Origin of the sequence: Streptomyces sp. NPDC007872 (genome assembly GCF_042868165.1) — a bacterium.
In the GTDB taxonomy this organism is placed as follows: domain Bacteria; phylum Actinomycetota; class Actinomycetes; order Streptomycetales; family Streptomycetaceae; genus Streptomyces.
Genome location: NZ_JBIAEA010000004.1, coordinates 220,101 through 274,985, shown reverse-complemented (window position 1 = coordinate 274,985; position 54,885 = coordinate 220,101). Strand labels below are relative to the sequence as shown.

The 54,885-nt window shown below is 74.2% G+C and carries 52 protein-coding genes and 1 pseudogene (2 of these 53 running past the window's edge); 19 read left to right on the top strand and 34 right to left on the bottom strand.

Features of this window, described 5'->3' with window-relative positions; translation table 11 throughout:
• The 3 genes from ACFYNX_RS15805 to ACFYNX_RS15795 form a co-directional block, all read left to right on the top strand.
• On the top strand, nucleotides 1–856 hold the 3' portion of the coding sequence (locus tag ACFYNX_RS15805; protein ID WP_388661909.1) for a flavin-containing monooxygenase. It extends 332 nt beyond the left edge of the window; 856 of the gene's 1,188 nt are visible here — the last part of the coding sequence; its start codon lies beyond the left edge, outside the window; its stop codon occupies nucleotides 854–856.
• 99 nt (nucleotides 857–955) lie between these two features.
• Nucleotides 956–1,630: a type A chloramphenicol O-acetyltransferase gene (catA, locus tag ACFYNX_RS15800; RefSeq protein WP_388661907.1), complete on the top strand. Its 675-nt coding sequence runs from the start codon at nucleotides 956–958 to the stop codon at nucleotides 1,628–1,630.
• A 44-nt stretch (nucleotides 1,631–1,674) separates the two neighbouring features.
• Nucleotides 1,675–1,821 carry a hypothetical protein gene (locus ACFYNX_RS15795; protein ID WP_388661905.1) on the top strand — a complete coding sequence of 49 codons (147 nt, stop codon included), beginning with the start codon at nucleotides 1,675–1,677 and terminating at the stop codon, nucleotides 1,819–1,821.
• 60 nt (nucleotides 1,822–1,881) lie between these two features.
• On the opposite strand, the gene ACFYNX_RS15790 is transcribed toward ACFYNX_RS15795, so the two are convergent.
• Nucleotides 1,882–3,189, bottom strand: a complete 1,308-nt coding sequence (locus ACFYNX_RS15790) for an MFS transporter (RefSeq protein WP_388661903.1) — start codon at nucleotides 3,187–3,189, stop codon at nucleotides 1,882–1,884.
• Between the two features lie 329 nt (nucleotides 3,190–3,518).
• Here ACFYNX_RS15790 and ACFYNX_RS15785 point away from each other — a divergent pair, with 329 nt between their 5' ends.
• Nucleotides 3,519–4,523, top strand: a complete 1,005-nt coding sequence (locus ACFYNX_RS15785) for a GlxA family transcriptional regulator (RefSeq protein ID WP_388661901.1) — start codon at nucleotides 3,519–3,521, stop codon at nucleotides 4,521–4,523.
• Nucleotides 4,524–4,729: 206 nt separating this feature from the next.
• Here the strand turns inward: ACFYNX_RS15785 and ACFYNX_RS15780 are convergent, their stop codons facing one another.
• Together ACFYNX_RS15780 and ACFYNX_RS15775 are read right to left on the bottom strand one after the other, a co-directional pair.
• Entirely contained in the window at nucleotides 4,730–5,182 is a 453-nt protein-coding gene (locus ACFYNX_RS15780) for an ATP-binding protein (RefSeq protein ID WP_125666812.1), read from the bottom strand.
• A 419-nt stretch (nucleotides 5,183–5,601) separates the two neighbouring features.
• A complete protein-coding gene (locus tag ACFYNX_RS15775; RefSeq protein WP_388661899.1) occupies nucleotides 5,602–5,970 on the bottom strand; it encodes an STAS domain-containing protein in 369 nt (122 codons plus the stop codon).
• A 160-nt stretch (nucleotides 5,971–6,130) separates the two neighbouring features.
• On the opposite strand from ACFYNX_RS15775, the gene ACFYNX_RS15770 reads away from it, so the two are divergent.
• Together ACFYNX_RS15770 and ACFYNX_RS15765 are read left to right on the top strand one after the other, a co-directional pair.
• The gene (locus ACFYNX_RS15770) at nucleotides 6,131–6,712 is read left to right on the top strand and encodes a sigma-70 family RNA polymerase sigma factor (protein ID WP_365543049.1); all 582 of its coding nucleotides are present in this window, start codon (nucleotides 6,131–6,133) and stop codon (nucleotides 6,710–6,712) included.
• Complete coding sequence (locus ACFYNX_RS15765) at nucleotides 6,709–7,995, top strand: maleylpyruvate isomerase N-terminal domain-containing protein (protein WP_388661896.1); 1,287 nt, start codon at nucleotides 6,709–6,711, stop codon at nucleotides 7,993–7,995. Before ACFYNX_RS15770 ends, ACFYNX_RS15765 begins: the two co-directional genes overlap by 4 nt.
• A gap of 9 nt (nucleotides 7,996–8,004) precedes the next feature.
• Here ACFYNX_RS15765 and purU read toward each other — a convergent pair whose 3' ends face one another.
• Together purU and ACFYNX_RS15755 are read right to left on the bottom strand one after the other, a co-directional pair.
• Nucleotides 8,005–8,856, bottom strand: coding sequence for a formyltetrahydrofolate deformylase (gene purU, locus ACFYNX_RS15760; protein ID WP_388661894.1), 852 nt, complete (start codon nucleotides 8,854–8,856; stop codon nucleotides 8,005–8,007).
• Nucleotides 8,857–8,915: 59 nt separating this feature from the next.
• A complete protein-coding gene (locus ACFYNX_RS15755) occupies nucleotides 8,916–9,359 on the bottom strand; it encodes a hypothetical protein (RefSeq protein ID WP_365543185.1) in 444 nt (147 codons plus the stop codon).
• 227 nt (nucleotides 9,360–9,586) lie between these two features.
• Between ACFYNX_RS15755 and ACFYNX_RS15750 the strand changes: the two genes are divergently transcribed.
• Entirely contained in the window at nucleotides 9,587–10,861 is a 1,275-nt protein-coding gene (locus ACFYNX_RS15750) for an ABC transporter substrate-binding protein (RefSeq protein WP_365543041.1), read from the top strand.
• Between the two features lie 4 nt (nucleotides 10,862–10,865).
• On the opposite strand, the gene ACFYNX_RS15745 is transcribed toward ACFYNX_RS15750, so the two are convergent.
• Entirely contained in the window at nucleotides 10,866–12,341 is a 1,476-nt protein-coding gene (locus ACFYNX_RS15745; protein WP_388661892.1) for a hypothetical protein, read from the bottom strand.
• A 135-nt stretch (nucleotides 12,342–12,476) separates the two neighbouring features.
• Complete coding sequence (locus ACFYNX_RS15740) at nucleotides 12,477–13,859, bottom strand: transcriptional regulator (protein ID WP_365543035.1); 1,383 nt, start codon at nucleotides 13,857–13,859, stop codon at nucleotides 12,477–12,479.
• Nucleotides 13,860–14,118: 259 nt separating this feature from the next.
• Between ACFYNX_RS15740 and ACFYNX_RS15735 the strand changes: the two genes are divergently transcribed.
• From ACFYNX_RS15735 to ACFYNX_RS15725, 3 genes are all read left to right on the top strand, one after another.
• A complete protein-coding gene (locus ACFYNX_RS15735) occupies nucleotides 14,119–14,808 on the top strand; it encodes a bifunctional DNA primase/polymerase (protein ID WP_388661890.1) in 690 nt (229 codons plus the stop codon).
• A gap of 81 nt (nucleotides 14,809–14,889) precedes the next feature.
• Nucleotides 14,890–15,813: an ABC transporter ATP-binding protein gene (locus ACFYNX_RS15730; RefSeq protein WP_388661888.1), complete on the top strand. Its 924-nt coding sequence runs from the start codon at nucleotides 14,890–14,892 to the stop codon at nucleotides 15,811–15,813.
• Complete coding sequence (locus tag ACFYNX_RS15725; protein WP_388661886.1) at nucleotides 15,813–17,468, top strand: transporter; 1,656 nt, start codon at nucleotides 15,813–15,815, stop codon at nucleotides 17,466–17,468. Before ACFYNX_RS15730 ends, ACFYNX_RS15725 begins: the two co-directional genes overlap by 1 nt.
• Nucleotides 17,469–17,508: 40 nt before the next feature.
• On the opposite strand, the gene ACFYNX_RS15720 is transcribed toward ACFYNX_RS15725, so the two are convergent.
• Nucleotides 17,509–18,570, bottom strand: coding sequence for a hypothetical protein (locus ACFYNX_RS15720; RefSeq protein WP_388661884.1), 1,062 nt, complete (start codon nucleotides 18,568–18,570; stop codon nucleotides 17,509–17,511).
• A gap of 180 nt (nucleotides 18,571–18,750) precedes the next feature.
• Here ACFYNX_RS15720 and ACFYNX_RS15715 point away from each other — a divergent pair, with 180 nt between their 5' ends.
• Nucleotides 18,751–19,575, top strand: a complete 825-nt coding sequence (locus ACFYNX_RS15715; protein WP_388661882.1) for a TetR/AcrR family transcriptional regulator — start codon at nucleotides 18,751–18,753, stop codon at nucleotides 19,573–19,575.
• Here ACFYNX_RS15715 and ACFYNX_RS15710 read toward each other — a convergent pair.
• The 4 genes from ACFYNX_RS15710 to ACFYNX_RS15695 all read right to left on the bottom strand — a co-directional run bounded on the left by ACFYNX_RS15710 (nucleotide 19,572) and on the right by ACFYNX_RS15695 (nucleotide 22,770).
• Entirely contained in the window at nucleotides 19,572–20,009 is a 438-nt protein-coding gene (locus tag ACFYNX_RS15710) for a GNAT family N-acetyltransferase (protein WP_365543018.1), read from the bottom strand. The two genes, ACFYNX_RS15715 and ACFYNX_RS15710, sit on opposite strands and share 4 nt — an antisense overlap.
• On the bottom strand, nucleotides 20,006–21,259 hold the full coding sequence (locus ACFYNX_RS15705) for a DUF6596 domain-containing protein (protein WP_365543015.1): 1,254 nt from the start codon (nucleotides 21,257–21,259) through the stop codon (nucleotides 20,006–20,008). The genes ACFYNX_RS15710 and ACFYNX_RS15705 overlap by 4 nt, the downstream gene beginning before the upstream one ends.
• Entirely contained in the window at nucleotides 21,256–21,618 is a 363-nt protein-coding gene (locus ACFYNX_RS15700; protein WP_388661880.1) for a YciI family protein, read from the bottom strand. The genes ACFYNX_RS15705 and ACFYNX_RS15700 overlap by 4 nt, the downstream gene beginning before the upstream one ends.
• Nucleotides 21,619–21,777: 159 nt before the next feature.
• Nucleotides 21,778–22,770, bottom strand: a complete 993-nt coding sequence (locus tag ACFYNX_RS15695; protein ID WP_388661878.1) for a hypothetical protein — start codon at nucleotides 22,768–22,770, stop codon at nucleotides 21,778–21,780.
• Between the two features lie 573 nt (nucleotides 22,771–23,343).
• Here ACFYNX_RS15695 and ACFYNX_RS15690 point away from each other — a divergent pair.
• On the top strand, nucleotides 23,344–25,251 hold the full coding sequence (locus ACFYNX_RS15690; RefSeq protein WP_388661876.1) for an MFS transporter: 1,908 nt from the start codon (nucleotides 23,344–23,346) through the stop codon (nucleotides 25,249–25,251).
• Between the two features lie 23 nt (nucleotides 25,252–25,274).
• Here the strand turns inward: ACFYNX_RS15690 and ACFYNX_RS15685 are convergent, their stop codons facing one another.
• The gene (locus ACFYNX_RS15685; RefSeq protein WP_125666287.1) at nucleotides 25,275–25,649 is read right to left on the bottom strand and encodes a cupin domain-containing protein; all 375 of its coding nucleotides are present in this window, start codon (nucleotides 25,647–25,649) and stop codon (nucleotides 25,275–25,277) included.
• Between the two features lie 68 nt (nucleotides 25,650–25,717).
• Here ACFYNX_RS15685 and ACFYNX_RS15680 point away from each other — a divergent pair, with 68 nt between their 5' ends.
• On the top strand, nucleotides 25,718–26,158 hold the full coding sequence (locus tag ACFYNX_RS15680) for a MarR family winged helix-turn-helix transcriptional regulator (protein WP_388661875.1): 441 nt from the start codon (nucleotides 25,718–25,720) through the stop codon (nucleotides 26,156–26,158).
• A 28-nt stretch (nucleotides 26,159–26,186) separates the two neighbouring features.
• On the opposite strand, the gene ACFYNX_RS15675 is transcribed toward ACFYNX_RS15680, so the two are convergent.
• Together ACFYNX_RS15675 and ACFYNX_RS15670 are read right to left on the bottom strand one after the other, a co-directional pair.
• Entirely contained in the window at nucleotides 26,187–27,230 is a 1,044-nt protein-coding gene (locus tag ACFYNX_RS15675; protein WP_388661873.1) for an alpha/beta fold hydrolase, read from the bottom strand.
• 488 nt (nucleotides 27,231–27,718) lie between these two features.
• The gene (locus ACFYNX_RS15670) at nucleotides 27,719–28,408 is read right to left on the bottom strand and encodes a metal-dependent transcriptional regulator (RefSeq protein ID WP_030208665.1); all 690 of its coding nucleotides are present in this window, start codon (nucleotides 28,406–28,408) and stop codon (nucleotides 27,719–27,721) included.
• A gap of 150 nt (nucleotides 28,409–28,558) precedes the next feature.
• Here ACFYNX_RS15670 and ACFYNX_RS15665 point away from each other — a divergent pair, with 150 nt between their 5' ends.
• On the top strand, nucleotides 28,559–29,314 hold the full coding sequence (locus ACFYNX_RS15665; RefSeq protein ID WP_125666281.1) for an SIS domain-containing protein: 756 nt from the start codon (nucleotides 28,559–28,561) through the stop codon (nucleotides 29,312–29,314).
• A gap of 60 nt (nucleotides 29,315–29,374) precedes the next feature.
• On the opposite strand, the gene ACFYNX_RS15660 is transcribed toward ACFYNX_RS15665, so the two are convergent.
• Complete coding sequence (locus ACFYNX_RS15660) at nucleotides 29,375–30,274, bottom strand: NAD(P)-dependent oxidoreductase (RefSeq protein ID WP_388661871.1); 900 nt, start codon at nucleotides 30,272–30,274, stop codon at nucleotides 29,375–29,377.
• 90 nt (nucleotides 30,275–30,364) lie between these two features.
• Here ACFYNX_RS15660 and ACFYNX_RS15655 point away from each other — a divergent pair, with 90 nt between their 5' ends.
• Nucleotides 30,365–30,715 (top strand): winged helix-turn-helix transcriptional regulator, encoded by a 351-nt coding sequence (locus ACFYNX_RS15655; RefSeq protein WP_388661869.1) that lies wholly within the window; start codon nucleotides 30,365–30,367, stop codon nucleotides 30,713–30,715.
• Nucleotides 30,716–30,823: 108 nt separating this feature from the next.
• Here ACFYNX_RS15655 and ACFYNX_RS15650 read toward each other — a convergent pair whose 3' ends face one another.
• Nucleotides 30,824–31,564 (bottom strand): helix-turn-helix domain-containing protein, encoded by a 741-nt coding sequence (locus tag ACFYNX_RS15650; RefSeq protein WP_388661867.1) that lies wholly within the window; start codon nucleotides 31,562–31,564, stop codon nucleotides 30,824–30,826.
• A gap of 241 nt (nucleotides 31,565–31,805) precedes the next feature.
• On the opposite strand from ACFYNX_RS15650, the gene ACFYNX_RS15645 reads away from it, so the two are divergent.
• From ACFYNX_RS15645 to ACFYNX_RS15635, 3 genes are read left to right on the top strand one after another with little or no spacing between them, the layout of a single operon-like run.
• Nucleotides 31,806–32,468 (top strand): DUF4097 family beta strand repeat-containing protein, encoded by a 663-nt coding sequence (locus tag ACFYNX_RS15645; RefSeq protein ID WP_388661865.1) that lies wholly within the window; start codon nucleotides 31,806–31,808, stop codon nucleotides 32,466–32,468.
• A gap of 42 nt (nucleotides 32,469–32,510) precedes the next feature.
• Entirely contained in the window at nucleotides 32,511–33,494 is a 984-nt protein-coding gene (locus tag ACFYNX_RS15640; RefSeq protein WP_388661863.1) for an ATP-binding cassette domain-containing protein, read from the top strand.
• The gene (locus ACFYNX_RS15635) at nucleotides 33,491–34,279 is read left to right on the top strand and encodes an ABC transporter permease (RefSeq protein ID WP_365542982.1); all 789 of its coding nucleotides are present in this window, start codon (nucleotides 33,491–33,493) and stop codon (nucleotides 34,277–34,279) included. The genes ACFYNX_RS15640 and ACFYNX_RS15635 overlap by 4 nt, the downstream gene beginning before the upstream one ends.
• A 50-nt stretch (nucleotides 34,280–34,329) precedes the next feature.
• On the opposite strand, the gene ACFYNX_RS15630 is transcribed toward ACFYNX_RS15635, so the two are convergent.
• Nucleotides 34,330–35,697, bottom strand: a complete 1,368-nt coding sequence (locus ACFYNX_RS15630) for a PAS domain-containing protein (protein WP_388661861.1) — start codon at nucleotides 35,695–35,697, stop codon at nucleotides 34,330–34,332.
• 414 nt (nucleotides 35,698–36,111) lie between these two features.
• Nucleotides 36,112–36,741, bottom strand: coding sequence for a pyridoxamine 5'-phosphate oxidase (pdxH, locus tag ACFYNX_RS15625; RefSeq protein WP_365543181.1), 630 nt, complete (start codon nucleotides 36,739–36,741; stop codon nucleotides 36,112–36,114).
• Nucleotides 36,742–37,016: 275 nt separating this feature from the next.
• Here pdxH and ACFYNX_RS15620 point away from each other — a divergent pair, with 275 nt between their 5' ends.
• A complete protein-coding gene (locus tag ACFYNX_RS15620; RefSeq protein ID WP_030208616.1) occupies nucleotides 37,017–38,117 on the top strand; it encodes a citrate synthase 2 in 1,101 nt (366 codons plus the stop codon).
• Here ACFYNX_RS15620 and ACFYNX_RS15615 read toward each other — a convergent pair.
• From ACFYNX_RS15615 to ACFYNX_RS15545, 15 genes and pseudogenes are all read right to left on the bottom strand, one after another.
• Nucleotides 38,096–39,139, bottom strand: coding sequence for an isopenicillin N synthase family dioxygenase (locus ACFYNX_RS15615; protein WP_388661859.1), 1,044 nt, complete (start codon nucleotides 39,137–39,139; stop codon nucleotides 38,096–38,098). The genes ACFYNX_RS15620 and ACFYNX_RS15615 overlap by 22 nt on opposite strands.
• A 502-nt stretch (nucleotides 39,140–39,641) precedes the next feature.
• Entirely contained in the window at nucleotides 39,642–40,220 is a 579-nt protein-coding gene (locus ACFYNX_RS15610) for a TetR/AcrR family transcriptional regulator (RefSeq protein WP_365542973.1), read from the bottom strand.
• A complete protein-coding gene (locus ACFYNX_RS15605) occupies nucleotides 40,208–40,933 on the bottom strand; it encodes an enoyl-CoA hydratase family protein (protein ID WP_388661857.1) in 726 nt (241 codons plus the stop codon). The genes ACFYNX_RS15610 and ACFYNX_RS15605 overlap by 13 nt, the downstream gene beginning before the upstream one ends.
• Nucleotides 40,934–40,935: 2 nt before the next feature.
• Nucleotides 40,936–42,517, bottom strand: a pseudogene (locus ACFYNX_RS15600) (4-coumarate--CoA ligase family protein); the annotation flags it as partial.
• 366 nt (nucleotides 42,518–42,883) lie between these two features.
• On the bottom strand, nucleotides 42,884–43,597 hold the full coding sequence (locus tag ACFYNX_RS15595) for an alpha/beta fold hydrolase (protein ID WP_388661855.1): 714 nt from the start codon (nucleotides 43,595–43,597) through the stop codon (nucleotides 42,884–42,886).
• Nucleotides 43,598–43,803: 206 nt separating this feature from the next.
• A complete protein-coding gene (locus tag ACFYNX_RS15590) occupies nucleotides 43,804–44,625 on the bottom strand; it encodes an excalibur calcium-binding domain-containing protein (protein WP_388661853.1) in 822 nt (273 codons plus the stop codon).
• Nucleotides 44,626–44,760: 135 nt separating this feature from the next.
• Entirely contained in the window at nucleotides 44,761–45,894 is a 1,134-nt protein-coding gene (locus ACFYNX_RS15585) for an acyl-CoA dehydrogenase (RefSeq protein WP_365542959.1), read from the bottom strand.
• Complete coding sequence (locus ACFYNX_RS15580) at nucleotides 45,891–47,831, bottom strand: acetyl/propionyl/methylcrotonyl-CoA carboxylase subunit alpha (RefSeq protein ID WP_388662555.1); 1,941 nt, start codon at nucleotides 47,829–47,831, stop codon at nucleotides 45,891–45,893. Before ACFYNX_RS15580 ends, ACFYNX_RS15585 begins: the two co-directional genes overlap by 4 nt.
• Nucleotides 47,832–47,863: 32 nt before the next feature.
• The gene (locus ACFYNX_RS15575) at nucleotides 47,864–49,471 is read right to left on the bottom strand and encodes an acyl-CoA carboxylase subunit beta (RefSeq protein WP_388661850.1); all 1,608 of its coding nucleotides are present in this window, start codon (nucleotides 49,469–49,471) and stop codon (nucleotides 47,864–47,866) included.
• 46 nt (nucleotides 49,472–49,517) lie between these two features.
• Entirely contained in the window at nucleotides 49,518–51,215 is a 1,698-nt protein-coding gene (locus ACFYNX_RS15570) for an acyclic terpene utilization AtuA family protein (RefSeq protein ID WP_388661848.1), read from the bottom strand.
• Complete coding sequence (locus ACFYNX_RS15565) at nucleotides 51,215–52,051, bottom strand: TIGR03084 family metal-binding protein (RefSeq protein ID WP_388661846.1); 837 nt, start codon at nucleotides 52,049–52,051, stop codon at nucleotides 51,215–51,217. Before ACFYNX_RS15565 ends, ACFYNX_RS15570 begins: the two co-directional genes overlap by 1 nt.
• Nucleotides 52,052–52,178: 127 nt before the next feature.
• On the bottom strand, nucleotides 52,179–52,604 hold the full coding sequence (locus ACFYNX_RS15560; protein WP_388661844.1) for a hypothetical protein: 426 nt from the start codon (nucleotides 52,602–52,604) through the stop codon (nucleotides 52,179–52,181).
• 167 nt (nucleotides 52,605–52,771) lie between these two features.
• A complete protein-coding gene (locus ACFYNX_RS15555; protein WP_388661842.1) occupies nucleotides 52,772–53,638 on the bottom strand; it encodes a GNAT family N-acetyltransferase in 867 nt (288 codons plus the stop codon).
• Nucleotides 53,639–53,726: 88 nt separating this feature from the next.
• Nucleotides 53,727–53,891 carry a hypothetical protein gene (locus ACFYNX_RS15550; protein ID WP_164494953.1) on the bottom strand — a complete coding sequence of 55 codons (165 nt, stop codon included), beginning with the start codon at nucleotides 53,889–53,891 and terminating at the stop codon, nucleotides 53,727–53,729.
• A protein-coding gene (locus ACFYNX_RS15545) for a radical SAM protein (protein ID WP_388661840.1) crosses the window boundary here: on the bottom strand, nucleotides 53,888–54,885 show its 3' portion. It continues 127 nt past the right edge of the window; 998 of the gene's 1,125 nt are visible here — the last part of the coding sequence; its start codon lies beyond the right edge, outside the window; its stop codon occupies nucleotides 53,888–53,890. The genes ACFYNX_RS15550 and ACFYNX_RS15545 overlap by 4 nt, the downstream gene beginning before the upstream one ends.

The following is a 54,885-nucleotide window of genomic DNA, read 5'->3' as shown; positions in this document are numbered from 1 at the left end:
CGTCGAGCGCTCCGGCGCGGAGTGGGTCCTGCACGCGACCGGCGGGCGCCGGCTCGTCGGCGGCGCGGTGGTCGTGGCCACCGGCTTCAACCACACCCCGAGCCTGCCCGAGTGGCCCGGCCTGGACGCGTACGAGGGGGAGGTGAGCCACGCGCGCGCGTACCGCGATCCGGAGCCGTACGCCGGGAAGGACGTCCTGGTCGTGGGCGCCGGGAACACCGGCGCCGAGATCGCGGCCGACCTCGCCGGGGGCGGCGCGAAGCGGGTGCGGCTCGCGGTGCGGACGGTCCCGCACATCGTGCGGCGCACGACGTGCGGGTGGCCGGCGCAGCGCACCGGGATCCTGGTGCGGCGGCTGCCGGTGCCGGTGGTCGACAGGCTGGGGGCCGTGCTGGCCCGCTTCGCCGCGCCCGACCTCACGGCCCACGGGCTGCCCCGGCCGGACACCGGCCTCGCCACCCGCCAGCGGCAGGGGGCGATCCCGGTGCAGGACGTGGGCCTGGTCGACGCCGTGCGGTCCGGGAAGGTCGAGGTCGTCGCCGCCGTCGAGGGCTTCGAGGGCGGCGAGGTGCTCCTCGCGGACGGCACCCGGATCACCCCGGACGCCGTCATCGCCGCGACCGGCTACCGCCGCGCCCTGGAGCCCCTCGTGGGCGACCTGGGCGTCCTCGACGACCGGGGCCGCCCGGTCGTCCACGGCGCCCGCTGCCCCCGCGAGGCCCCCGGCCTGTACTTCACGGGCTTCACGAACCCGATCAGCGGCATGTTCCGGGAGCTGGCGATCGACGCGGAGAAGATCGCGCGGGCGATCGCGCGCCGGAGCGCGAAGGCCGGGCGCGCCCGCACCCCCGTGTGACGGCGTCCGGCCCGGCCCCCGGGCGCCGTGGCCGCCGGGCGAAGGGCCGGGCCCGGCAATTCGGTTGGGCCGCGTCCCGGCCGCTGACACGATGGGCGGATGGACGCCCCCACCCCGATCGACCTCGCCACGTGGCCGCGCCGGCAGCACTTCGAGCACTACCGGCGGCTCGTTCCGTGCACGTACTCGATGACGGTGGAACTGGACGTGACCGCGTTCGCCGCGGCCCTGCGACGGTCGCCGCGCAAGTCCTACGTCGCGCAGGTCTGGGCGCTCTCCACGGTCGTCAACCGTCACGACGAGTTCAGGATGTGCCTCACCGCGTCGGGCGAGCCGGCCGTCTGGCCCGTCGTGCACCCCGCCTTCACCGTGTTCCATCCGGAACGCGAGACGTTCGCGTGCGTGTGGGCGCCCCACGACCCGGACTTCGGCGCGTTCCACGACGTGGCGGCCCCGCTGCTCGCGGAGCACGGCCGCGCCACCGACCTCTTCCCGCAGGGAGCGCCCCCGGCCAACGCGTTCGACGTGTCGAGCCTGCCCTGGGCACCCTTCACCGGTTTCAACCTCAATATCGGCGGCAACGGCTGGGACCACCTCGCGCCGATCTTCACCCTCGGCCGCTACACCGAGCGCGACGGCCGGACCCTGCTCCCCCTGGCCGTACAGGTGCACCACGCCGCCGCGGACGGGTTCCACACGGCGCGGCTCGTCAACGAGTTGCAGACCCTCGTCGCGGACCCGGCCTGGCTGGAGGAGGGCCCGGCGGCGGAGTAGGCGCGCGAGGGTCGGCCGAAACTGCCCGTGGGGTGGGGGCGCGCATGCCAGACGCCGTCGCCGCGGGCCCCGCTCCGACGGCGGCCCGGGCCCGGCGCGGGCTGCGGATCACCGTCCGGGTGACGGCCCACCGGACCGGGCACGCCTCGGGCACCGCGTGGACCCCGGCCACGGGGGCGGTCGCGGGCTGAACCCGCCCGGCACGACGAGAAGCCCCCGGGGCGGCGGACGGACCGCCGCCCCGGGGGACGTCACGCTCCCGCCGGGAGCACCGTCTCCGGCCGGGGGCGGCTGATGACCAGGGCCATCAGGGCCGCCGCCGCGCACAGCGCGCCCGAGGCGTACCAGACGACGTCGTAGGTGCCGAAGACGTCGCGGGCCAGGCCGCCCGCGAAGGCGACGGCGGCCGCGCCGACCTGGTGGGAGGCGAGGACCCAGCCGAAGACGATCGCGGAGTCGGCGCCGAAGTGCTCGCGGCACAGGGCCATCGTGGGCGGGACGGTGGCCACCCAGTCCAGGCCGTAGAAGACGATGAAGAACAGCATCGGCGGGTGCACGGACGGCGCGAGCAGGATCGGCAGGAAGCAGAGCGAGATCCCGCGCAGGGCGTAGTAGACCGCGAGGAGGCGGCGGGCGGAGAAGCGGTCGGTGAACCAGCCGGAGGCGACCGTGCCGACGACGTCGAAGACGCCGATGACGGCGAGCAGTCCGGCCGCCGCCGTGATCGGCATGCCGTGGTCGTGGGCGGCGGGCACGAAATGGGTGCGGACCAGGCCGTTGGTGGAGGCGCCGCAGATCGCGAAGGACCCGGCGAGGAGCCAGAAGGGACCGGTGCGGGCCGCCTTGGACAGGACGGTGACGGCCCGGCGGGCGGCGCCCGGGACGGGCGCGGGCTTCTCGGCGTACTCCCCGCCGTACGGGGCGAGCCGGACGTCCGCCGGGTGGTCGCGGAGCAGCAGCCAGACGAACGGGACGACGGCGAGCGCGGCGAGGGCCACGGTCACGGCGGCGGGCCGCCAGCCGTGGCGCTCGACCAGCCAGGAGAGCAGCGGCAGGAAGACGAGCTGGCCCGAGGCCCCGGCGGCGGTGAGGAGGCCGGTCACCAGGCCGCGGCGGGCGACGAACCAGCGGTTGGTGACGGTCGCGGCGAAGGCGAGGGCCATGGAGCCGCTGCCGAGGCCGACGAGGACCCCCCAGTAGAGGACGAGCTGCCAGGCGGCGGTCATCCCCACGGTGAGGAGCGAGCCGAGCGCGATGACGGCGAGGGCGGCGGCGACGACCCGGCGGATGCCGAAGCGGTCCATGAGCGCGGCGGCGAAGGGGGCGGTCAGGCCGTAGAGGGCGAGGTTCACCGAGATCGCGAACCCGATCGTGCCGCGCGACCAGTGGAGTTCGGCGTGCAGCGGCTCGATGAGCAGGCCCGGCAGGGAGGCGAAGGCCGCGGCCCCGATGATCGTGACGAAGGTGACCGCCGCGACGGACCAGGCGCGGTGGACGCGGGGCGTGCGGACCGGCCCGCCCCCGGGCGTACGGGCGGGGGTCTCGGTTGTCTGAGCCATGCCACGAGCATCCCGGCCCGCTCCCGCCCCCGGCCATTGGCCCGGATGACAGCTTTCCAAAGGATCGGGCCACCACGCCGAACGGGGCCGGTTCGGGCGGGGCCGGTTCGGGCGGGGCCGGTTCGGGCGGGGCCGGTTCGGCCGGAGCCGGTTCGGCCGGAGCCCGTTCGGCCGGAGCCCGTTCGGCCGGAGCCCGTTCGGGCGGAGCCGGTTCGGGCGCACGGCGGGAGGGACGGCCCCCGGGCGCCGGAGGAGCGCCGGGGGTTACGGTTCCGGAGCGGCCGCCCGTGGCCGTCCCGGGCCGCCGCCCTCCGGAGGGAGTACCACCCGTGCCGTCACCGTCCCCGTCCCCGCACCGCGTCGCCGTCCTCGCCCTGCCCGGTCTCCTCCCCTTCGAACTGGGCATCCCGCACCGCATCTTCGGCGGCGCCCGGGACTCCGCGGGGCGGCGCCTGTACGAGATCGTCACCTGCGCGACGGCCGCGGGCCCGGTCCGCACCGACGCCGACTTCGCCGTGCAGGTGGAGCACGGACCGGAGGCCCTCGCCACCGCCGACACGGTCGTGGTGCCCGCCTCGTACGAGCTCGGACCGGTCTACGAGGAGGGCAGGCTGCCCGACGACCTGGCCGCCGCCCTCGCGCGCATCCGGCCCGGCACCCGGCTGGTCGCCATCTGCACCGGCGGGTACGTGCTCGCCGCCGCGGGCTTCCTCGACGGGCGCCCGGCCACCACCCACTGGTCCTCGGCCGAGCACTTCCAGCGCCTCTTCCCGAAGGTGCGGGTCGACGCGGACGTCCTCTTCGTCGACGACGGCGACGTCCTGACCTCGGCGGGCGTGGCCGCCGGGATCGATCTGTGCCTGCACCTGGTGCGCCGCGACCACGGGACGGGCGTCGCCAACGAGGTGGCCCGCAGGACGGTCGTGCCGCCGCACCGGGACGGCGGCCAGGCCCAGTACGTCGCGCGGCCCCTGCCGCAGGACGGGACGCACACCACGACCGCGGCCCGCGCCTGGGCGCTCGCCCACCTCCACGAGCCGATCCAACTGCGGGACCTGGCGGAGAAGGAGGCGATGAGCGTGCGGACGTTCACCCGGCGGTTCCGCGACGAGGTCGGCGTCAGCCCCGGCCAGTGGCTCGTCCGGCAGCGGGTCGAACGCGCCCGGTACCTCCTGGAGTCCACCGACCTGCCCGTCGACCGGGTCGCCCGGGACGCCGGCTTCGGCACGGCCCAGTCGCTGCGGACGCACCTGATGACCGCGATCGGGGTGACCCCCACCTCGTACCGGCGCACGTTCCGCGTGACGGGCGCGGAGGCCGTGGCCGCGAGCTGAACGCCCTTGCCCGCGAAGGGCTGACGTCCGGGCGGCGGCGCGCTCGCGCGCGCCCCGAGCACGGCACGGTCACGCCGCCACCCGGCCGCGACCCGCACTCGCCGAGGGCCCGCCGGTCCCCGGGCCGGACAGGCCCGGGGCACACGGCCCTCGGCTCCCCTCGCCACGAATCGCTCACCCCAGGGTGGGCAAAACGGAACGAACCGTCAACAGGGCACCCGTCCGGGCGACACCGCGACCCCCGGCGGCCCCACCGGCGCGGGCACGACCGGAGCCCGGTCCACCTCGCACCAGATGCTCTTGCCGCGGCCCTCGGGCTGCCAGCCCCACCGGTCCGCGAGGCCGTCCACCAGCTCCAGGCCGCGCCCGTTGGTGTCGTCGCCGTGCGCGTGCCGGGGCTTCGGCGGGCGGTCGCTCGCGTCGGCCACCTCGACCCGCACCCCGCCCTCCGCCGCGAACAGCATCCGCAGCACGGCCGGGCAGCCCGTGTGCACCACGGCGTTGGTCACGAGCTCGGAAATGATCAGCACCAGCGCCTCGGCCAGCGGCTCGTCCTCCCCTATGCCCGAACCGGCGAGCCGCGACCGGGCCCACCTCCGGGCTCGCCCCACCTCCGCCGGGTCCGGCCCGACCTCCAACTGAACCTGAAGCACCTGCACCGTTCACACCACCCGAACCGGCGGACACATCGCCTCGCGCCTCACAGCCATCGACGCCCTCACGGAACGTGATTCCCTTGCGAGACAGCATGGTTGACGTACAGTCACCGCAACAAGCGCTTCGGGCATATTCCAGCGCGAAGGAGTACGCATGGTCCATACTGTGCGACGCACGCTGCGGGGAGTCGAACAGGAGCGCGCGGAACGCCTCCTGGGGGCGCGAGCGGGGCGCATTCCGGGGCGCGGAGTCACCGCAGGGGCGACACCGGGACGATCCGGGTCAACGTGCACTCGCATCCCACGGAGAGTACCGGAGCCGGAGGCCGACTCCGGGCCGTGACGGCCCAGCCGGAGGACACGACCCGGTATCGACGTTCCGTGACGCGGGCGGCCCGACGACACGGGCGGCGCGGGAAGCCTCAGCGCGCGCCGCCGCCGAGCGCGCCGTCCACGTCCTCGTACACCTCGAAGAGGCGCCGGACGCCGAGCGCGGCGAGCACCTTGGCCACGTGGCCGTCCCCGGACTCCGGGAGGATCAGGCGGAGCCGGCCGCCGCAGGAGCGGAGCAGCCGGCGGGAGGCGACCAGGACGCCGACGCCGCTGGAGTCGCAGAACCGCACGCCGGACAGGTCCATCACCAGGTCGTGGCGCCCGCCCGCGACCGCCGCGTGGACGCGGCGGCGCATCCCGGGGGAGGTGACCAGGTCCAGTTCCCCCTGGACGCGGAACACCGTCCAGGAGCCGTGCTCGTCCTCGTCGACCTCGATCGTCGCCACGGAACGCCCCATTCCCCACCGCCGTCCCGCGAAACCGGCGCACCGGGGGATGACGCTTTCCTTATCATCCGGGCCCCCGTCAAGGGCGCACTTGCGGCAAACGGGAGTGCGTTCTCGGCACGGCGCACTACTTTGGAGGGGAACCGCAGGGTCGGCAGGGGTGGAGGGTCGGATGGCGAAGGACACACCACCGCGCTGGGACCGCAGGATGCAGCAGCGGCTGGCGCGCGGGGAGGCCGCCGCCCTCGGGGAGTTGTACGACCGGTTCGCCGCGCTGGTGCACAGCCTGGCCCACCGGGTCCTCGACGACGACGACGCGGCCGACCGGATCACCCGCGAGGTCTTCGGCTACATCTGGGAGAACCCCGACGCGTACGACCCCCGGCAGGGGAACATGCGCGCGTGGGTGGCCGGACTCGCCCAGCGGCAGGCCGTGCACCGGCTGCGGCAGGCGGAGACGACGGCGTACGCGGAGACGGGGCTCGGCTCCTCCGAGGAACTGGAGCAGAAGGTGCGCCGGGCCTCGATCGCGGCCCGCGCCGACTACATCGTGACGTCGATGCCCGCGCCGCTGCGGGCCGCGCTCGAACTCGCCTACTTCCAGCGGCGGGACTACCGCCAGACCGCCGCCGACCTCGGGGTCACCGAGGACGAGGCGCGCCGGCGCCTCCGGCTCGGCCTCCAACTGCTCTCCACGGCGAACACCCGGCCGCTCGGAGGGGCCTCCCCGCCCGGCTACGGACGGGCCCTGTGACCGCGGCGGACGAGGGCGCGGAAGGCGTCGCGCGCGCTCCCCGGACACCGGGCCCCCGCCCGTCGGCGGACGACCACGCGGACCTGACGGGAAGGCCGGAACCGGACGTGGCGGAGGAAGGGGAGGCGGCGGAGCCGGGAGGGCCGGCGGCGGAGCCGGGAGGGGAGGCGCCGGACGTGCCCGTCCTCTCCCACGGCGTGCTCAAGTCCCTGCTCGGGGCCTGGGCGCTCTCCGCGTGCTCCGCCGGGGAGACCGCGGCCGTCGAGGCGCACCTCACCGAGTGCGGCCCGTGCGCCGACGAGGCGCTGCGGCTGCGCGACGCCGTCGCCCTGCTCCACCGGGACCGCGACCTGGACCTCGACCCGCTGCTGCGCTCGCGGGTCCTGGAGAACTGTCTGGGCCGCCGCCCGGCCCGCATCCCGATCCCCGACTGGGTCACGCCGTACGACGCGGAGACCGCCCGGCTCGACGCGCTGCTGCGGGACATCGGCGACGCCGAGTGGCACGCGCCGGTGCGGCTCACGTGGTACGAGGAGGAGCGGCAGGTGCGCCGCAAGGCCACCGTCGCCGGGGTCATCGGCCACCTCTTCGCCGTGGACGGCCTGGTGGCCGGGACCCTCGGCCTCGACGACCCGCTGGGCGCCGGCACGCCCGAGCTGTCGCCGTCCGAGCGGACCGAGGCGTTCTGGTCGGGTCTGGAGCGGCCGCCGGGCCGGGCCCTGCGGGAGCCCTGGCGGGACCAGAGCCACGCCCTGATCCGCACGGTCTCCTTCGCCGGGCGCGGGGTGGCCGACCTCACGGTCACCTACAAGGACTTCGCGCTGCCGCTGCGGGACTCGCTCCTGGAGCGGGCCTTCGAGTGCTGGCTGCACGCGGACGACATCGCGAACGCGGTGGCGTACCCGTACGAGCCGCCCTGCGGCGCCCACCTGCACGACATGATCGACCTGGCGACGCGGCTGCTCCCGGCGGCCCTGGCCGGCCGCCGCCGCACCGGTCTCGCCGCGCCCGCCCGGCAGTTGGTCGCGGCGGGCGCGCCGGGCCGCTCGCTGCACCTGGAGGTCGAGGGGGCGGGCGGCGGTCACTGGTACATCGCGCTGGACTCCCCGGCCGCGATCGGCGACCCCGGCCAGGCGGTGGCCCAGGTCGCGATGGAGGGCGTCGAGTTCTGCCAGCTCGTGGCGGGCCGTGTCTCCCCGGCGGAAGCGGCGGCGGGCCAGGACGGCGACCGCGAGGCGATCCGCGACGTCCTGGCCGCGGCGGCGTCCCTCAGCCGCCTGTGAGGCGAGGGGTCACGCGAAGACGACCGTGCGGCTGCCGTTGAGCAGGATGCGGTGCTCGGCGTGCCACTTGACCGCGCGGGCGAGGGCCTGGCACTCGACGTCGCGGCCGATCGCGACGAGCTGGTCCGGGGTCACCTCGTGGCCCACCCGCTCGACCTCCTGCTCGATGATCGGGCCCTCGTCGAGGTCCGCCGTCACGTAGTGGGCGGTCGCGCCGATCAGCTTCACGCCCCGGGCGTGCGCCTGGTGGTAGGGCTTGGCGCCCTTGAAGCTCGGCAGGAAGGAGTGGTGGATGTTGATGATCCGGCCGGAGAGCTGCTTGCAGAGGTCGTCGGAGAGGACCTGCATGTAGCGGGCGAGGACGACCAGCTCGACGTCCTCCTCGCGGACGAGGTCGAGCAGCTTGCCCTCGGCCTCGGCCTTGGTGTCCCTGGTGACGGGGATGTGCCGGAACGGCACCCCGTAGGAGCCGGCGAGCTCCTCGAAGTCGGTGTGGTTGGAGACCACGGCCACGATCTCCACCGGCAGCGCCCCGATCCGGGAGCGGAACAGCAGGTCGTTCAGGCAGTGCCCGAACTTCGACACCATGAGCACGACCCGCGTGCGCCGGTCGGCCCGGTCGATCTGCCACTCCATGCCGAAGGCGTCGCCGACCGCCGTGAAGCTGGCCCGCAGCTTCTCGACGTTCACCGGCGCCTCGGCCGAGAAGTGGACGCGCATGAAGAAGAGACCGGTGTCCCGGTCTCCGAACTGCCGGCTGTCCTCGATGTTGCACCCCGTGATGAAGAGGTAGCTCGACACGGCGTGCACGATGCCCTGCTTGTCGGGGCACGAGAGGGTGAGGACGTACTGGTCGGTCATCCCGCCAGCCTGCCACACCCGGCCGGGGGCGAGGCGCACCGTCCGTCAGGCGGACCGGTTCAGGACCGCGTCATGATACGGAGCAGGTCGAGGGAGCGCGGGGGCGCATCGGGGTCCTCGCCGTCGGCGAGCGCGAGGCGCACGTGGGCCTCGCGGGCGGCCCGTACGGCCTCCGGCCAGCCCTGGTGCTCCAGGTAGGCGGAGACGGGCGCGTCGGGTCCGACCTGGTGCAGGATGCGCAGCACCCGCAGGACGGCGACGTCGACGAGGGCGGCCTCGCCGGAGTCCCGGAAGATCGCGCCGACGTACTTCTCGGCGGACCAGTTGTCGAGCCAGGTCTCCTCGACCAGGCGGTAGACGGCGTCGGTGACGTCGCCGTACCCCTCCCGGCCGGCCAGCCAGGTCGTCTCGTGGAACGCGGGGTCGGAGAGCATGTGCAGCGCCGAGCGCACGTTGCTGCGCCAGCGCCACCACGGCATGTCGTTGAGCGGCATGCCGCCCATGGTGGAGGAGCGACGGCCGCGACGGGAAGGGTTCCCCGAACCGGGGACCGAACCGGGGACCGGACCGGTGGCGGGGTCGATGGCGGGACTGGACACGTTTCGATCGTACGTTCCCCTGTCCGGCAAGCGGAGCCACCCCCGCCCGACCCCCGCAATTCACCCTCCCGTCACCCACCGTCGACCCGCACTCACTCCCGCGTTACCCCTGGGGAGGAAGTGTCGTGTCCATGACCGGCAGGCGACTGACCCCACTCCTCGCGTACGTCACGGCCACGGCGACCGGAGCGTCGCTGCTCACCGGGTGCGGCGTGCTCCCCGGAGCCACGGGGGGCTCCAGGGAGCCCCTCACCGTGATGACCTGGGCCCCCGACCGGACCAAGGCCACCAACATGCCCGGCATGCCCGCCATGGCGCAGACCTTCGCCCGCTGGGTCAACGCCCGGGGCGGCATCGACGGCCACGAACTGCGCGTCCTCACCTGCAACGAACGCAACACCTCCGAGGGCGCCGCCGAGTGCGCCCGCCGGGCGATCGACGAGGAGGCGGTCGCCGTCGTCGGCTCGTACAGCCAGCACGGGCGCGTCTTCATGGGCTCCCTGGAGGCGGCCGGCATCCCGTACATCGGCGGCTACGGCGTCACGGAGGACGAGTTCACCAGCCCGCTCTCGTACCCCGTCAACGGCGGACAGGCCTCCCTCGTCGCCGGGCACGGGGTGCAGCTCGCCGGCATCTGCGACAAGGTCTCCCTCGTCCGGCCCGACAACGTCACCGGGGACAAGCTCCCCGCCCTGCTCGACTCCGGCCTGCACCGGGCGAAGCACGGCGGCGCCGTCGACATCCCGGCCGCCGAGGACGCCGCCGAGTACACCCGGCAGGCGGACCGGGCCAGGTCCGGGGCGGAGGGCGGGGACGGCTGCGTGACCGCCGTGCTCGGCGAGCGCACCCAGACCTTCTTCGACTCCTTCCGCCGCCTGCCGGAGGAGGAGAAGCGCGGGAGGGACGGGAAGGGCGGCGGCGTCCGCATCTCCTCGGTCCTCGGCAGCGTCGACCAGCCCGTGATCGACCGCACCGGCGGCGCCCACAGCCCCTTCGAGGGCGCGTTCGTCACCGGCTGGTACCCGGAGGCGACCGACAAGAGCTGGGCGCCGATGCGCGAGGTCGTGCAGGAGTACGCGTTCGTCGACAACCGGGTCGATCCGGCCGACACCGGCGTCCAGACCACCTGGATCGCGTACACGGTCCTCAAGGAGGTCGTGGAGGCCCTGGACCGGGACCGGATCACGCCGACGGAGATCGCCCACGCCCTCGACCGGGGCGAGCGGATCGACACCGGCGGCCTCACCCCGGCCCTGCGCTGGAAGTACACGGACCTGCTCGGCGCCTCCGGCTTCCCCCGGATCGTCAACCACCAGGTGACCTTCCAGGTGGTCCGCCAGGGGCGCCTGGTGGCGCAGAGGCCCGGCTTCGTCGACGTCGGGGAGACGCTCCTCGGCGTCTCCTGACCCGTCAGAGCTGGGTGTAAGCGCGCTTCTCCAGCCCGTACTTCTCGGCGGTCGGGTTCCACAGCCCGGCCGCCCTCTTCTTGGCCTTGGTGGCGGTCCCGCTCTCCTTGTTGGCCGCGGCCAGGTGGTTCGTCGAGCGGGACTTGCCGTCCTTGCAGCCGCTCTTCGTCTTCATCTGGTCGGCCCAGGCGGCGTAGTGGTCGTCGGCGGACGCGGAGGCCTTCCACGCCTCGGTGAGCGCGGCGGTCAGCCGGCCGTTGTCCGGGATCTTGTCGACCGACAGCGACTGGAGCTTGGTGATCAGGCCCCGGCGCTGCTCGGCGGCGCCCCGCAGGTCGGCGGCGGCCTGGTCCAGGTTCTTGCACTGCTTGACGGACTCGACCGAGCTGATCACCGTGTCGCGGCTGTCGCTGCTGGTCGCGAGGAGCTTGCCCAGCTCCCGCGCCTGCGGCTCCGCCGGGTCGGCCGGCTTCTGCGAGGGCTGCCCGCCGGGGGTCGCGGAGGAGGTCGCCGCCACGGTCGAGCCGCTCTTCTCGGGCTCCTTCTTCTCGTCCTCGCCGCTGAGCAGCGCCCCGGCGCCGAGGCCGACGACCGCGCAGCCGACGACGACGGCGGCGATCAGCGCGACCGGCGACTTGCGGCGCGGCGCGGGCTCCTCGTCGTCGTAGTAGGCGTCCTGGTAGGCGTACCCCTGCTGAGGGGGCTGCGGCGGCTGGTGCTGCTGCTGGTGCTGCGGGGGCTGCTGCTGGTACGGGCCGGGGGCCGGGGGCGGCGTCCGGTGGCCCTGCGGCTGCTGGGGCGCCCGGGGCGCCTCCGTGCGGAAGAGGCTGTCGAACTCGGCGGGCGGCTGCCGCTCGCCGGGCTCGGCCGGGGGTACGGGGGCGATGTACCGGGTCGCGTCGGAGGCCCCGGCCGGGCCGGGTCCGCCCGGCTGCGCCAGCGGGCCCGTGCCCAGGAACTGGGTCGAGTCCCCGCCGCCCTGCTGCGGCGGCACCGGGGCGATGTGCTGCGTGGCCTGCATGTCGGAGGCGGGGGCCGCCGGGTGCGGGTAGCCGTAGCCCGGCTGCTGGGCCTGCGCCCGGGGCGGCGGATAGCCGTACCCCGGCTGCTGCTGGGACTGGACCGGCGGCATCGCGCCCGGCACCGGGGCGATGTGCTGCGTGGCCTGCATGTCGGAGGCGGGGGCCGCCGGGTGCGGGTAGCCGTAGCCCGGCTGCTGGGCCTGCGCCTGGGGCGGCGGATAGCCGTAGCCCGGCTGCTGCTGGGGTATCGGCGCCAGGTACTGCGTGGACTGCATGTCGGCGGCGCCCGGTGCCGCCTCCGGGGGCAGCGGCTGCGCGGGCGGCAGCGGCCGCCCGCCCGGCTGACCGCCGGCGGGTGCCCAGCCGCCGTCCCACGACCGCGCTTCCCCGTGGGCACCGTCGTGCGCGGGGGGCACCGCCGGGTACTGCGGCTCCGGACCCTGTCCGTTCTGCGTCACCGGGACTCCTACTGATGGACCTACGGAATCGTCGGTTCACGCTACCGGGTGGGCCCGGGGGTCCGCACACACGTGTGAGCCCGGTTACAGAACTGGTTCACGGAACCGGGCCGCACCGCCCCCGCCGGACGGGCCCTAGGCCGCGTACAGCTCCATCCGCACCCCGAACTCCCGTACCGCCGCCTCCCCCGCGAACGGTTCGAGACGGTCCCTCAGGTCCTCCAGGTACTCCATGCCGCGCGACGACCGCAGCGTGCCCAGGAGTTCGAGCGCCCGCGTCCCCGTCCGGCAGGCCTGCTCCACCTCCCGCTGCTGGATCTGCGCCGCCGCGAGCAGGGCGAGGCCGATCGCCCGCCGCCGCGCGCGCGTCTCCGGGTGCCCGGCGACCGACTCCCGCGCCGCCCGCGCCGCCGCCTCCGCGCGCCCCAGGTCCCGGTAGCAGTGGGCCAGTTCGTCCGCCAGGTACGCGTGGTCGAAGTGGGTGATCCACACCGGTTCGTCGCCCGCCTCCGGATCGGCCCGCTCCAGGGCCCGCACGGCGCCGCCCGCCGCCTCCTCGAAGGCCCGGACGTCGCCCATCAGGGCGTGCCCGCGCGCCTCGGCCGCCAGGAACATCGACTCCGCCCTCGGCGGCACCTTCCCGCGCGCCCCCTCCTGCGCCGCCCGCGCCAACTGGGCGATCTCCCGGGGGTTTCCGAGCTGCGCGGCGAGGTGGCTCATCGAGGCGGCCAGCACGTAGCCGCCGTAGCCCCGGTCCCCGGCCGCCTGCGCGAGCCGCAGCGCCTGGATGTAGTACCGCTGGGCGAGGCCCGGTTCGCCGGTGTCCACCGCCATGTACCCGGCGAGTTCGGTCAGCCGGGCGGCCGCCGCGAAGAGCTGCCGGCCCACCGCCTCCCGGTACGAGCCGGACAGCATCCCCGAGACCACGCTGTCCAGGTAGTGCACCACCACCGGGCGCACGTGCCCGCTGCCGAACCGCCGGTCGAGGTCGACGAGCGCGGCCGTCGTCTCCCGCACCGCCGCCACGTCCGCGACCCCGACGCGGGCCCCCGCCGTCCGTGCCACGTGCGCGTCCGGCACCGTGATCAGCCAGTCGCGGCTGGGCTCGACCAGGGCGGAGGCGGCCACCACGGAGCCGGACAGGAACTCGCGGCGCCCCACGTCGCTGCGCCACAGCTCGCAGACCTGCTCGATCGCCCCGGGCACGGTCGGCGCGAACTGGAGGCCCACCCCGGCGGCGAGGTTCCGGCCGTGGGCCATGCCGACCTCGTCGATCGTGACCGTGCGGCCCAGCTTGCGGCTCAGCGCCTCCGCGATGATCCCGGGCGCCCGGCCGCGCGGCTGCTGCCCGCGCAGCCAGCGCGCCACGGACGTCTTGTCGTACCGCAGGTCGAGGCCGCGCTCCGCGCCGACCGTGTTGACCCTGCGGGCGAGGCCGGCGTTGGAGCAGGCCGCCTCCTGGATGAGCGCCCGGAGCCGTTCGTTGACCTGACGCGGAACGAGTGGCCTGGCTGCCATGAAGTACCCCCTGAGGCCGTGCGGGTGATCACTGGGAAGGGATCACTGCCCGGCGGATATCCGGTCAATGCCGATGTGAACACGCGAAACCGGACACGTCGGCCGTGAGCCCTCACCGGCGTCCCCACCCGTGCGTACCCCTCCCGGCGCCCCGGTCCTCCGCGCGCCCCCGCCCGTGCACCGGTGCGCCCCGCGTGCGGAATCGTTGCGTCACCCCGCTTCTCCGCCCCGCCCGTAACCCCGGGTGGTGCCGGGAGTTGTGCTCACCGTGGAAGAGACCATCGGAGTCACGGCGGCCGCGCGCGTCCCCGAGCAGCGGAACGAGCAGCTCCTGGACAGCGCCGTGCGGTACGCGGAAGAGCGGCACTGGGACGTGTTTCCCGGGACCTGGCTGGAAGCCGCCGAGGGCCGGGAGCGCTGCTCCTGCGGCGCGGACGACTGCGCGCTGCCGGGCGCCCATCCGTCCCGGCCCGACTGGTCGACCCAGGCGACCGGCAGCGGGGCCGGCGCCCGGCGGATGTGGTCGAAGCAGCCGAGGTCCTCGATCCTGCTGCCGACCGGCCGCACCTTCGACGCCCTGGAGGTCTCCGAGTCGGCCGGCTTCCTCGCGCTCGCCCGCATGGAGCGGATGGAGCTGACGCTCGGCCCGGTGACCTGCTCCCCGGACCGGCGCATGTACTTCTTCGTCCTGCCGGGCGCCGCCGCCAAGGTCCCGGACCTCGTCCGCAAGCTGGGCTGGATCCCCTCCTCCCTCGACCTCGTCACGCGCGGCGAGGGGCACTGCGTGGCGGCCCCGCCGACCCGGATCGGCGGCCGGGGCGCCGTGCAGTGGGCCCGCCGCCCCACCCCGGCGAACCGCTGGCTCCCCGACGCGGAGGAGCTGATCAGCGCCCTCGCGTACGCGTGCGGCCGCGAGGCGGCGGACGCGAGGGCGTCGCGCGCGTCCTGACTCCCGGCCCCTGGGGCCCCGCGAGCACCGCCTCTAAGGTGGGGCCCGTAAGCACGGGGACGAACGAGGGGCTGACGCAGCATGCCTGACCAGGCATCAGAGGGAGTGTTCGGAAAGGCGGGCGCCGCACCGGAGGACGGGGCGGTGCCCGCGGTGCGGGTCGAGGGGCTGTGGAAGCGCTTCGGGCAGCAGATCGCGGTGCACGGGATCGACCTGGACCTGCCCGCGGGCAGGTTCATCGGGCTCGTGGGGCCCAACGGAGCGGGCAAGACCACCACGCTCTCCATGATCACCGGCCTGCTCCGGCCCGACCAGGGCCGCGTCCTGGTCTCCGGGAGCGACGTGTGGGCCGGCCCCGAGTCGGTCGCCCGGGTCAAGTCCCGCATCGGCATCCTGCCGGAGGGCCTGCGGCTCTTCGAGCGCCTCTCGGGCCGCGAACTCCTCGCCTACAGCGGCCGGCTGCGGGGCCTGCCCGGCGCCGAGGTCGACAAGCGCGCCGCCCAGCTCCTGGACGTGCTCGGCCTGACGGGCGCGCAGCACAAGCTGGTCGTCGACTACTCGACCGGCATGCGGAAGAAGATCGGCCTGGCGGCGGCGCTCCTGCACAACCCCGAGGTCCTCTTCCTCGACGAGCCCTTCGAGGGCGTCGACCCGGTCTCCGCGCAGACCATCCGCGGCGTCCTGGAGCGGTACACCGCGTCCGGCGCGACCGTCGTCTTCTCCAGCCACGTCATGGAGCTGGTCGAGTCCCTCTGCGACTGGGTCGCCGTCATGGCGGCGGGCCGGATCCGCGCCCAGGGCCCGCTGGCCGAGGTCCGCGGCGACGCGCCCTCGCTCCAGGCGGCCTTCCTGGAACTGGTGGGCGCGAACGAGCTCGCGGCGGCGGGGGATTCGCTGGACTGGCTGGGCGGCGGGTCGACGGCCGCGAGGGGCTCCGGCGGGGGCGGTACGGGCTCCGCGGGCGGTACGGGCACGGGTACGGGTTCCACGGGCGGGGCGCAGTGATGAGTGCCCCCGCCTCCGCCCCGGCCCCGGCCCCCGCGCCCACGGGCGCCCCCGCCGTCCCCTCCCTCACCTCCGTCTTCGTACGGCTCAAGCTGTCGCTGCTGCGCAACGGGCTGCGGCAGTCGGGCGGGCGGACCGCCGCGTACGTCGTCTCCTTCGTCTTCGGCGTGCTCTTCGCGGCGGGGATGCTGCTGGCCTTCGTCCTCGTCCGGGGCCACGAGAACGCCGGGACGGTCGCGATCCTGCTCACCGGGGTGGTCGCGCTCGCGTGGGCGGTGATGCCGCTCTTCGTGCCGAGCGGCGACGAGACCCTCGACCCGTCGCGGCTCGTGATGCTGCCGCTGCTCCCCCGCCCGCTGGTCCGGGCGCTGCTCGTGGCCTCGCTCGTGGGCATCGGCCCCGTACTGACGCTGTTCCTGGCGTTCGGCGCGGCGCTGTCCGTGGCGCACGGCGTCGCCGGGACGGTCGCCGCCGTGCTCGCCGTGCCGCTGGTGACGGTCACATGCGTGGCGCTCTCGCGGGCCGTGGCCGCCGCCAACATCCGGCTCCTCACCTCCCGCAGGGGCCGGGACCTGGCGCTCCTCAGCGGTCTGGTCATCGCGGTCGGCATGCAGGTCGTGAACTTCGCGGCCCAGCGGCTCACCCGGCCCGGCGGGATGGACACGGTCGAACCGGCGGCGGCCGTCGTCGGCTGGCTGCCGCCGGCCGCCGCGATCGGCGCGGTGGACGCGGCGGGCGAGGGCGCGTACGCGGTGGCGGCGGCGCGGCTGCTGCTCACGGCGGCGGCGCTCGCCGGGCTCGTGCACTGGTGGCGGCGGAGCCTGGTGCGGCTGATGGTCGAGCCGGACGGCTCCACGATCGGCGCGGCCCCGGAGGGGGGCGCCCGGGGGAAGGACGGCGGCACGGGCCTGCTCGGCCGGATCCTGCCGGGCGGGCGCACGGGCACGGTCATGGAGCGCGGCCTGCGGTACATGTGGCGGGACCCGAAGACGAAGGCGGCGTGGGTGACCTCGCTCGCCGTCGGTCTGATCGTGCCGCTGTTCAACGCGCTCCAGGGCGCGGGCTCGATCTACTGGGCGTGCTTCTCCTCCTTCATGCTCGGCATGCTGATGTACAACCAGTTCGGGCAGGACACGTCGGCGTTCTGGATGGTCGCGCAGACCGTCTCGACGCCGGCCGACGCGTACGCCGAGCTGCGGGGGCGGGCGTTCGCGCTGCTGGCCGTCACCCTGCCGTTCACGCTCGTCGTGACGGTCCTGACGGCCGCGGTGCTCGGCGACTGGGGGCTCCTCGCGGAGGGGCTCGGCCTGGCGTTCGGGCTGCTCGGCGCGATGCTGGGGACGGGCGCGCTGGCCTCGGCCCTCTTCCCGTACTCGATCCCTCAGGACAGCGGCTACAAGAACGTGGCGCCGGGGCAGGCGGGCCTGGCCTGGATCTCGATCTTCGGCGGCGTGCTGGTGTCGGCGGCGCTGTGCGCCCCGCTGATCGGCACGGCGGTCTACCTGCACCTGACCGGTCAGCACGCCCTCCTCTGGCTCCTCCTCCCGGCCGGGGCCCTCTACGGCGCGCTCCTGACCTGGGCGGGTCTCCGGCTCGCGGCGCCGCGCACGGCGAACCGGCTGCCGGAGATCCTGGCGGCGGTCAGCAAGGGCTGAGGCCCGGGAGGACGGGGCCGCCCCTTCCTGCGAAGGGGGGTCAGGCCGTGACGGCGTGCGTCTCGGCCTCCGCCGCCCCCGCCGCTCCGTCGTGGCGGGTCTTCCCGCCCCGGCGGTCGGCGACCAGGAGCAGGACGAGGCCGAGAGCGACCCAGGCGGCGAGGGTGAGGGCCGGAACCGCCGCGCCGGTGCCGTCGAAGAAGGCGAGGGAGCGCAGCAGGCTGCCGGAGGCGCCGGGCGGCAGGACCTGGCCGAGGGAGGACCAGCCGGAGGGGAGCCAGTACGGGCCGCTGCCGAGGCCGGACAGGGGGTTGCCCAGGAGCATCATGACGGCGATCCCGGCGCCGAGTCCGGCGAAGCCCGCGAGCGCCTCCAGGCCGATGAACGTCATGGCCAGGGCGGCCATGCCGAGGCCCAGGCCGAGGGCGGTGAGCCAGTAGCTCCCGGCCAGCGAGCCCGTTCCGTACTGGAGGCACCCGGCGATGGCGGCCCCGGCGAGCAGCGAGAAGAGGACGACGCCGGCGAAGCGGGTGCGCAGGTGCGCGTGGCCCGGGAAGAGCCGCGTGAGGAGGACGGCGGGGAAGATCCCGCCGAAGACCAGCGGCAGTCCGGCGGCGGCGAGTCCGGCGCCCCGGGGGTCGTCCCCGGGGAACGGCACGAGGTCGTGGACGGTGGCCTTCACGTGCTGCCGGTCCGCCGCCGCGTTGCCCAGGGCGGTCAGGGCGCCGGTGGCCGTCGGGGCTCCGGCGGTGGCCGTGTAGACGTCGATCCCGCCGGTGCCGAGGGCCAGGCCGCCCGCGACCTCGCGCTCCTGGATCGCGGTGGTGAGGGCGGCGGTGTCCTCGTAGACGGTGACGTCCCACTCGGGTCCGTCGAGCTTCGCCCTGAGCCCCTCGGCGGCGGCCTGGGGGCCGGTCACCCCTACGGGGACCTCGTGGGGGCCGCCGTTGACGCTGGGCAGGGCGAAGGCGCAGAGCATCAGGACGACCACGGCGGTCAGGCCGAGCAGGACGGCGGCGAGCTTGCGGGGCGTGCCGGGGCCCGGGCGGGGGGCGTCGGTTTCCACGGCTTCCGCCGGGGGCGTGCGGTACTGCTCGGACATGGGGACCTCTTTCCGGTCCGTCCGACGGCCGCCTCTCACGGCGGGAGCGGACTGGGCGGTCGACAGGGCGGGGAACGGGAGCGGGCGCGGGAGCGGGCGTGGAAGGGCGCCGCGCCGGACGGCAGGGCAGCCGGACGGAACATCCAGCATGACACACGATTACAGGGTAGACTTATCCATGTGTCAAACCTCAGCGATTCGTCATCCCACGCCGTCCCCGACGACCTGGTGCGGGCCGCGCTGCGCGTCGCGCGCGCCCGGGACGTCCCCGTCGCCGACGTCCCCCTGCTCGCGGTCGCCGAGGAGGCCGGGATCTCCCGGAGCACCCTGATGCGCCGCCTCGGGGGCTCCCGCCGCGCCCTGGACGAGGCGGTGCGCGCCGCCGGGGTGGACCCCGGTGGGCAGAAGCCGGTGCGCGAGCGGGCCGTGGTCGCCGCCGCCGACCTCATCAGCGCGCACGGCCTCGCCGCGGCCACGCTGGAACGGGTGGCCGACGGTGCCCAGTGCTCCGTCCACAGCCTGTACGCGGCCTTCGGGGGCCGGGACGGCCTGCTGCACGCCGTGTACGAGCGCTACAGCCCGATCCTGGACGTCGAGGCCGTCCTCGCCGCGCCGCGCGAGGACCTCCGGGAGACGATCCGCACGCTCTACCGCCTGCTGACCGAGGCCCTCGTCCGCGAGCCGCGCGTCGTGCCCGCCATGTTCGCCGACGCCCTCGCGCGCCCCGACGACCCGGCCGTCCAGGGCGTCTTCCGGCACGCCTTCTCGCGCATGGTCGAGGGCGTGGGGACCTGGTTCACCGGCGAGATCGCCGCCGGCCGCATCCGCGACCTCCCCCCGCTCCTGCTCGTGCAGCAGATGCTCGGCCCGCTGGCCTCCCACTTCCTCATGCGCCCGGCGGCCGCCCACCTGTCCGTCACGGACCTGCCCTCGCACGAGGAGGCCGTCGAACTCTTCGCGGACAACTTCCTGCGGGCCGTGGGGACCCGGCCCCCGGCCTCCTAGAGCTCCTTGTACAGGTACACGTCCTCCGCGCCGCCCGGCACCCCGGGCACGCGGCCCTTCTCCACGTACCCGTGCCGCTCGTAGAAGCCCGGCGCCTGGAAGGTGTACGAGGAGACGCAGGCCCGGTCGCAGCCCCGGCGGCGGGCCTCGGCCTCGGCGGCGTTCAGGAGCCTGCTCCCCCAGCCGTCGGCGCGGCTGTCCTCCCGCACCCACAGCAGGTCGACGGAGAGCAGCCCGCCCCAGGTCGACGCCGTCAGACCGCCCACGAGCACGCCCTCCGCGTCGACGGCCTTCACCGACAGTTCGCCCCGGTCGTCGGGGGTGGTGCCGGTGGCCGCGAGGTTGTACGCGTCGAGCCGCGCCTCCAGGTACGCGCCGAGTTCGGTGTCCTCGGCCCCCACGCTCAGGGCGGGTGCACGGTGGTCTTCGGTCATGCCGGGGTCTCCAGGCGGTGGGCGCGGGCGGTGAGGTGGCGGCGTTCGGGGGCGCCGGCGGTGCGGCGGGCGGCCTCGCGGTAGGAGGCCGCCGCGGCCCCGTGCTCCCCGAGGAGCTCCAGGAGGTGGGCGCGGGTGGCGTGCAGGCGGTGGTGGCGGGCCATGCGCTTGTCGGCCTCCAGCGCGGTGACCAGGTCGAGTCCGGCGGCCGGGCCGTGGACCATGGCGACGGCGACCGCGCGGTTGAGGGTCACCACCGGGTTCGGCCCGAAGCGTTCCAGGAGGTCGTACAGGGCGAGGATCTGGGGCCAGTCGGTGGCACCGGCGTCCTCGGCCTCGTCGTGCACGGCCGCGATGGCGGCCTGGAGCTGGTACGGCCCGACCCGGCCGCGCGGCAGCGTCCGGCTGACGAGGTCGACCCCCTCGGCGACGAGCCGCCCGTCCCACCGGCCGCGGTCCTGCTCGGCCAGCGGCACCGGCTCCCCGGTCGGGGTCGTACGGGCGGGGCGGCGCGCCTCGGTCAGCAGCATCAGCGCGAGGAGCCCGGCGGTCTCGGCGTCGTCGGGCGTCAGGCGGTGCAGCATCCGGGTGAGCCGGATCGCCTCGGTGGACAGCTCCGGCACGGTCAGGTCGGCGCCGCCCGTGGCGGTGTACCCCTCGTTGAAGACCAGGTAGAGCACGTGCCGCACCTCGGCCGACCGCTCGGTGAGGTCGGCCCCCTCCGGCACGGCCAGGGAGATCCCGGACGCCTTGACGGTCTGCTTGGCGCGGCTGACGCGCTGGGCCATGGTCGCCTCGGGCACCAGGAAGGCCGCCGCGATCTGCGCGGTGGTCAGGCCGCCGACCGCGCGCAGGGTCAGCGCGACCCGGCCGGCCGGGGACAGCGCGGGGTGGCAGCACAGGAACAGCAGGGCCAGCGAGTCGTCCCGGTCCCCCTCAGGCACGGCGTCGGCGGCGCGGTCGAGCAGCGCGGCCTGCGGAGTCGCGAGGGCGAGGGCGTCCTCGCGGCGCCGCCGGGCGCTGTCGCCGCGGACCTGGTCGACCAGCCTGCGGGAGGCGACGGTGACCAGCCAGCCCCGCGGGTTCTCCGGGACGCCGGCCTCCGGCCATTGCAGGGCGGCGGCCAGGAGGGCCTCCTGGACGGCGTCCTCGCACGCGTCGAAGACGCCGTACCGGCGCACGAGCGCGCCGAGGACCTGCGGCGCCAGCTCGCGCAGCAGGTCCTCGGCGACGGAGTGCGCGGTGGTCACGCGTCCGCCGCGGACTCGTGCAGCACCGGCCACAGCTCCACCGGATCCACGTCCGCGAACGGCATGTCCGCCGCGATCTCCTGCGCCCGCTCCAGGCTGTCGCAGTCGAGCATGTAGAAGCTGGCGATGTACTCCTTGGTCTCCAGGTACGGCCCGTCGGTGACCGCCGGGACGCCGTCCTCGCGGCGCACGAGCCGGGCGGCGGCCGCGTCCGCCAGGCCGTAGGCGCCGAGGAGTTCGCCGCTCTCGCGGTACTTCCGGTTGAACGCCTCCTGCTTGGCGATCGCCTCCGGCCACGCCTCGGCCGGGAAGGAGTCCCACTTGGCCTGGTTGCCGTAGATCATCGCGACGTACTTCATGTCGGGTGTCCCCTCGGTCCCGCGCGCCCCGTCGGCGCGCTGTCACCCCTCAGTCGGAGCCGGGAGCGAGCCTTCTACATCCGGCGGCGACTTTTCTCGGAAATTCTTTCCGCGCCGCCGCCGCGCCGCCGCCGCGCCTCCTCCGCACCGCCGCACGGCTCAGGTGATGAGCCCCTGGGCGACCTTGTCGAAGTGGTCCCGCCAGGACACCGGCCCGCCGACCGGTTCGGTCAGCGTACGGGCCCGTTCCCGGCGGCAGGGGCCGCAGCGGGTCTCGTCGGCCACCTGCCGGAAGGTGTGTTCCCTGCCCGGACCCTCGCAGATCACGATCCCGCCCCCGGCCGGGGCGGCCACGGCCGGCTCCGAGGGGCGCTCCGGGAGCTTCACCGTCAGCCGGTGCCGGAGGAACCCGACCGCCGACCGCACGCCGTCGACGGGCAGGTGGGACGTCAGGGCGTGCCGCAGCTCCGCGACCGACACCCCGCGCCGCAGCCACTCCGCCGCCGCCTCGGCCAGGCCCCGGGCCTCCCGGACACCGAGCAGCAGGTCCCGGCTCTGGTGCCGGAGGGAGAGCAACAGGCGCTCGGCCGTCGCGACTTCGGGAGCGGGCGCCTCGACGGCGGGCACCTCGGCGGCGGGCTCTTCGGTGACGGGCTCTTCGACGGCGGACGCCTCGGCGGCGGGCTCTTCGGTGGGTGGGTGGGAAGAAGTCTTTCCCCAGTCTTCGTCTTTGGGGTTGGAGCGACCGAGTGCCGGTGACGTCGGCGGGCCGACCGTCGGGTTCGCCCCACTCGGTCCGTCGGTCTCCGACTCCTCCACCGGAACGCCGTTCCGCACCGCCGCCGCCTCTTCACGCGTCAGGGTGACGTTGGAGAGGAGCTGGTCGGTGCTCCAGCGCCCCCGGTGGCCCTGCGTCTTCCACTCGTGCAGGAGCCCGGACGCCGCCAGCGCCTTCTTCGCCCGCTGGTACTCCCGGGGCAACAGCCCCAGTTCGGCGGCGTGTTCGCCGAGGGGCTTGTCGCACTCGGAGGCGGGCAGGCCCTGGATGTAGAGGAGGAGGACCTTGGCGTCGCTGTTCAGGTGCCGATGGCGTACGAGTTCGTTCGATGCCTTGGTGAACGATCGAACGGGAGAGATAACATGACGAAGCATTTCTGGTTTCTTTCTTTGGTGGGCCAGAAGTGAAGGCCCCCGAGGTGTGTTGCCGCACCCTCGGGGGCCGCTCTTTTCACAGAGCGTGACGACGTATTTACCGTACAGCAGATTTCACGAACTGATGCAACAACTCCGGCTCCGCGAACGGACCTTCGAGCGTCGGACGTGACCTCCAGTCCAGCGGCCGCGTCGCCCCGTGCAGCGCCGGGATCCCCACGTACGCCTCGCCCCTGCCGTTGCCGTTGCCGCTGAGCGCCCGCGCCGGAGCGGGCCAGGCGTACGCCGCCGCCGTGCGGGGCGGCAGCAGGAAGTACAGTTCCGCGCGCCCTTCGCCTCCCGGACGATCGGTCCCGCCCGGAAGTCCGTGAACGCCATCAGGCGGTACGCCACGCCCTCCCCGAGGAATCCAAGGACGCCGATCCCCCCTCCTTCGAGGTCTCCCCCGCCGCCTGGGCCGCCTTCGTCTCCGGCGTGTGACGGCGGGCCCGGCTTTCCTCCGCAATCCGCGGCGGCGGCTCCGGTCCCTGTTCTAGTTTGGGACCTCCGCAGCCGCCCGGGGGGAACACCGCAGTGGAACCGCTGACAGGGGAGGACCCCTCCCGCATAGGCCCGTACCGCCTGATCGCCCGTCTCGGCGCGGGCGGTATGGGCCTGGTCTACCTGGGCCGCTCCGACCTGGGGCGCACGGTCGCCGTCAAGGTCGTCCAGGCCGAGCACGCCCAGCACCCGGAGTTCCGCCGCCGGTTCGCCCGTGAGGTGGCGGCGGCCCGGCGCGTGGGCGGGGCCTGGACGGCCGACGTCCTGGACGCCGACACCGAGGCCGCCGTGCCGTGGGTGGCGACCCAGTACATCCCCGGGCCCGACCTGACCACGGTCGTGGCCGAGGACTTCGGGCCGCTGCCCGAGCGGTCGGTCCGCACCCTCGCCAACCGCCTCGCCCTCGCCCTCCGGGCCGTGCACGAGGCGGGCCTGATCCACCGCGACCTCAAGCCGTCCAACGTCCTGGTCACCGTGGACGGGCCGCGCGTCATCGACTTCGGGATCGCGCGGGCGATGGACGGCCTGGCCGGGGACAGCCTGCACACCCGCACCGGCATGCTGATCGGCTCGCCCGGCTTCATGTCGCCGGAGCAGGTGCGCGGCCTCGAACTCACCCCGGCGTCCGACGTGTTCTGCCTGGGCGCGCTCCTCGTCCACGCCTCCACCGGGCGCCTCCTCTTCGGCGCCACGGACAGCGGCCTGAACGCCCACCTCTTCCGGATCGCGGAGGAGGAGGCGGACCCGACCGGCGTACCGGAGCCGCTCGTCGACCTCGTACGGGCCTGTCTGCACAAGGATCCGGCCGAGCGGCCCACCCCCCGCGAGGTGGCCGCGCGCACGGCGGGCGACCAGGACGGCGAGTGGCTGCCGGGGTCGGTGCTGGCCCAGTTGGGCCGCCGCGCCGCCCATCTGCTGGACTACGCCCCCGCCGCGCCCGCGCCCGTACCCACCGCCGTCGACTTCCTCACCGCGCGGCCCGTCCCCCGGGCCCGGACCGTCCCGTCGGCGCCCCCGCCGCCCGCGTACGCCCCGACGGCCCCCGCCCACACCCCGTACCCGGAAGTTCCCCCTCCCCGGCGGTGGTGGGGCCTGGTGGTCCTCGCCCCGGCCCAGCTCGTCGTGCTGTTCGACGCCGCGTTCTCCTACCAGGCGATGGTCTGGAGCGGAGCCGGCGACGACCTGGGGATCTCCCGCGAGGGCGTGAAGGTGAGCTCCACCGTCTACCTGGACGTCGTGCCCATCGCGTACACGCTGGCCTTCGTCGTGCTGCTGCCGTTCGGCTCCCGCCTCGCCGGCCTCCTGGGCGGCAAGAGGCTGCTGGTGGCCGGTCTGGCGGGGTTCGCGGCGGCCACCGCCCTCAGCGCCCTGGCGCCCTCCTCCGACGTGTGGACCACGGGCCGCGCCCTCCAGGGCGCCTTCGCCGCGCTGGTCTCGTCGTCCGCCTCGGTCCTGGTGTCCGCCTCCTTCCCCGACCCGCGCGAACGCCGCGGGGCGTTCGGGACCCACCTCGCGATCGCGGGCGGCGCTCCGGCGCTCGGCCTGACGGTCTTCTGGCTGCTCCCGATCCACCCGTACTGGCGCTGGATCCTGTTCGCCGAGGTCCTCCTCGCCGTGGTCGCCCTGGTCGGGGCGGCGGTCCTGGTGCGCGGCCGCCCGGGTCGCACCGCCGTCCGCCCCGACGGGCCCGGGGTGCTGTGCGGCGCCCTCGGGATCGCCGCGATCAGCGGGGCCGTTCCGCACTTCACGGGCAACGAGGTCCTGCTCCCGGCCGCCGGCGTGCTGGTCGCGGCCTTCGTGTGGCGGCGGACCGGGACGACCGGCTCCCCGGGCCCGTCGTCCGGCGGCGGGGGCCGGGCGCACGCCGGGTTCTTCGTCGCGGTGGCCCTGGCCAACGTCGTCGCCGCCCTCCTGTACACCGCCCTGGGGTACTCCTCCTGAGGGTGCGCCCGGGGGGCCCGGGGTCAGGCGGCCCAGGGCGGCGTGAGGGTGGTGCCGTCGGGCAGGGCGGCGGTGAGGCCCGTGCGGGTGGTGACCCACATCCGCGCGGGCCGGTCGGTCGCGTTGGTGACCGTCAGTTCGGAGCCGGCCGGGGCCACCGCCGCGTCGCCGGGGGCGAGTTCGGCGCTCTCGCCGTCGACGGTGAAGCGCAGGCGGCCGGAGAGGACGTAGAACACCTCCTCCCGGCTGATCACATGGGCCCGGCCGGGCGTGCCGGCCGGGACCTCGCCGCGCCAGGCGGCCAGGTCGCGGCTGCCCGTGTCCGTACGGGCGTAGGAGACGAAGCGGACGCCGTGGATCTCGTGCACGGCGGCGTCGGTGCTGCGGATGAAGGGCATGTCGACCTCACTATGGACAAGCTGCTTGTCCATATAGACAAGCAACTTGTCGAGTTATAGTCAAGGGCATGGACGACGCCCTGGCCTTCTCCTCGCTCGTGCTCGCACTCTCCGGACACCTGGTGCAGGAGATCCACACCCGCGTGGCCCGGCAGGGCTTCGAGGACCTGCGGCCCGCGCACGGCTTCGCCTTCGTCCGGATCTCCCGGGGGGACGCCACCACGGCCGATCTGGCCGCGCACCTGGGGGTGACCAAGCAGGCCGCCGCCCAGCTCGTCGAGGAGCTGGTCCGCAAGGGGTACGTGGAGCGGCTCCCGCACCCCCACGACGCCCGCGCCAAGCTCCTCGGGCTGACCGGGAGCGGGTGGGAGGCCACGCGGGCCGCCGACCGGGCGGCCCGGGACGCCGTCGCGCCCTGGCGGGAGGCCCTGGGCGAGGAGCGCTTCGGCGAACTCGTCGGCGACCTGGCCCGGTTCGCCCCGCCGGGGCCGGTCCGGCCCGCCCGGTGAGCCGGGCGGGCCGCCCGTACCGCCCGGTCTACGGGGTGAGGACCCCGTTCAGGAAGGGCTCCACGGCCTCGCGCCACGCGTCCGGGTGCTCGTAGTGGAGGAGGTGGCCGGCGTCGGGGATCTCCGCGTACTCCCCGTGGGGGAGGACCCGGACCATCTCCTGGGCCTCGGCGCGGCCCAGTTCGCCGTCCAGGCCCCGGACGACGAGGGTCGGGCAGCGGACCTGGGCGAGCGAGTCCCAGTGGGCGTCGTGGACCCAGGTCTCGCGGGAGGTCAGCATCTGCTCCGGGTCGAACACCGGGCGCCAGCCGTCGGCGTGCTCGGCCATCACCTCGGCGAAGAAGGCGCCCCGGGCCGGGTTCGGGGTCTCCACCCAGGGGTCCTCGTCGCCGAACCAGCGGTGGACCGCCTCCAGGGACGGGAAGGGCGCCGGCCAGCACCGGAACCAGTCCTGCCAGGCGCGCTGCGAGGCCGCGCCGAGGGCGGAGGCGCGCATGTCGCAGATGACGAGGGCGCGGACGAGGTCCGGGCGCTCGGCGGCGAGCTGCCAGGCCGTCAGGGCGCCCATGGAGTGGCCGATCAGGGTCACGGGGCCGAGGCCGAGCTGCTCGACGACGGCGGCGGCGTCCGCCACGTACGCCTCGCGCGTGAACGGTCCGGCGGCGGGCTTCCCGCTGCTCCCGTGGCCGCGCTGGTCGAGGGCGACGAGCCGGTGCCCGCCGGTGAGGCGGCTCGCGGCGCGGGCCCAGTGCCCGGCGTGGCCCATCAGTCCGTGGAGGAGTAACACGCCGGGGGCGGGGGCCCGGTGGGCGTCCGGAGCGGGCGGCTCCGGGGCGGGGCGGCCGCCCGGGCGCGGGACCGCGCCCCGGCCGGGACCGGGCTGCGGGACGATGCCCGCGACGCCGGGGGCGGGGGTGGCGGGGGCGCCTTGGGCGGGAGCGCCGCTCCGGCCCGTGATGCCGCTGCCCGCGATGCCGCCGCTCGTGATGCCGCCGCCCGTGGGTCCGGGCGTGTGGTCCCAGGCCGTCAGCCGGACGCCGTCGGCCCCGGTGACGTCGAGTCGTCGCGCCATGTCTCCGGCACCCCCTCTTTTCCGTCGAACCTCGCCAGAGTATCGAACTCGCATTCGAAAATGCTCTCCTGCCACACAACACCCCTCGTTCGAGTGACAGCGCTCAAGGATTGACGGGCGCGACCGAGGGGAGATTTCGAGCGGGAGGCGGACCGCTCGGGGAAAAACGGTCCGAAGGGAATGACCTTGAGAGCTCGGGGCTCCAGGTCATGACCGGGGAGGACAGACCCCGGCGCCCACGGGCGCCGGGGTCCTCTGTTGTCGGTGGCGTCGTCCGTCGTCCTCATGGCCCCCACCCCTCCGCACCCGGCTCGTACCAGCGTGGCACGGCGAAGGGGCGGGCGTGGCCATTCCGACGTAAACCGGGGCGGTGTCACCGTACGGCCGCACACGCGCGAAGGCGCCGCGCACGCGAAAGGGCCGCCCCGGGCCCTTCGGCCCGGTGCGGCCCCGTCCGTCGCTCCACCGCTCTCCGGTGGAGCCCCGTCTCAGCGCTTCGCGACGAAGACGTGCGCCGCGACCTCCGGGTCCAGTTCGGCGGCCTCGCCGCTGCTGCCCACCAGGACGCCGCCCGCCGACTCCGAGACGGAGACCACGGAGCCGGGCTGCACGCCCGCGCGCCGCAGGGTGTACATCAACTGGGCGTCCGTCTGGATCGGCTCGCCGATCCGGCGCACGACCACGGTCTTGCCGCCGCTCGCGTCCAGGTCCGCGAGGGAGACCATCGAGTCGTCGAGGAAGGCCTCGGCCTCCGCCTTCTCGCCCAGCTCCTCCAGACCCGGGATCGGGTTCCCGTACGGCGACTCCGTCGGGTGGCGCAGCAGCTCCAGGACCCGCCGCTCCACGGCCTCGCTCATCACGTGCTCCCAGCGGCAGGCCTCGGCGTGCACCTGCTCCCACTCCAGGCCGATCACGTCGACGAGCAGACACTCCGCGAGGCGGTGCTTGCGCATCACGCGGGTGGCGAGGCGGCGGCCCTCGTCGGTGAGCTCCAGATGGCGGTCGCTCGCCACGGCCACCAGGCCGTCGCGCTCCATCCTGGCCACCGTCTGGCTCACCGTGGGCCCGCTCTGGTCGAGCCGCTCGGCGATCCGGGCGCGCATGGGGACCACGCCTTCCTCCTCGAGCTCGAGGATGGTGCGGAGATACATCTCCGTGGTGTCGATCAGTCCGGACATACGTGCCCCTCGATGAGTCGTGCGCTGGCCCTGCACCAATTCTGACGCATCGGACCGACAACCGGGCCTCACCCGGGTGCGGCGGTATTGACAGAGCAATGGTCCAGACCGCACCGTGAGCGGCGACCACGACGAGAAGGAGTCGCCGCGATGGGCGAGAGCAAGCTGGCCGGACAGTTCTTCGACGCCGCGATCGGCCTGCTCCAGGAGGTGCGCGACGGGGACTCCGCCGAGATCGCGGCCGCCGGCGAGGCGATCGCCGAGGCCGTCGCGAACGGCAACCGGCTCTTCGCCTTCGGCGCGGGCCACTCCTCCCTCGCCGCGCAGGACGTCGTCTACCGGGCCGGCGGCCTGGCCCTCATGAACCTGCTCGCCGTCCCCGGCGTCGTCGGCGTCGACGTCATGCCGGCCACGCTCGGCTCCGCCCTGGAGCGGGTCGACGGCCTCGCGGGCGCGGTCCTGGACTCCTCCCCCGCCAAGGCCGGGGACGTCCTGATCATCATCTCCCTCTCGGGACGCAACGCCCTGCCCGTCGAGATGGCCATGAACGCCCGCGCGCTCGGCCTCACCGTCATCGGGGTCACCTCGGTGGCGTACGCGACGGAGACGAAGTCCCGGCACGTCTCGGGGACGTACCTCAAGGACCACTGCGACGTCGTCCTCGACTCCCGGATCGCCGTCGGGGACGCGGAGCTGACGCACGAGGGCATCGAGGCCCCCTTCGCGCCCGCGTCCACCGTCGTCACCAGCGCCCTCATGCAGGCCACCCTCGCCGCCGCCGCCGAGGAGCTCGTCCGGCGCGGCATCGAGCCGCCGCTGCTGCGCTCGGGGAACGTGGACGGCGGGCACGAGTGGAACGGACGCGTGATGACGGAGTACGGGGACCGGATCTTCTACCGCCGGTGACGGGGGCGGGCCTGTGACCGGGCGTCCCCGGCCCGCCCCGCCGCAGCCGGGCCGCCCCCCTCAGCGCAGGTCCAGCAGCTCCGTCACGCGGGTGAAGCCGTCGGTGCCGTGCCCCCGGTCCACGGCGCGGCGGGTCAGGAGCGCGGCGGCGCGCATGACGCTCGCGTCGAGGCCGTGGGTCTCGGCGGCGTGCACGACGTGCTCCATGGTCGAAAGACCCGAGGTGAGCGGGTTGATCGTGCCCGGGTACGTACGCTCGTCCACGTCCCCCGCCCACTCCTCGAACAGCGGCGGCTGGATCGTCGCGATGCCCGCCGCGAACGGCGCGAACTCCCGGGCCGTGATCCCCTCCGCCCGGGCAAGCGCGAGGGCGTGGACGTACCCCGTCATCGACGTCCAGAAGAGGTCGAGCAGCGCGACGTCGTACGCAGCGGCCCGGCCGATGTCCTCGCCCAGGTGCGTGTGGGAGCCGCCCAGCGCGTCGAGCACCGGCCGGTGCTCGCCGTAGAGCGGCTCGGGACCGGCGTACAGGAAGACGCCCTCGGGCGATCCGATGGTCGGGGCCGGGGTCATGACGGCGCCGTCCAGGTAGCCGACGCCGTGTTCCGCCGCCCAGCGGCCGGTGTCGCGCGACCGCTCCGGGACGTCGGCGCTCAGGTTCGCCACCGTCCGCCCCTTGAGCGCGTCCGTGACGGCCGGCCGGCGCAGGACGGAGTCGGTGGCGTCGTAGTTGACCAGGCAGATCACCGTCAGGGGGCTCGCGGCGACCGCCTCCTCGGCGCTCGCGGCCACGAGCGCGCCCCGCGCGGCGAGGTCCCCCTCCCGGCCCGGGGTCCTGTTCCACACGGTGGTCCGCACTCCGGCGTCCAGGAACGCGCCGGCCAGCGCGCGGCCCATCGGACCGAGGCCGAGGACCGTGACGGCGGGGCGGGAGGGGTGCTGCTCGGGGGAAGAAGACATGGGTGTGCTTCCTTTGTCATCGATGTCATCGGGTGCATGCGCGTCCCATCGGGCGCGTACGCGGGTGACCGAGCGAGGAGAGGGGCGCGCATGGCGAGCCGCCGGAGCCAGGACACGGACGTCTGCGGCGTGACGGCCGCGATCTCCGTGATCGACGGCAAGTGGAAGACGTCGCTGCTGTGGCTGCTGGAGTCCGGACCGCACCGGCCCGGCGAACTGCGCCGCAAGCTCCCCGGGCTCAGCGAGAAGGTGCTGTCCCAGGCGCTGCGGGAGATGGCGGAGGACGGTCTCGTGCACCGCGAGGCGCACGACGTCCTGCCGCCGAAGACGGTCTACTCGCTGACGGACTTCGGACGCGAACTGTCCGCACTGCTCGGCCCCCTGTCGGACTGGGGCCACCGGCGTCTGGACCGGCTCACGGAAGCGCGGACCGCTTCCTGAGGCCCTGCTCGCTCCTTCCGCGTCCGGGCCCGCCACCAGGTTCTCCCGGGCGGCGGGCACCGGCAAGTACCCACAAAAAAGTGGGTGTACGGGGAGGGTGACGGCCCGTCAGGCACCGGCCTCCTGGTCCGGGTCCGCCTTCGTGGAGAGGACCTCGCGGGCCTGCTCGGCGGCGCGGGCGAGGTTCTCGGCGACGAAGTCGAGGAAGCGGGCGACGTTCTCCAGGCGGGCGCCGGCCGGGGTGCCGGGGCCGAGGACGCCGACGCCCTGCCGGGCGAGTTCGCCCTGGTCGAGGAGGGACCGGACGCTGGCGGCCATCGACTGGTACCAGACGTCGGCGTCGACGACGTACCGCTCACGGCGGCGCTCGTCGCGCTCCCTGCGGATGAGGGTCTGGCTCTCCAGGAACGCGATCGACTTGGAGACGGTCGCCGGGCTGACCTGGAGGTGCCGGGCGAGCTCGGACGCCGTCAGGCTGCCGGCGTCGGTCAGGAGCAGCGCGACCATGACCCGGGACATCATCTTGGGCAGGCCCGACTGCATCATGACGGTGGTGAACAGCTCCTCGTACGCCCGCACGGCCTCGGGGTCGCGCCCGTGCGGCTGGGGGGCCGGCTCGGCGGCGCCCCGGGGCGGCGCGGCGGGCTTGCGCCGGTGGGCGCGCTGCTCCGTGGCGCGGTGCGCGAGGTCCGCGCGGTACCCGGCGGGGCCGCCGTTGCGCATCACCTCGCGGGTGATCGTCGAGGTCGGGCGGTCCAGGCCCCTGGCGATCTCCGCGTAGGCGAGGCCTTCGGCCAGCCCCAGCGCGATCTGCTGACGGTCCTGCTGAGTGAGCCTGCCTCCCGGCATCACGGCCTCCTTCGTTCCCTGAGGCCCTCAGCATAGCGTTCACCTTCATCTCATTGCAATGCATGCACCGCCTGTCGTTGCGTTAAATCCATCTCCAGTGCAACGATTTAGCTTATCTGAGCTGCGGTGATGCACTTTCTTCGCAACTACCTCGTTGCCAACCCCTCGAACGCAACGTAGCTTTTCCTGCATCGGAAACGACGGAAGCGCCGGAGACGGCGCGGACCGAGGAGCACCCACCATGCAGACCTTCGCCACCCCCGCCCCGATCACCACCGCCTTCGACGTCCCCGCCGGACGGATCCAGGTCATCGCCGCCGACCGCGACGACACCGTGGTCGAGATCCTCCCCGCGAACCCCGCCAAGAGCCGCGACGTGAAGGCCGCGGAGCAGACCGCGGTCGCGTACGCCGACGGCGTCCTGCGGATCGAAGTCCCCGCCAAGAAGGGGAACTTCGGCCCCTCCGGGTCCGTCGAGGTGACGGTCCGGGTGCCCACCGGCTCCCGCGTCGAGGCGAAGGCGGCCGCCACCGAGTTCCGGGCCGTGGGCCGCCTCGGCGACGTCTCCTTCGACGGCGCGTACCGGCGGATCAAGATCGACGAGGCCGCGGCCGTCCGCCTCACCGCCACCGACGGCGACGTCGAGGTCGGCCGGCTGAACGGCCCCGCCGAGATCAGCACCGCGCGGGGCTCGATCCGGATCGCCGAGGCCGTACGGGGCGAGGTCGTCCTCCGCACCCAGGACGGCGACATCGCGGTCGGTGCCGCCGCCGGGGTCTCCGCCTCCCTGGACGCGGGCACCACCCTCGGCCGCGTCGGCAACGAGCTGAAGAACGACGGCACCACCGTGCTCGCCATCCGGGCGACCACCACCCGGGGCGACATCACCGCCCGCAGCCTCTGAGCTCTCCACCCCTTCCCGCGCCACTCCCGAAGGAGCATCACCATGACCGACCTGGCCATCGCGGCGAACGGGCTGCGCAAGTCCTACGGGGACAAGGTCGTGCTCGACGGCGTCGACCTCGCCGTCCCCGAAGGAACGGTCTTCTCCCTGCTCGGCCCGAACGGCGCCGGCAAGACCACCGCCGTCAAGATCCTCTCCACCCTCATCACCGCCGACGCCGGTGACCTGCGGGTCGGCGGCCACGACCTGGCCGCCGATCCGCAGGCGGTACGGGCCGCGATCGGCGTCACCGGACAGTTCTCCGCCGTCGACGGCCTGATCACGGGCGAGGAGAACATGCTCCTGATGGCCGACCTGCACCACCTCCCCCGGCGGGAGGGACGCCGGGTCACCGCCGAACTCCTGGAGCGCTTCGACCTCGTCGAGGCGGCGAAGAAGCCCGCCGCCGGGTACTCCGGCGGCATGAAACGCCGCCTGGACATCGCCATGACCCTCGTCGGCTCCCCGCGGATCATCTTCCTCGACGAGCCCACCACCGGCCTCGACCCCCGCTCGCGGCACACCATGTGGCAGATCGTCCGCGAACTGGTCGCCGGCGGCACCACCGTCTTCCTCACCACCCAGTACCTGGAGGAGGCCGACCAGCTCGCCGACCGCATCGCCGTCCTGCACGGCGGCAGGATCGCCGCCGAGGGCACCGCCGAGGAGCTCAAGCGGCTGATCCCCGGCGGACACGTACGGCTGCGCTTCTCCGACCCGGTCGCCTACCGGGCCGCCGCCGCGGAGCTGCGCGGAGCCACCACGGACGACGAGGGGCTCACGCTCCAGCTCCCCAGCGACGGCACCCAGCGCGACCTGCGCGCCGTCCTGGACCGGCTGGACACGGCCGGCGTCGAGGCCGACGAACTGACCGTGCACACCCCCGACCTCGACGACGTCTTCTTCGCCCTCACCGGCACCGCCGACGTCCCCGCCCAGAACGCCCACGACAGCCGGCCCGCCCAGACCGAGGAGACCGTCCGATGAGCACCTTCGCCCTCGCCGTGCGCGACTCGTCCACGATGTTGCGCCGCAACCTCCTGCACGTCCGCCGCTACCCCTCCCTCACCCTGAACCTGCTGCTCACGCCGGTGATGCTCCTGCTGCTGTTCGTCTACGTCTTCGGCGACGCGATGAGCGCGGGCCTGGCCGGCGGCGGGGGCCGCGACGCCTACATCGCCTACGTCGTCCCGGGCATCCTGCTCATGACCATCGGCTCCACCGTCGTCGGCGCCGCCGTGTCCGTGGCCATGGACAAGAACGAGGGGATCATCGCCCGCTTCCGCACCATGGCCATCCACCGCGGCTCCATCCTCGTCGGGCACGTGGTCGGCAGCGTGATGCAGTCGCTCGCCAGCGTCCTCCTCGTCGGTGCCGTCGGCCTCGCCATCGGCTTCCGCTCCACCGACGCCACCGTCCTGGAATGGCTGGCCGCCCTCGGCCTGATCGCGCTCTTCGCCCTCGCGCTCACCTGGATCGCGGTCGGGATGGGCATGGCCAGCCCCAACGCCGAGGGCGCCAGCAACAGCGCCACGCCCCTGATCCTGCTGCCCCTGATCTCCAGCGCCTTCGTGCCGCTGGACTCGATGCCCGGCTGGTTCCGGCCCGTCGCGGAGTACCAGCCCTTCACGCCGGCCATCGAGACCCTGCGCGGCCTGCTGCTCGGCACCGAGATCGGCCACAACGGCTGGCTCGCCGTCGGCTGGTCCCTGGCCCTCACCGTGCTCGGCTACCGCTGGTCGACGGCCGCGTTCCGGCGCGACCCGGAGTAGGACGTGACCCGTACGAACGCGAACGCCCCCCACGAAAGACGGGCCCCCGGTCAGTACGCCGCCGGGGGCCCGTCCCCGTCTCCGTCCCCGTCTCCGCGCCCGTCCCCCAGTGCCAGGAACGACGCCGCTCCCGTCGCCACCGACTCCGCGAAGACCACGTCCTCGCGCTCGAAGGCCGGGCGGCAGGCGGCCCGCAGGAAGGTGAGGACGCCGAGCGTCCGGCCCCGGGAGCGCAACACCACGCACAGGGAGTGCGCCGCGTCGCCGGGCCACTGGTGGGCCTCCGCCCACACCCCGGCGGTACGGCCCGCGCTCGCCCGGACCGGGCCCACCCGGTCCCAGGCCTGGAGCGCCGGGTGCCTCGGTCCGTACCGCAGCGGGATGCCGCCGCCCACGGGCGGGGAGGACGGGCCGGGCACGGCCGCCGGGACGGCCAGGGCGCGCGTCAGGCGCCGGTCGCCCGCCACCCGGTCCACCAGGGCGTGGTCCGCGAACCCGGCCAGGGCGAACTCCAGGAGGACCGTCGCCGCCTCCGCCGGGTCCTCGCACTCGGCCGCCGCCGCGCCCGCCCGGTGCAGTTGGCTCCACCGGAACCGCAGCCGGTCAGCCTCCCGCGCCGCGAGCCGCTCCTCGGTCACGTCCTGGAAGAGCCAGGCGACGCCCAGCGGGACCGCCGCCTCCGTCATGGGGGACGCGAGCCGCAGGAAACCGCTGCGCCAGCACCGGCGCCGCTCCCCCGAGGGCGTCCGCAGCGTGACCCACACCTCGGCGGGGGCGGGCGGGGTGCCCTCCGCCAGGACGTGCTGGAAGGCGGCCTCCAGCTCCTCGACGCCGTGCACGACGACGTCGCCGAGGGGGCGCCCGAGCAGGGTGGTGCGCCCGGCGCCGAAGGACCGGGCCGCGTGGGCGTTGACCATGGCGGGGCGCAGGTCGGCGTCGACCAGGACGACGCCCCAGGAGGCGTCGTCGAACAGGGCCTCGCTGAGGGCGACCGACCGCTCCAGGTCGAGCTGGACGTGGACCTCGCTGAACGCGCAGTACACCCCGGCCGGCGCGCCGTCCGCGCCGCGCACCCCGGCCGCCTGGCTGCGCACGAGCACCCGCCCGCCGTCCTTGCGGAGCAGCACGAACTCGTGGACCTGCCGGCCGGGTCCCTTCATGGCCCCCATCAGGCGCCCCAGGGTCTCCTCGGCGTCCGCGCTCCGCGCCGCCCACCCCTCGAACCCGCGCCGCCCCACGGCCTCCCCGGCGGACCAGCCGAGGATCCGCTCGGCCTCCCGGTTCCAGTGCGTGACCGTCCCGTCGGCGTCGAAGGCACAGAGCGCCGCGTCCATCCCGTCGAGCAGCGCGGCCAGCAGATCGGCCCCTGCCCCGGGAACGGAAGCGGTCTCACTCGTGGACTCCGCGAAAGCACTCACCCGACACCCCCCATGCTGTGAACCATTCAACTGGAACGTGACGCAGGGCACACCACCTTCGCCGACATTGTTTCCTGCCGGAAACGAACGGGGCCGGGAGTTCGAGCCCCTTCGACGGCGTGAACAAATCCCTTGAACGGGATCGGGACGGTGCCTAGGGTGGGGGTACACGCGAAAGGAGGTGATCCGAAAAAATGGTTTCTTTTCGGACTCGTGAGGTGACTGCGGGCTGAGGCCTGCCGTCGCACTCTGTGCACCTCGGCAGGCCAGTCTGCCGAAGACCAACGCAGTCACCCGACCCGTGAGCCGCCGGTAAGTCCGGCCGGCTCCCGTTCGACCCAGGCGCCTGGGCGGACGGGACCAAGGCTCACGGGTCGTCTGCGTGTGCGGGCCCCCGTGGGGTTTCCGGGGGCTTTACGGGGCCAGGCGTTCCACGCGCCAGGAGTCGCCGGTCTCGCGGACGTAGCGCAGGCGGTCGTGGAGGCGGTTCTCGTGGCCCTGCCAGAACTCGACCGTCTCCGGGACGACGCGGAAGCCGCCCCAGTGCGGGGGGACCGGGACCTGGGCGCCCTCGGGGTAGCGGGCGGCCAGGTCGTCGTAGCGGGCGAGGAGGTCCTCGCGGGAGGCGAGCACCGAGGACTGGGGGCTGGCCCAGGCGCCGAGCCGGGAGCCGTGCGGGCGGGTGCGGAAGTACGCGACCGTCTCCTCGCGTCCGACGCGCTCGGCCCGGCCCGTGACGACGACCTGGCGGGCCGACGGGTGCCAGGGGAAGAGCAGCGAGGCGTACGGGTTGGCCGCCAGCTCCCGGCCCTTGCGGGACTCGTAGTTGGTGAAGAAGACGAAGCCGGCCCCGTCGTAGTGCTTGAGCAGGACCGTCCGGGAGGACGGGCGGCCGTCGGGGGTCGCGGTGGAGACCACCATCGCGTTCGGCTCGTGGATCGCCGGGTCCTCCGCCGCCTCCTTGAACCAGCGCGCGAACTGCGCGACCGGCTCGGGCGCGAGGCCGGCTGGGGACAGCTCCGTGGTGCGGTACTGCTCGCGCATGTCGGCGGGGTCGGGGGCCTCTCCGGACCCCGGACAGTGGGGGGAATCGTCGCTCGCTGAATCGTTCACGGGATCGGTCACGGGGCCATTCTGCGGCAGTGGCCCAGTCTGCCCGGCACCGGAGCCGCCCAATCCTCTCCCGCCGGATCGGCGGAGTGTGCCGGATGTCACGCTTCCCCGCATCATCGGAACCGTACAGACTCTTCGGCTGGATGACTGTTGATTCCCGCCATCGACCAACTCGGTTGATCGATCATCGATAGAGGAGCCGCCTGATGTCCGACTTCGTACCCGGACTTGAGGGAGTCGTCGCGTTCGAGACGGAGATCGCCGAACCCGACAAGGAGGGCGGCGCCCTCCGCTACCGCGGCGTCGACATCGAGGACCTCGTCGGCCACGTCTCGTTCGGCAACGTCTGGGGCCTGCTGGTCGACGGCGCCTTCAACCCCGGCCTGCCCGCCGCCGAGCCGTTCCCGATCCCGGTCCACTCCGGCGACATCCGCGTCGACGTGCAGTCCGCGCTCGCCATGCTCGCGCCCGTCTGGGGCCTCAAACCGCTCCTCGACATCTCGCCCGAGCAGGCCCGCGACGACCTCGCCCGCGCCGCCGTCATGGCCCTCTCGTACGTCGCGCAGTCCGCGCGCGGCCAGGGCCTCCCGATGGTCCCGCAGAGCGAGATCGACAAGGCGCAGTCCATCGTCGAGCGGTTCATGATCCGCTGGCGCGGCGAGCCCGACCCCAAGCACGTCAAGGCCGTCGACGCCTACTGGACCTCCGCCGCCGAGCACGGCATGAACGCCTCCACGTTCACCGCCCGCGTCATCGCCTCCACCGGTGCCGACGTGGCCGCCGCGCTCTCCGGCGCCGTCGGCGCCATGTCCGGCCCGCTGCACGGCGGCGCGCCCTCCCGCGTCCTCGGCATGATCGAGGAGATCGAGCGGACCGGCGACGCCACCGCGTACGTCAAGCAGGCCCTCGACAAGGGCGAGCGGCTCATGGGCTTCGGCCACCGCGTCTACCGCGCCGAGGACCCCCGCGCGCGCGTGCTCCGCCGTACCGCCAAGGAGCTGGCCGCGCCGCGCTTCGAGGTCGCGGAGGCCCTGGAGAAGGCCGCCCTGGAGGAGCTGCACAACCGGCGCCCCGACCGCGTCCTGGCGACGAACGTGGAGTTCTGGGCGGCCATCGTCCTCGACTTCGCCGAGGTCCCGGCGCACATGTTCACCTCGATGTTCTCCTGCGCGCGCACGGCCGGCTGGTCGGCGCACATCCTGGAGCAGAAGCGCACCGGCCGCCTGGTCCGTCCCTCGGCCCGCTACACGGGTCCCGGCCGCCGGGACCCGCGCGACATCGAGGGTTACGCCGACATCGCCGGCTGACCCTCGGGGTGCAGCAGGAGCTCCGCGTGGTGGCGGGCCGCCACCGACGGGTGGGCGCGGAGCTTCCCCTTCAGGGCGTTGCGCCCGTACTCCGCGAACAGCGGGTTCGACGGGTCCGTGGTGACGCCCGGGGCCGTGGAGGCGTGCGGGAAGTCCAGCGGGGCGATCCGGGCGTCGAGCCGCGGGTTGTAGAAGAACGGGACGGAGAACCGTTCCGTCGCACCGGGCGGGGAGACCACCCGGTGGTTGGTGGCGATCAGGTAGCCGTTGGTGGCCACTTCGAGCAGCTCGCCCAGGTTGACGACGAACGCGCCCGGCAGCGGCGGCACGTCGTGGAAGTTCCCGTCCCCCCGCTGGACCTGGAGCCCGCCCACCTGGTCCTGGAGCAGCAGGGTCAGGAAGCCGTAGTCCTTGTGGGCGCCCACGCCCTGGTCGTCGCCCTCGCCGCTGCTGCCCGGGTAGCGGACCAGCTTGAGCTGCGGGTGGGCGTGCGGGCCGAAGATGTCGTCGTAGAAGTCCTCGGGCGCGCCGATCGAGGCCAGCAGCTCGTGCAGCAGGCGCGCGGCGACGCCGCTGAGGCGGTCGATCCAGTGCAGGGCGGCGGCGCGCAGCTCGGGGAGGGCCCCGGGCCACTGGTTGGGGCCTTCCAGCCACCAGTACGGGGCTTCCCAGGGCGCGGGGGCGCGCGCGGGGCGCTCGGCGCCGATGTCCAGTTGGTCGCGCCAGTCCCGGGCGCCCCGCGTCCGCTCGTCGCCGATGCGGGTGTAGCCGCGGAAGTGCGGCGAGTTGATGTTGTCGAGGGCGAGCCGGTCGGCCTCGGGCAGTGCGAAGAAGGCGCGCATGGCGGAGGTGAGGGCCTCGGTCTCGGCCTCGGTCACCCCGTGTCCGACGAGCTGGAAGAAGCCCACGTCGTGGGCGGCCGAGTGGAGCTGGGCGTGGAGCAGCCTCCGGGCCTGCGGGCCGCGGTCGGCGGCGGAGAGGTCCACGATGGGGAGCTGCGAGGAGTACGAGCTGCTGGTCATGAGGTGTCCGCGGGGTCTACGGGTGCCCGGGGCGTCCGCCGGGGGTGGGGCGGGGGCCGCGGGTGCCGGTCTGCTGGGGCTCGGTGACGGACCCGGAGGGGTGGGTGGAGTGGTACCCCGGAAGGTCGGGAGGGCCGGGCGGGTCGGGAGGACCCGGGAGGCCGGGGGCCGGGGGTCGTACGGGCGGAAGGCCCGGACCGGGGCGGCCGTGGGGGTCAGACGGAGCGTCGACAGCTCATGCTCGTGACGCGGACGAAGTCCACGTGGCGACGGCGTACGAGCGGAGGCATGCGAACAGAGTACTGCGAGGGGGCCGGGAGGGGTGTGGCGCGGGTCACGGAGCGGGACGGTCTTCGCGTTGCGGACCCGGGCGGTCTCCCGCTTGCGGACCCGGGCGCTCTCCCGGTCGCGGACCCGGGCACTCTCCCGGTCGCGGACCCGGGCGCTCTTCCCGGTCGGGGCCGCACCGGCACGTCCGCGCCGGTCCGGGGTCGTGCCGTCGCTACCTCAGCGCCTCGTTCACCAGCCGTGCCCACTGGGCCACCACCCGTTCGCGGCGGGCGCGGTCGTCGGTGAGGAGGGTGGCGAGGCCGAGGCCGCGGGCCATGTCGAGGAGGCCCTGGACGGTCTCGCGGACGCCGGGGCGGGACTCGTCGGCGCCGAGGACCTCGACGGCGATGCGGTGGGACTCGCGGCCGACGCGGGCCTCCAGCTCGGTGACGCGGGCGCGGAGCTGGTCCTCGCCGGTGGCGGCGACCCAGAGGTGGAGGGCGGCCCGGAAGAGGGGGCCGGTGTAGAGGTCGACGAGGGCGGCGACGGCCGCCGCGCGGTCGTCGGAGGGCAGGGCCCGCAGCGCCTGGGAGCGCTCCTCGGCGACGTACTCGACGGCGGCCGTGAAGAGGTCCTCGCGGGTGGGGAAGTGGTGCTGGGCGGCGCCCCGGGAGACGCCGGCCCGTTCCGCCACCACGGAGACCGTCGAGCCCGCCCAGCCGTGTTCGGCCAGGCAGGACACGGCGGCCTCCAGGAGCCGCTGCCGGGTGGCGCGGCTCCGGTCCTGCTTGGGTGCGGTCACAGCCGCCATGCGGGGTCCCGTCGTTCGAGGAAGGCCGTCATCCCTTCGCGCGCCTCGGCGGAGGCGAAGAGCGTGGCCGACCTCTGCACCAGGTCCTCCGCGTCGCGTTCGAAGGTCTCCAGGACTTTAGCGGTGACCAGCCGTTTCGATTCCCGCAGGCCCTGCGGCGACGCGGCGCGCAGGGCGTCGAGGATGCCGTCGAGGGCGTCGTCCCCGGCCGTGACCAGGCCCATGGCGAGGGCCTCCGGGACGCCGAAGCGCTCGCCCGTCAGGTAGTAGCGGGCCGCCGCGCGCGGTGCGAGGCGCGGCAGGAGGGTGAGGGAGATGACGGAGGGCGCGACCCCGATCCGTACCTCCGTGAGGGCGAAGTCCGCCCCCTCCCCCGCCACCACCAGGTCGCACGCGCCGAGCAGGCCGAGGCCGCCCGCGCGCGCGTGGCCGGTGACCCGGGCGACGACGGGCTTCGGCAGCTCGACGATCTGCCGGAGCAGGGCCACGAAGGCGTACGGGCTGGGGGGCGCCTTCAGGTCGGCGCCCGCGCTGAAGGTGGTGCCGGCGTGGTCGAGGAGCACGGCCCGTACGCCCGGGTCCTTGCCGCACGCGGTGAGCGCGTCGGCGAGTTCGGTGACGAGGGGGGCGGAGAGGGCGTTGCGGGTGGCGGGGGAGTTCAGCGTGAGGGTGGTGACGCCCCGTTCCTCGGACGTGGTGACGCGTGCGGTCATGAGCGCTGCCTCAGTTCCCTTCGGAGGATCTTCCCGGACGCGGCCCGGGGGACGGTGTCGACGAACTCCACGGCACGGACCTTCTTGTACGGGGAGACGCGCGCGGCGACGTGCGCGACGACCTCCTCGGCGGTGAGGCCGGGCGCGGAGGGCTGGCGGACGACGAAGGCCTTGGGGATCTCGGTGCCGTCGTCGTCGGTGACGCCGACGACGGCGGCGTCGGCGATGCCCTCGTGGGTGAGGAGCAGCGCCTCCAGTTCGGCGGGGGCCACCTGGAAGCCCTTGTACTTGATGAGTTCCTTGACGCGGTCGACGACGAAGAGCCAGCCGTCGTCGTCGACGCGTCCGACGTCGCCGGTGTGGACCCACCCTTCGGCGTCGATCATGGCGGCGGTGGCGTCGGGGCGGCCGAGGTAGCCCTTCATGACCTGGGGTCCCCGGATGGCGATCTCGCCCTCCTCGCCGGGTGCGGCGTCCTTCGCGGGGTCGTCGAGGGAGAGGATCCGCATCTCGGTGGAGGGCAGGAGCCGGCCGACGGTGCCGGGCGGGGGCGTCGCGGCGTCGAGGGGGACGACGTGGGTGCCCGGGGACAGCTCGGTCATGCCGTACGCCTGCCGGACCGGCGGGAGCCCGAGCCGCTTCGAGCAGGCCTCGGCGAGGGCGGCGTCGAGCGGGGCGGCGGCGCTGACGATGTACTCCAGGGAGGACAGGTCGTGGTCGGCGACGGCCGGGTGCTTGGCGAGGGCGAGGACGATCGGCGGGGCCACGTACAGGCCGTTGACGCGGTGTTCCTGGATGGCGCGCAGGAAGGTGTCGAGCTCGAAGCGGGGCTGGACGACGACGGTGGCGCCCTGGCGCAGGGGCGCGTTCATGAGGGCGGTGAGCCCGTAGATGTGGAAGAAGGGCAGGACCGCCAGGATCCGGTCACCCGGTCCCATGGGGATGAACGGCTCCAGTTGGGCGAGGTTGGTCGCGATCGAGGTGTGCGTCAGCATCACCCCCTTGGGTACCCCGGTCGTGCCGGACGAATACGGCAGGGCGGCGACGTCCTCGTCGGGATCGACCTCGATGGCGGGGACGGGTCCGGTGGAGCCGAGGAAGGCCTGGAGCGAGCGGACCGCCTCGCCCTCCGGGGGGCTGGTCGCAGAGGAGGATCTCCCGGATGCCGCCCGCGAGTTCGGCGGCGGCGCGGGCGACGGGGAGCAGGGGCGAGACGGTGACGATCCAGCGGGCGGAGGAGTCGCGGAGCTGCTTGGCGAACTCCTCGGGGGTGGCGAGCGGGTGGACGGTGGTGACGGCGGCGCCGGCGCGGGTGGCGGCGTAGAAGGCGACGGGGAAGAGCACGGTGTTGGGGCTGTGCAGGGCGAGCACGTCCCCCTTGCGCACGCCGGCCTCGGCGAGCCCGGCGGCGACGAGCCGGTGGAAGGCGTCGACCTGGGCGTACGTGAGGGTGAGCGCCCCCTCCGCGCCGGAGCCGTCGACGAGGGCCGGGGTGTCGCCGTACTCGGCGGCGTGGCCGAGCACCGCGTCGTGGATGGGGAGGGAGACGGCCGGGACGTCCTCGTACGCGCTGTGGAACACCATGATTGACCCCCTGGAGAGGTGGAAGGTGAGCGCCAGGGTCGCGGGTGGGGCGGCGACTTGGGGAGACCTTGTCAGCACCTCGTAGAACAATCAAGCACGCATGCATGATTTTGGGGAGGGGGTGGGGCGGGCGCCGGAGGCGTCGGGTGTCGGGCGGGCGCCCCGGACGTGTCGGGGGACGGGCGGGGCGGCGCGTGGCCCGGCCCGGCCCACGGGTCGGCTCGCGGACCGGGCCGGCCCACGGGTCGGCTCGCGGCCTCGCCCGACCCGTAGGACGGCTCACGGCCCGCCCGGTCCGCGGGTACAGCTCGTGGCCCCACCCGACCCGTAGGACGGCTCACGGCCCCGCCCGGACCGCCCGGAGGATCAGCTCGTGGCCCGGACCGCCCGGAGGATCAGCTCGGCGACCGCCCCGGGCCGGGAGACGGCGACGGCGTGCGAGGCGCCCTCGGCCTCCACCACCGTCGCTCCGGCGCGCTCGGCGCCGAAGCGCTGCACCTCCGGGTTGATCGCCCGGTCCGCGCCCGCCACCAGCGCCCAGGCCGGCTTGGTGTGCCACGCGGCGACCGCCGCCGCCTCGGCGAAGGCCGCCGCGGTCAGCGGACGCTGGGCCACCGCGAGGACCTTCGTGACCTCCGCGGGGACGTCGGCGGCGAAGACCTCCGGGAACGCCTCCTCGGCGATGGTGACCTCGGCGGCCGTGCCGCCGTCCGGGGTCGGGTACGTCCACTGCTTGAGGTTGGCGACCAGCGGGGAGTCGGCGAAGCGGCCCTGGAGTTCACCCAGGCTCTCGCCCTCCTCCAGGACGTAGGCGGCCACGTAGACCAGGCCGACGACGTTCTCGGCCGCGCCCGCGACGGTGATCAGGGCGCCGCCGTAGGAGTGGCCGACGAGGACGACGGGGCCGTCGATCTGGGAGACCACCGAGGAGACGTGGGCGGCGTCGGCGGCGAGACCGCGCAGCTCGTTGGGCGGGGCGATCACCGGAACGCCCTCCGCCTGGAGCGCGGCGATCACGCCGGACCAACTGGCGGCGTCGGCGAAGGCGCCGTGGACGAGGACGACGGTGGGAGTGGTCATGACGGAAGGTCCTCCTGCGGGACGTGGGGTGCCGGTGCGGAGCCCGTGGGCGCCGTGGAACGCGGCCGCCGTTCCGGAAGGCCGCAGCCGTCACGCTAGGAGGACCCGGACGGGGCCGTCTGCCCCTCAGCGCACCGGCGTTGGCCCGTGGGTGCACAACCGGCGCCCCGCGCTCCCCGGCGGCACCTCGTCCGCATCGACAGGCGTCAGTTCTCGCAGCCCACGCCGTCGCCGTCGCGGTCGAGACGGCGGCTGTAGCCGGGTTCGCCCGCGTGGATGGGCGCGGCTCCGGCCGCGCGGACGGCCGCGCAGTTGGCGTAGGAGACGTTCTCGTCGGCGGTGTCCCGCGTGGGCTCGGGGGCGGGCTCCGGGGCCGTGGTCGGCGGCGGGGTGGCGGGCCGGGGCTTCGGAGCCGGGGGCGGGGTCGGCTTCGGAGTCGGGGTCGGCTTCGGGGTCGGCTCGTGCAGGACTGTGTTCGGCGACTTCGGGCACGGGACGCCCGGATCCGTCAGGTACACCACCGGCACCGCGGACGTGACCGGCGCGCCGGCGTCCGGGCGCTGGAAGCAGACCCGCCACGTGCCGTACTCGGCGGGGAGGTCGACGTCCTTGTAGACGGCGTAGGCCCGGCCCAGGTTGGCGGTGACGATCTGCTCGGCGGCCGCGTAGTCGCCGCCGACGAGCGAGGGCATCACCGGGGGCTCCTCGGCCTCCGACGGGGTGGGCGTCGGGGTCGGGGTCGGCGTGGGGCTCGGGGACGCGGTGGCCGCGACTGCCGGTCCCTCCGCCTTCGCGTCCTCCTCCGGCGGGTCCGGGGTGAGGAGCGCCAGCAGGAACCACAGGCCCGCGAGGACGGTCGCCACGATCTTCCGCGACTTCTTCCAACGGCTCGTCCAGGCGAGGGCGATGCCCGCGGGCGGGAAGATCACCAGCAGGGTGATGATCAGGGCCGGGTGCTGCCACCAGCGCCGGAGGGGCGGAGGCGGGGGCGGAGGGGCGTACGGATAGGACTGCGGCGGTGTGTACACGGACGTCTCCCCCGGCGGGCGTGAACCACAGGCGTGAACGGCCTGTGCGCGAAGTGACGAGATCGTACACAGGTCGTTCACGCTTGTACCTTCTCCTTCCGGAAACCGGACCCGGCGGAGTCCCTTCCGGGAACGTCAGTACGACTTCGGCAGCCCCAGCGTCTGGTGGGAGACGTAGTTGAGGATCATCTCGCGGCTGACGGGGGCGATGCGGGCCACCCGGGCCGCCGTGATCAGGCGGGCGAGGCCGAACTCCTTGGTGAGGCCGTTGCCGCCGAGGGTGTGGACGGCCTGGTCGACGGCCCTCACGCAGGCCTCGGCGGCGGCGTACTTGGCCATGTTCGCGGCCTCGCCCGCGCCGAAGTCGTCGCCCGCGTCGTAGAGTTGCGCCGCCTTCGCCATCATCAGGCGGGCCAGCTCCAGTTCGATGTGCGCCTGGGCCAGGGGGTGGGCGACGGCCTGGTGGGCGCCGATCGGGGCCTTCCAGACCTGGCGCTCCCTCGCGTACGTCACGGCCTGCGCGAGCGCGTACCGGCCCATGCCGATCGCGAACGCGGCCGTCATGATCCGCTCCGGGTTGAGCCCCGCGAAGAGCTGGAGGAGGCCCGCGTCCTCGTCGCCCACGAGCGCGTCCTCCGGCAGGCGCACGTCGTCGAGGGTCAGCTCGAACTGCTTCTCGTCCGCGTCGAGTTCCATCTCGATGTGGCGGCGCCCGAAGCCGGGGGCGTCGCGCGGCACGATGAAGAGACAGGGCTTCAGCTTGCCGGTGCGCGCGTCCGACGTGCGGCCCACGATCAGGGTCGCGTCCGCGATGTCCACGCCCGAGACGAAGACCTTCCGGCCGTTGAGGACCCAGCCGTCCTCCGTGCGGGTCGCCGTGGTCGTGATGCGGTGCGAGTTCGACCCGGCGTCGGGCTCCGTGATCCCGAACGCCATCGTCCTCGTGCCGTCCGCGAGCCCCGGCAGCCAGGCCCGCTTCTGCTCCTCCGTGCCGAAGCGGGAGATGACCGTGCCGCAGATCGCGGGCGACACGACCATCATCAGGAGCGGCGCGCCGGCCGCGCCCGCCTCCTCCAGGACGATCGACAGCTCGGCCATGCCGCCGCCCCCGCCGCCGTACTCCTCGGGCAGGTTCACGCCCAGGTAGCCGAGCTTCCCGGCCTCGGCCCACAGCGCGGCCCGGTCGAAGCCGGGGCCGTGGCGGCGGCCGAGCGCGGAGACGGCGGCGCGGAGCGCGGTGAGCTCTTCGGTCTCGATCATGGTGCTCATGCGGACGGGTCCTCCTGTGCTTCGGTCGGTACGGATGCCTGTGCGTGTACGACGGCGAGCAGGGCGCCGACCTCGACCTGGCGGCCGGGGGCGGCGTGGAGCGCGGTGAGCGTGCCGGAGGCCGGAGCGGTGACGCGGTGCTCCATCTTCATGGCCTCCAGCCAGAGCAGCGGCTGCCCGGCGGTGACCCGGTCGCCGACGGCGAGGCCGTCCGCGACCCGGACGACGGTGCCGGGCATGGGGGCGAGCAGGGAGCCGGGCGCGGTCTGCTCGCGGGGATCGGTGAAGCGGGGGCGGGCGGCGAGGCGGTGGCCCCCCACGTGGACCGTTCCGTCCGCGTAGGCCGTCACGTCGAAGTGCCGTACGACTCCGGCCGTTTCGAGGCTCACCCGGTCCGGGGCCGCCGCCACGACCCGTACGCCCTCCGGCGCGGTGACCTCGTAGCCGCCGTCCCGCGTCGGCCGGTAGCGGACCTCGTGGTCCCGGTCCGTGCCTCCGTCCGTCCCGCCGCCCGTTCCTCCTCCGTACGTCCGCGTCTCGTCCTGCGAGCGCAGGTTCCGCCAGCCGCCGCCGAAGCGGCCCCGGCGGGCGGAGGCGGCGGCGAGGGCGGCGGCGACGGCCGCGAGCCCCTCGCCCCCGGGGGCGGCGGTGAGGGCGGGCAGGTTCCGGTCGTAGAAGCCGGTGTCGAGGGCCTCCACGGCGGCGTACCCGGGGTGGCGGAGGGAGGCCACGAGCAGGTCGCGGTTGGTGACCGGGCCGTGGATCCGGGTCCGCTCCAGGGCGCGGGCGAGCTTGCGGACGGCCCCGTCGCGGGTGGGGGCGTGGACGGTCAGCTTGGCGATCATCGGGTCGTAGTGGACGCCGATCGCGTCCCCGGAGGCGTACCCCGTGTCGAGCCGGACCCCTTCCGGTACGTCGAAGAGGCGCAGGGCGCCCGTCTGCGGGGCCCAGCCCCGGGCCGGGTCCTCCGCGTACAGGCGGGCCTCGATCGCGTGGCCGCGCGGGGCGGGGGTCTCCGGCGGCAGCTTCCCGCCCTCGGCGACGGCGAGCTGGAGGGCGACGAGGTCGACCCCGTACACCTCCTCCGTGACGGGGTGCTCGACCTGGAGGCGGGTGTTCATCTCCAGGAAGTGCGCGCGGCCGTCCGCGACGAGGAACTCGACCGTGCCCGCGCCGACGTAGCCGACGGCCTTGGCGGCGCGGACGGCCGTGTCGAGGAGGGAGGCCTCCAGGGCGGCGGGCAGACCGGGGGCCGGTGCCTCCTCGATCACCTTCTGGTGGCGGCGCTGGAGGGAGCAGTCGCGGGTGCCGAGCGCCCAGACCGTGCCGTGGGCGTCGCAGAGGAGCTGCACCTCGACGTGGCGCCCGTCCTCCACGTACGGCTCGACGAAGACCTCGCCGTCCCCGAACGCGCTCGCCGCCTCCGCCGACGCCGACTCCAACTCCCCCGTCAAGTCCGCGAGTTCGCGTACGACCCGCATGCCCCGGCCGCCGCCGCCCGCCGCCGCCTTCACCAGGACGGGCAGGTCGGCCTCCGTGACCCGGGCCGGGTCCAGGGGCGCGATGCCGAGGAGTTCCTTGGCGCGGGTCTTCGAGGCCATGGCCTCGATCGCGGCCGGCGGCGGGCCGATCCAGACGAGCCCGGCGTCGATCACCGCACGGGCGAATCCGGCGTTCTCGGAGAGGAAGCCGTAGCCGGGGTGGACGGCGTCCGCGCCCGCCGCGAGGGCCGCCGCCACGATCAGGTCGCCGCGCAGGTACGTCTCCGAGGGCGCGGCCCCCGGCAGCCGTACCGCCGCGTCGGCCTCCCGTACGTGCAGGGCGCCGGCGTCCGCGTCGGAGTACACGGCGACGGTGGAGATCCCCAGGTCGCGGCAGGTGCGGAAGACGCGGCAGGCGATCTCGCCCCGGTTCGCGACGAGGACGGAGGTGATCAACGGAGTCGGGTGCGAAGAGGTCATCAGGGGTCTCACATTCGGAAGACGCCGAAGCCGCCGCGCGCGCCCTCGACCGGTGCCGTGTGGATCGCGGAGAGGCACAGTCCGAGGACCGTGCGGGTGTCGCGGGGGTCGACGACCCCGTCGTCGTAGAGCCGTCCGGAGAGGAACATCGGCAGCGACTCGGACTCGATCTGCGCCTCGACGAGCGCGCGCAGACCGGCGTCGGCCTCGGCAGCCTTTTCGTCGTACGGCTGCCCCTTCGCGGCGGCGGACGCCCGCGCCACGATCGACAGGACGCCCGCGAGCTGCTGCGGTCCCATGACGGCGGACTTGGCGCTGGGCCAGGCGAAGAGGAAGCGGGGGTCGTAGGCCCGGCCGCACATGCCGTAGTGCCCGGCGCCGTAGCTCGCCCCCATCAACACCGACAGGTGCGGGACCTTCGAGTTCGAGACGGCGTTGATCATCATCGCGCCGTGCTTGATGATGCCGCTCTGCTCGTACTCCTTGCCGACCATGTAGCCGGTGGTGTTGTGCAGGAAGACCAGCGGGACGTCCCGCTGGTTGGCGAGCTGGATGAACTGCGCGGCCTTCTGCGACTCGGGGCCGAAGAGGACGCCCTGCGCGTTGGCCAGGATGCCGACCGGATAGCCGTGCAGGGACGCCCAGCCGGTGACCAGGCTCGGCCCGTACAGCGGCTTGAACTCGTCGAAGTCGGAGCCGTCGACGATCCGGGCGATGACCTCGCGCGGGTCGAACGGGGTCTTCAGGTCGCCGGGGACGATCCCGAGGAGTTCGTCCTCGTCGTACTTGGGCGGTTCGGCGAAAGCGGGGTCCGGGTGCGCCTTGCGGTGGTTGAGGCGGGCGACGATCCGGCGGGCCTGGCGCAGGGCGTCGGCCTCGTCCACGGCGTAGTGGTCGGCGAGGCCGGAGGTCCGGGCGTGCATCTCGGCGCCGCCGAGCGACTCGTCGTCGCTCTCCTCCCCCGTCGCCATCTTCACCAGCGGCGGCCCGCCGAGGAACACCTTCGACCGCTCCTTGATCATCACGGCGTGGTCGGACATGCCGGGGACGTACGCGCCGCCGGCGGTCGAGTTGCCGAAGACGACCGCGATCGTGGGGATCCCGGCGGCGGAGAGCCGGGTGAGGTCGCGGAAGAGCGCCCCGCCCGGGATGAAGATCTCCTTCTGGGAGGGCAGGTCGGCGCCGCCGGACTCGACGAGGGAGACGACGGGGAGCCGGTTGGCGTACGCGATCTCGTTGGCGCGCAGGGCCTTCTTCAGGGTCCACGGGTTGGAGGCGCCGCCGCGCACGGTCGGGTCGTTGGCGGTGATCAGGCACTCGACGCCCTCGATGACCCCGATCCCGGTGATCAGGGAGGCCCCTACGGTGTAGTCGCTGCCCCAGGCGGCGAGCGGCGACAGCTCCAGGAAGGGGCTGTCGGGGTCGACGAGCAGTTCGATCCGCTCCCGGGCGAGCATCTTGCCGCGCTTCCGGTGCCGGACGGTGTACTTCTCGCCGCCGCCCGCGAGGGCCTTGGCGTGCTCGGCGTCGAGCGCGGCGAGCTTGTCGAGCATGGCGGCGCGGGCGTCGGCGTAGTCGGATCCGCCGGTGTCGAGGGCGGAGGCGAGGACGGTCACGGGGATTCCTCTCGGGGGGCGCGGCGGGGTACGGGGTGGGCGGCGGTCACAGCAGCCCCTCCGGTACGTCGACCTCGCGCGAGCGCAGCCACTCGCCGAGGGCCTTGGCCTGGGGGTCGAAGCGGGCCTGGGAGGCGACGCCCTCGCCGAGGATCCCGGCGACGGTGAAGTTGAGGGCCCGCAGGTTCGGCAGCACGTGCCGGACGACGGGCAGGTCCGCCGTCTCGGGCAGCAGCGCGCGGAACCGCTCGACGGTGAGGGCGTGGACGAGCCAGCGCCACTCCTCCTCCGTGCGCACCCACACGCCCACGTTGGCGTCGCCGCCCTTGTCGCCGCTGCGGGCCCCGGCGATCCGGCCGAGGGGGACGCGGCGGACGGGCCCGCCGGCGGGCGGCTCCGGAAGCTCCGGCTCGGGTACGGGTTCGAGGACGCGGGTCCGTGCCGGTACGGGGATCCCCTGACGGGTCCCGTCGGGGAGCACGGCCGTGTGCGGGACCTCGGCGGCGTCCACGTACACCGTCTCGAAGACCCCGTAGGGGGAACCCTTGGCGGGCGGGGCGGTGACGTGGAAGCCGGGGTAGCTGGCGAGGGCCAGTTCGATGGCGGCGCCCGTAAGGGTGCGGCCGACGGCCTCGGGGCCGGGGTCGCGGACGACGAGCCGCAGCAGGGCGCTCGCGGTCTCCTCGGTGGCGGCGTCGGGCCGGTCGGTGCGGACGAGGTCCCACCGCACCTCCGCCGGACGGGACCCGCCCCGTGCGAAGGCGTCCTCGATCTGGTCCCGTACGAGCGCGGCCTTGGCCTCGACGTCGAGGCCGGTGAGGACGAAGACGACCTCGTTGCGGAAGCCGCCGAGGCGGCTGAGCCCGGCCTTGAGGGTGGGCGGCGGGGCCTCGCCCCGGACGCCCTCGACCCTGACCCGGTCGGGGGCCTCCCGCGTGAGCCGTACGGTGTCGAGCCGGGCGGTCGCGTCGGGTCCCGCGTACCGGGCGCCCGCCGTCTCGTAGAGCAACTGGGCCGTGACCGTGCCGACGTCGACGAGGCCGCCGGTGCCGGGGTGCTTGGTGATCACGCAGGAGCCGTCGTCGTGGAGTTCGGCGACGGGGAAGCCGGGGCGGCGCAGGAGAGCCGGGTCGTGGTCGCGGAAGAAGGCGTAGTTGCCGCCGGTGGCCTGGGTGCCGCACTCCAGGACGTGCCCGGCGACGACCGCGCCCGCGAGCCGGTCGTACTCCTGCGGGCCCCAGCCGAAGTGCCACTGCGCGGGCCCGGTGACGAGGGCGGCGTCCGTGACGCGGCCGGTGACGACGACGTCGGCGCCGGCGGCGAGGCAGGCGGCGATGCCGGCGCCGCCGAGGTAGGCGTTGGCGGCGAGGGCGCCGTCCCGGGCGGGCAGCCGGTCGCCCTCGACGTGCGCGACCCGCACGGGCAGGCCGAGCTTCGCGGCGAGGGCGCGCAGGGCGTCGGCGAGCCCTGCGGGGTTGAGGCCGCCCGCGTTGGTGACGATCCGGATCCCGCGCTCGTGGGCGAGGCCGAGGCCCTCCTCCATCTGGCGCAGGAAGGTCCTGGCGTATCCGGCGGCCGGGTCCTTGAGCTGGTCGCGGCCGAGGATGAGCATGGTCAGCTCGGCGAGGTAGTCGCCGGTGAGGACGTGCAGCTCGCCGCCGGGCCCGGCGCCGGTGAGCATCTCGCGGACGGCGTCGAAGCGGTCGCCGTAGAAGCCGGAGGCGTTGCCGATGCGGAGGACCACTAGGCCTCCCCGGGCACGGTGCGGGCCGGGCGTCCCGGTCCGGCCGGGCGTCCCGCTCCCGCCGGACGTCCCGCTCCGGCCGGACCGGCGAAGGCCTGGGCGAGGGTCAGCCAGTGCGCGGCGTCGGGGCCGTGGGCGACGAGGGCGGTGTCGTCGCGGTGGACGCGCTGGGTGACGAGGAGACAGAAGTCGAGGGCGGGCCCGGTGACCTTCTGGGCGGCGTCCTCGGGCCCGTACACCCACAACCCGCCGCTCGGCGAGACGAGTTCCACGCGGAAGGGCTCGGCGGGGGGCTGTTCGCCCCGGACGAGGTAGGCGTAGTCGCGGGCGCGGTGGCCGATCCAGGCGACGTGCCGGAGGCGGGCGGTCGGCGGGCGGACGACCCCGAGGGCGTCGGCGACGTCCTGGCCGTGGGCCCAGGTCTCCATCAGCCGGGCGGTGGCCAGGGCGGAGGCGCTCATCGGCGGCCCGTACCAGGGGAAGCGGGCGCCGGGCGGGGCGGCGCGCAGGGCCTCCTGGAGGCGCGCGCGGTCCGTGCGCCAGCGGTCGAGCAGCTCGGCGGGCGGCAGTGCGGCCCCCTCCTCGGCACCCTCGTCGACGAAGCGGTCGGGGGCGGCGAGGGCCTTCTCCGTCTCGGCGGCGAAGGCGTCGGCGTCGGTGGCGGCGAGGAGGGCGGCCCGGTCGGTCCAGGCGAGGTGGGCGATCTGGTGGGCGATCGTCCAGCGGGGGGCGGGGGTCGGAGCCCCCCACTGCTCCTCGCTCAACTCTCCTACGAGACGGTCGAGTTCGTCACTCTCGTCGCGCAGGTCGTCGAGGAGGACGACGGGGTCGGACACGGTGCGCTCCCCTCGGGGACGGGCGGTCCCGGTCACGGGCCTTCGCGGAGGAGCATGGCAGCGGGAGTAGAAACAATCAAGCGCGCTTGCTTTAGTTTTGGAAAGAGCTTGAGGAAGAGGGGCGCGTCTACGCCCGGGACCGCCGCACCAGCGAGGCGAGGGCGGCGCCGACGACGACGAGGGCGAGGGAGCCCAGGGGAAGAACCGCGCCGGGCCCGCTGTCGAGCACGTCGACGCCGTGCCCGACGGCGGCGACCCACCCCACGGTCCCGGCCACCACCATCGGACCGACCCTCCGCTCCCCGGCGACCCGCATGCCGATCCACAGGACCAGCGGCATGAGCAGGAAGGTGTTGACGAGAGCCGAGGTGAACGCCTGGTCGGAGGAGTAACCACTCCCGGCCCCGAGGGCGGCGGAGGCCTGGGCGGTGAACGACAGACAGAGGGTGTCGGACAGAACCAGATGGGAGGCGGCGACGCCGACCGACGAGACGACGAGCGCTTTGAGGAGGCGGGGGAGGGCGGGGGTGGGGGCGGGTGTGGGTGATGCCATGCGGCCCGACTATACGCACCGCGTATACATCAAGTGCATAGACCTCTGAGTGCCGGTCGCGGCCCGTACGGAGAGGGCGCTCGACCGATATCCGAGGCGACCGTCGGGTCCATGTCTCCGCACCGCCTGCGGCGGCCCCGACTGCTCGCGCCGTGAAACCGACCCCTCTATACCGGTGCGGTGTGGCTGAAGCCGAGGGAGGTGAGTCCTTCGGCCTGGCACAGCCGGTCAGAGGGGCCGTCGACCTCGGTCTGAAGGAGTTGGTAGGCGGCGCCGTGGGACTGGCCCCAGTGCATCGCCGCCCGCCACAGGACGCGTCCCAGCCCCTGCCCTCGGACCTCGGGCAGGACGGCGAAGTACTGGGGCATGAGCCGGGGGCGTCCGATGGCGTCGGGGAGCACCTCCATGGGGCCGATGGCACCCACGATCCGCTCCTCGACGACGGCAGCGAGGACCGGTCCGCACCGGCCGACCTGCATTCGGGTGTGGAGGAAGGCCAGGCCGTCGCCCGTCATGGCCTCGGCGAACAGGGCGAAGGTCTCCTGAACAGCGGTCGGCCAAGCGGTGACGGGGCGGACCGGGCCACCCGGGTCGGGGCAGGGGCCGTCTGCGAAGTCCTTCATCTGGATACGGGTGCCTTGCGGGTGTGCGGTCCCGGGGCCGAGGAGCCGTACGACCCGGGCGTTGACCACGTCGTGCACGGCCGCGAGTTTCACGGCCAGCTCGGCGGCCTCCTCCACGACGCTGTCGCGGAGCCCATAGGCGAAGACCTTCACGGTGCCGCGTCCGCGTCGGGTCAGGGTGGGGATGAGGGTGCGCTCGGGCCGGTGGATCATGTCCTCACGGAGGACTTTCTCGTCCTTCTCACCGCCCCAGCGCCGGTCCTTGTCGTAGGGCAGGAAGTCCCCGGTTCCGGCCGCTCGCAGGACGTCCTCGAAGAGGCCGACAGACAGGGCATCGGGGTGGACGGGACCAAGGGTCGGCACGATCGGCACGGTCAGTTGGGGCCGGAGCCAGTCCCAGCGGAAGAACATGAGCGGCACCCTAGCGGCGGGACGTGCAGGGCTCAGACCCCGACGCGAGTACGCCGGGGCCTGAACGAAACCGACCGGATCAGGCCGGTCAGTGGGGGTTGTCGTCCCCGGCGTCGCAGGAGCACTCCGCGCTCTCCACGATCACGTCGAGGTCCTGGACGGCGGTGATCGACGCGGTCGCGACGGGTGGGGCGGCGCGGCGGGCCGAGGTGGGCGGGCCGGGGAGGATGGTCACCGGTACGGGCGGGGTCATGAGGCGTTCTCCTTGTCTCCGTGCTGGCAGTAGCTGTGCAGCGGCGCCTTGGCCTCCTGGTAGTGCTTGGCCAGGGGGCGGCAGACCCGGCAGGTGCCGGACAGGGCGCAGCCCCCGCACCCTCCGGTGCGAAGCATGAGGCGGTCGGCGATGGCGCCGAGCCGGGTGAGGCCGTCGATGCCCTCGACCATGAGGTCGATCCGGTCGTCCCGGCCGACCTTGCAGATCGAGACCTTGGCGTGCGGGTCGGCGTGGAAGAAGGTGTGTCCCGCGTTGCAGCCGGCGAACGGCTTGCGCTGCCGCAGGTGGGCGGCGGACTGGGCGAGCAGCGGCTCGCCACCGCCGTAGATCGTGGGCGTCATGTTCGTGTACGCGTGGTTCTCGACGTTCCACTCGTCGGCGAGGGCGGCCATCTCGTCGGCCTCGTCAGCGTTGTCCTCGGTCACCACGACGTTGATGCGCAGTGGCAACCCCGCCTCACGTGCGGCGCCCATGCCGCGCCGGAACGCCTTCCACGCCCCGCGGCGCTGGGTGAGCGCGTCGAAGGACTCCTCGCTCGCTCCGTACATGCTGACCACCAGCCGATAGGGCGGGCAGTCCCGGAAGAGTTCGAGGAGGTCCGGCCGCCAGAGCAGCGAGCCGTTCGTGGAGATGGTGAGCATCATCCCGGCCTGCCAGGCGTACCGGTAGGCGTCCTGGAAGTGGGGATCCATGATGGGCTCGCCACCGGTGATCTGGAGCCAGAGAACGCCGGCCTCACGCATGATGTGGAGCAATCGCACCTTGTCGTCCCAGCCGAGACCGGAGAAGGGCCTCTCGCCGAGGTAGCAGTGTTTGCAGCCGAAGTTGCAGCCGAGGTTGATCTCCCAGGAGGCTCGGCAGTAGCCGTACGGGGACGGCTCGCGCACCAGCACGGTGCCCTGTGCGGGTCGGCCGCCCAGGTCCAGGCCCCACGCATCGGCGGCGGTCTGCACCGCCCAGGCGGGAAGCGACT

What these genes read in the sequence shown, in the direction of transcription:
- catA (WP_388661907.1), top strand. Translation starts at nt 956, where the DNA reads ATGGACGCCCCCACCCCGATCGACCTCGCCACGTGGCCGCGCCGGCAG.
- ACFYNX_RS15795 (WP_388661905.1), top strand. Translation starts at nt 1,675, where the DNA reads ATGCCAGACGCCGTCGCCGCGGGCCCCGCTCCGACGGCGGCCCGGGCC.
- ACFYNX_RS15790 (WP_388661903.1), bottom strand. Translation starts at nt 3,189, where the DNA reads ATGGCTCAGACAACCGAGACCCCCGCCCGTACGCCCGGGGGCGGGCCG.
- ACFYNX_RS15775 (WP_388661899.1), bottom strand. Translation starts at nt 5,970, where the DNA reads ATGGGGCGTTCCGTGGCGACGATCGAGGTCGACGAGGACGAGCACGGC.
- ACFYNX_RS15770 (WP_365543049.1), top strand. Translation starts at nt 6,131, where the DNA reads ATGGCGAAGGACACACCACCGCGCTGGGACCGCAGGATGCAGCAGCGG.
- purU (WP_388661894.1), bottom strand. Translation starts at nt 8,856, where the DNA reads ATGACCGACCAGTACGTCCTCACCCTCTCGTGCCCCGACAAGCAGGGC.
- ACFYNX_RS15755 (WP_365543185.1), bottom strand. Translation starts at nt 9,359, where the DNA reads ATGGGCGGCATGCCGCTCAACGACATGCCGTGGTGGCGCTGGCGCAGC.
- ACFYNX_RS15750 (WP_365543041.1), top strand. Translation starts at nt 9,587, where the DNA reads ATGACCGGCAGGCGACTGACCCCACTCCTCGCGTACGTCACGGCCACG.
- ACFYNX_RS15740 (WP_365543035.1), bottom strand. Translation starts at nt 13,859, where the DNA reads ATGGCAGCCAGGCCACTCGTTCCGCGTCAGGTCAACGAACGGCTCCGG.
- ACFYNX_RS15730 (WP_388661888.1), top strand. Translation starts at nt 14,890, where the DNA reads ATGCCTGACCAGGCATCAGAGGGAGTGTTCGGAAAGGCGGGCGCCGCA.
- ACFYNX_RS15725 (WP_388661886.1), top strand. Translation starts at nt 15,813, where the DNA reads ATGAGTGCCCCCGCCTCCGCCCCGGCCCCGGCCCCCGCGCCCACGGGC.
- ACFYNX_RS15720 (WP_388661884.1), bottom strand. Translation starts at nt 18,570, where the DNA reads ATGTCCGAGCAGTACCGCACGCCCCCGGCGGAAGCCGTGGAAACCGAC.
- ACFYNX_RS15710 (WP_365543018.1), bottom strand. Translation starts at nt 20,009, where the DNA reads ATGACCGAAGACCACCGTGCACCCGCCCTGAGCGTGGGGGCCGAGGAC.
- ACFYNX_RS15700 (WP_388661880.1), bottom strand. Translation starts at nt 21,618, where the DNA reads ATGAAGTACGTCGCGATGATCTACGGCAACCAGGCCAAGTGGGACTCC.
- ACFYNX_RS15695 (WP_388661878.1), bottom strand. Translation starts at nt 22,770, where the DNA reads ATGCTTCGTCATGTTATCTCTCCCGTTCGATCGTTCACCAAGGCATCG.
- ACFYNX_RS15685 (WP_125666287.1), bottom strand. Translation starts at nt 25,649, where the DNA reads ATGCCCTTCATCCGCAGCACCGACGCCGCCGTGCACGAGATCCACGGC.
- ACFYNX_RS15680 (WP_388661875.1), top strand. Translation starts at nt 25,718, where the DNA reads ATGGACGACGCCCTGGCCTTCTCCTCGCTCGTGCTCGCACTCTCCGGA.
- ACFYNX_RS15675 (WP_388661873.1), bottom strand. Translation starts at nt 27,230, where the DNA reads ATGGCGCGACGACTCGACGTCACCGGGGCCGACGGCGTCCGGCTGACG.
- ACFYNX_RS15670 (WP_030208665.1), bottom strand. Translation starts at nt 28,408, where the DNA reads ATGTCCGGACTGATCGACACCACGGAGATGTATCTCCGCACCATCCTC.
- ACFYNX_RS15665 (WP_125666281.1), top strand. Translation starts at nt 28,559, where the DNA reads ATGGGCGAGAGCAAGCTGGCCGGACAGTTCTTCGACGCCGCGATCGGC.
- ACFYNX_RS15660 (WP_388661871.1), bottom strand. Translation starts at nt 30,274, where the DNA reads ATGTCTTCTTCCCCCGAGCAGCACCCCTCCCGCCCCGCCGTCACGGTC.
- ACFYNX_RS15655 (WP_388661869.1), top strand. Translation starts at nt 30,365, where the DNA reads ATGGCGAGCCGCCGGAGCCAGGACACGGACGTCTGCGGCGTGACGGCC.
- ACFYNX_RS15650 (WP_388661867.1), bottom strand. Translation starts at nt 31,564, where the DNA reads ATGCCGGGAGGCAGGCTCACTCAGCAGGACCGTCAGCAGATCGCGCTG.
- ACFYNX_RS15645 (WP_388661865.1), top strand. Translation starts at nt 31,806, where the DNA reads ATGCAGACCTTCGCCACCCCCGCCCCGATCACCACCGCCTTCGACGTC.
- ACFYNX_RS15640 (WP_388661863.1), top strand. Translation starts at nt 32,511, where the DNA reads ATGACCGACCTGGCCATCGCGGCGAACGGGCTGCGCAAGTCCTACGGG.
- ACFYNX_RS15635 (WP_365542982.1), top strand. Translation starts at nt 33,491, where the DNA reads ATGAGCACCTTCGCCCTCGCCGTGCGCGACTCGTCCACGATGTTGCGC.
- pdxH (WP_365543181.1), bottom strand. Translation starts at nt 36,741, where the DNA reads ATGCGCGAGCAGTACCGCACCACGGAGCTGTCCCCAGCCGGCCTCGCG.
- ACFYNX_RS15620 (WP_030208616.1), top strand. Translation starts at nt 37,017, where the DNA reads ATGTCCGACTTCGTACCCGGACTTGAGGGAGTCGTCGCGTTCGAGACG.
- ACFYNX_RS15615 (WP_388661859.1), bottom strand. Translation starts at nt 39,139, where the DNA reads ATGACCAGCAGCTCGTACTCCTCGCAGCTCCCCATCGTGGACCTCTCC.
- ACFYNX_RS15610 (WP_365542973.1), bottom strand. Translation starts at nt 40,220, where the DNA reads ATGGCGGCTGTGACCGCACCCAAGCAGGACCGGAGCCGCGCCACCCGG.
- ACFYNX_RS15605 (WP_388661857.1), bottom strand. Translation starts at nt 40,933, where the DNA reads ATGACCGCACGCGTCACCACGTCCGAGGAACGGGGCGTCACCACCCTC.
- ACFYNX_RS15595 (WP_388661855.1), bottom strand. Translation starts at nt 43,597, where the DNA reads ATGACCACTCCCACCGTCGTCCTCGTCCACGGCGCCTTCGCCGACGCC.
- ACFYNX_RS15585 (WP_365542959.1), bottom strand. Translation starts at nt 45,894, where the DNA reads ATGAGCACCATGATCGAGACCGAAGAGCTCACCGCGCTCCGCGCCGCC.
- ACFYNX_RS15560 (WP_388661844.1), bottom strand. Translation starts at nt 52,604, where the DNA reads ATGGCATCACCCACACCCGCCCCCACCCCCGCCCTCCCCCGCCTCCTC.
- ACFYNX_RS15555 (WP_388661842.1), bottom strand. Translation starts at nt 53,638, where the DNA reads ATGTTCTTCCGCTGGGACTGGCTCCGGCCCCAACTGACCGTGCCGATC.
- ACFYNX_RS15550 (WP_164494953.1), bottom strand. Translation starts at nt 53,891, where the DNA reads ATGACCCCGCCCGTACCGGTGACCATCCTCCCCGGCCCGCCCACCTCG.